Here is a 46,489-nt window from a genome sequence, read left to right on the forward strand (position 1 = left end):
CTACACCCCAGCAAAGAAAGCGTACACAAAGCACCAGTTGGAATTATTGAAGCGGTAATCCTGACGAGCACATGAACAACGCATAAACCTGCCCCTGAAACACCAAAACTCCACGCGACTTTACGCCCACGACACTGGCAACCAACCTGCACGAAACCAAAATGAGGCAAATCCTCGAACATTGAAAAGCGCTTGGTTTGAGTTATTCAAGAACTGACACCGACAATGCAAAATTGCCGATAACACCGGACGAATGGCCAGAGATGACGCTGAACTAGCCCTAAAAAATCACCCGCCAACTAACGCTTTACTAAGTGGCGCCTGCGATAAACCTGCAAAACCCACTGAACTCCAAACCAAAACCGCCGAGCGTTTGGCGTCCACTTGAGTAACTGGTTAGTTGGCTAGTTCGTTGCTCCGCCAGAAACGCCACCGTACGAAAAAGTAAACCACCGAACCCAAGCACACAACACCGAAACCAAAGTTACCCACGATTTACTCAAAGCAATGTGAGCCACTACACCCCAGCAAAGAAAGCGTACACAAAACACCAGTTGGAATTATTGAAGCGGTAATCCAGACGAGCAGATGAACAACGCATAAACCTGCCCCTGAAACACCAAAACTCCACGCGACTTTACGCCCACGAAACTGGCAACCAACCTGCACGAAACCAAAATGAGGCAAATCCTCGAACATTGAAAAGCGCTTGGTTTGAGTTATTCAAGAACTGACACCGACAATGCAAAATTGCCGATGACACCGGACGAATGGCCAGAGATGACGCTGAACTAGCCCTAAAAAATCACCCGCCAACTAACGCCAAATTAAGGTGTGAACAACGCTAACACCTTACCTAAACCATTGTGCCATAAACACGAAACTGGCTTGAAGTGAAAGCGCCGAGCGTTGTGAATCACTCTTAAATTTATTGTTATGTTCTAGTTCACCAGAGCAAATAGAATAAACACGGCCACTAACCCCAAAACTATATACGCCCCTAGGTTCGATCTAAAACTTTGGACTGTAGTTGCACAATAAGGACATACGGACTTATCTGGCTCCCCACGGTATGTAATCATCCTAGGGACAATCTTTTTGTCACAGCCTGGACAGTTGACTCGATCGTCTCTCGGTCTTCCAGACTGATTTTGCTTAAGTGCCTTTCCTGTTATTTTAACGGTTACAGCTCTAGGGCCCTTGTTGCCCATCTTTGATTCAAATTCAACGCTATCACCATTTGTTGGTAACTCTGCGCCAACTACACTGCGCACGTTAAAGTAGTGATCTTGTCCCAAGTCAGAGGTAATAAATCCATAGCCTTTTTCACTACTAAACCACTTAACCAAGCCCTTCATATATTGTCCTTATTTATTGTTTTAATTTAGGATATGTGGAAAAACAGGATGCTGGAAACTATTTTTCAAAAACGTTTGAAGATACGTGAACTGCCCTAGAACATAACGCCGCGTTAAGTGGTGAACAACGCTAACCACAAAACCTAAACCATTGTACCTTAAACACTAAACTTAACTTAAACTGAAATCGCCACGCGTTGTGAATCCGCCTTAAACGCCTTGTTAAGTGTCAAATTCTTGCACGTAAATTACTACGGTATCTGACGAGTCAATAACAGATGCCTCATGATATAAGTCTTCCAATTCATTACGCGTTAATTCACGAGAACCAATCTTTCCTCGGTTAAAGAGTTCTTCGAATAGGTCACCGGAAAGAGAGTACTCTTTTATATCGTCATACGTAAGTTGAAGACCACCGCGCTTACCATAGCTCGTACACTCTTCAATTTTGCAAATTGGTAAATGTTCACCGGTTGAAATAAACTTTTGCTCAGCGGTTTGCAGTTTATCCGTAGGTCTCAAGAAACCGGAACAACATGGGAACCGATATTCTTCGGAATTGGACTGACAAATCCCTTTGTTACAGAGAAATTCTCGCATCTTGTCAATTTGCCCATTCATACGATCATCGGAAAGATACATTTTTCTGTTTTCCCAGATTTTGTATTGAACTGCGACGATACTTATGCCACCAGTGCGATCATTATGTCGCTCATATATTATATCTGCTCCTGTTATGTGCTCAGGTCTATCTGGGTGTAAAACGCGGACTCGAAGGATCTTTCCATCAGTTAAGCGAAAATCTTTATGCGCATGTCCCTTTGAGAGCTCTGGTAAATTTCTTTCAACGTTATATGCATCACGGAAAATCAATTGATTTTCACTGTGAGCTTTAGGTTCTAGTTCTTTTTTTGCCTTATCTAACTGGCTAAGCCTACGTTTAAGCTGGTCAGTCCGTTTGCGGTCTTTTTGGTTTGCTTTAGCAACATCGAGTAAGGACTCGTACTCAGCAATATCCTTTAAGACTAATTCTAAGGCACTAACTTCCGTTTCTTCACGCAGAGACTCTAATTCAGCTCTTTGTCTATATTCCTTTGTCGTATCACTCTCTCGTTCTCTTTTTAGAAGGCTATTTTCCGGACCAAGGAGCTCAGGATAAAGGTCTCCAGCAAACTCTAACGTGTTGTCGTAAGTAGACTTTGACATACTGCCTTTGGAAGCAAGTTTGACCATGTCTCTTACCGCATTGAGAGTCACCCATTCTTGATTAAGTCTATTATTATTTTCTTCCATCGAATCTTATTTCCAACCGTAATACCATGTTGAATTGACACTTAACGCTCGATTAAGTAGCCCGAAACGCACAACGATAGTTTCTGCAGAGCGCCATAACCACTGAACTACCTGCAAACTGAAAATGGCACGCGTTGAGGGTCTGCTTAAATTGTTTGTTATGTAATGACGCACTCGGGCTTTATTGTTGCCTTCAGACTACTAAAAACGTCCTATCACTCAAGGCTCTTTTGATGGATTTGAGTGCGAAAGTCAAATTCGAAGTAGGGGAGTTACAACGATTTCAGGATAGTGAGCTTCAGCGAGTGATTTGGTTTTTGAACCTGAGAAACAAGCCGAGATGAACTTTCCAAGCGATAAGCTCTTTCGTTAACCTTGAATCATCGCGAAGAAGCCAACCCAAAACGCTGGACCAATAACTAAAACTAGCGGAGTAGTTTGGCTTTTCGAAGGACTAAATATTACAGAAAATCAGCCTGTTACATAACGCCAAATTAAGGTGTGAACAACGCTGACACCTTACCTAACGCATTGTGCCATAAACACTAAACTGGCTTGAAGTGAGAGCGCCAAGCGTTGTGAATCACTCTTAAATTTTTTGTTATATGCCCGAACTCATTGTGTATTCTGGATGTCCAGTATGCTCATCCAATTGTTCACTAACTACTTGGAGCCCTTGAGACAAATAGAACTGATAACTAGCCTGATTTTCCTTGTATACGGAAAGACTTAATACCGCCCTTTGAGCTTTAGCATGACTCAATAGTTGCTTACCAATACCTTTACCTTGAAACTCAGGAGAAACGAATATAGCAGCTAAGTTATTTTCATATAGTGCGTAAAAACCTACCACCTTCGACTCAGCTTCGTAAACGTAAGTTTCTGAAGCCGGAATGTAGATATTACGCATGTTCTCTACTTGAGATTTCCAGAACTCAGCTGAGATGAAATCGTGAGCTTTAACTGATGCATTAAGCCAAATTTCAAGAACTGAATCCATGTCATTTTCGTTGTATTTTCTTATCATTTTAAAGCTCTAGATAGCCCGATTTTATCGGGGCAATATAACGCTTTATATACAACCCCAAACCACCTAACGCAACCAACTAGCGCCGCCTATTCTGCATCGGTTCTGTGAACGAAATCTGCTAAATTCTTGCAAAACAACTCGCTAAAGGATGAACCCTTATGATACTGGTCGCAATGTGCGGCAAAGTGCAGTCTAATACCAATAGGGCAGCGTACACTGTTTTATATCCGTTAACCGACACACAAAACGTCATGAAAATCCAATCACCGTTTCTGCAACAAGTGACCGATTATATGCGAGCATCGCACTATGCCAATAAAACGATTGAGGCTTACGTGTCGTGGATCAAACGCTATATTCTCCATCATGATAAACAGCATCCGAGCACGCTTGATGTCCAGCATGTTGAGCAGTTTCTCTCGCACCTATCGCTTGATCGAAATGTCGCGGCGAATACTCAGGCTCAAGCGTTAAACGCGTTGGTTTTCCTTTATGAACATATCTTGAAACAGCCGATTAAAGTCGACATCCGATATCGAAAAGCGACCAAACAAAAGAAACTGCCAGTGGTGTTAACCAAACAAGAAATCCGCGCGCTGCTCGAGCATACCAATCCCAAATGGCGTTTGCCTATCCAGTTAATGTATGGCTCAGGTTTAAGGGTCAAAGAGTGTGTCAGGCTGCGCTATGGAGACGTCGATTTTGATTTTTACGCGTTGCGTATCCACCTATCTAAAGGGAATAAAAGTCGCGTTGTGACCTTGGCCAAAGAACTGTGTCCAGCACTGCATCAGCAAAGAGAAGCGGTAGCCCGCCTTTGGCAAACCGACCTGCTCGCACCGGAGTATGCCGGTGTAATGATGCCTAGCGCGCTAGACAAAAAGTATCCGGGCGCCAACAAAACGCTCAATTGGCAATTTCTCTTTCCTTCCGACAGACTTAGTGTCGATCCCGCATCTAATCAAACTCGCAGGCACCACATTGATGTCACCACCATTCAACGAGCGATTAAAGCGGCGGCCAAACGGGCCAAGATTGAAAAACCTGTGACTTCACACACGCTGCGCCACTCGTTCGCCACGCATCTTCTTGAGAGTGGCGCCGACATTCGAACCGTGCAAGAGCAGCTTGGCCATACGGATGTCAAAACCACTCAAATCTATACTCATGTGATTGAACGTGGAGCAAGCGGCGTTATCAGCCCATTCTCAACGCTTTAAGCTTGGTATTCCACCAAGCAGACAGGCGCATCAATTGAGCACTCATAACCGGTGGGCCTGAATGCATCACTGAGGGTCTCTCGATGAAAACTGACGATGTTATTGGAGTGCTGATTGGCCACCAGCAGCCAATGCTCACACGCGCTCAGGGTAAAATCGCGCGGGAACTGACCTTGTGTATCGACTCTGCCAATATTCTGAGGTGGGGTCACTGAGACATCCAAAATAGAAAGGCAGTTCTGCTTACGACAAGAGACGTACACGTAGCGCTCATCTTGGCTAAGGTAAATCGCACTCGCCGCCTCATAGACCGTCTCTTCTGGTAATAGCGGGACCTCAGCGCTCTGTGACCAATGGCCTTGAGAATAGGTCAGCACCGCAAGCGTTTCAGAGAGCTCGCACACGACATAAGCGAGGTTGCAAGCTTGATTGAATACAAGGTGACGCGGTCCACTGCCGGGAGAAAGGGCCACGGAGTAGTCGAGTTCAAACGACGCGAGCGAATCTTGATGCCGATAAAAATGGACCCGATCACTGCCTAAATCGACCACCACTAAATGACCATCGATAAAGGTGACTTGATGCGCGTGCGGGGTTGATTGCCGGTGAGTCTTAGGTCCAAACCCGTCAATAAAAAGCGTTGTCGACGTAGAAGAAGGGTGATGATTCTCATCGAGTAAGTGAACACTTACATTGCCACTGCCATAGTTAGCAACAGCGACAAACCGTTGAGCAGCATCGATAGCGATATGGCAAGGCGCATCGCCGTGGATCGGCGCACAGTTCATTGCTCCGTTCTTCTCCACTGGTTGGAGATGGACAACTTGCGCCCCCTCTTGCTCAGAGACCTCCGAGAAGGTGTAGAGCCCAGTCGAGGTGTTCACCAGATAGGAAGGATTACGCAACTCACACACATCCTCTAAACGTGTGATTTCTCCTGTCTGGGTATCTAGGGCGATGCGGGCAATGCCGCGGCTTTGGCTAGGGGCATCGGTGTAGGTGCCGACGTAAAAATGTCTCTGCGTTATGGTCATAATGCGTGTCTTGATGGCGTTTGTTCTACCATGCCGCCAGCAGACGCTGGCGGCAATCGTACTGAGCGATCAGTTATAGAAAGTGTGAAGTAACCTCTCAGTCGGCGTGACGATGGCGACAATGATTTCATCCATGATGATGGCATTCTCATCAATCACATGCTGATAGTTCGTGCGCTTGGATCACCAACCGCTGGATGAATCAAAATGACAAGGCGCCAACAACGGCGCCTTGTCACTTACTCACGTAAACTTCTCACTTGCCCGCGTAAAGAAGTGTAAATGGCTCATTTGGTGTTTGCATAAATTATGAACCCGAGTATAGTGAACTTAATTATGAGCCAATACATTATTTGGACCTTTACGTTAACTAAGGAGTCACTATGGCGACTTACCTCTATACTCGCTTCTCACCCAAAAACCGAGCGTATCAAGAACACTTGGCTGCACTGCAAGCACACACCGGCGATGCCAAGCACTTTGAAGACCAAGTACAAGGCTGCGTGCCACCCAATGAACGGGAGCAATTTCAATCGCTCTTCAACAATCTACAATCTGGCGATACGCTGGTGATTTGGTGGTTCACCGTGTTTGGGCGTGATTTTAGCCAAGCTCTCGCAACAATCGAGGATATTCTCGACAAGGGCGTGACACTGCAAACCCTTTGCCAACCCATGACCTTTGCGCCTAATTCCGCAGAAACACAAACGCTACTGAGTATGCTCAGCGGCTATGCGCAAGTACAGACACAGCATCGCTTGTTTGCCGCCGAGCAAGGGCGCCGAGCACTCAAGCGTCACCCTGAACAATGGAAACAGAAGTTTCGTGGTAGACCTGCCGATCGCAGCAAGCACAAACAGATTGCCGCGCTGCTCTTTGAAGGCCTTACCTTAGCTCAAGTAGCCGAGCAGTGTGATGTCAGTTTATCGACCGTCAAACGCGTTAAAGCCAAGCTCAGTGAGCATGACCACGAAGGTGAATTGCGCCGCCGCGGTCATGGAAAACACGCTCACTTTACGCGCAAAGGGGACCGTTAATGGCCAAGGCGATTCACTTTCGCTCCATCTTACTGGCGTGTCTTATCATCAGTATCGGTCAACTCAGTATGGGGTTGGTCTTTCCAGCGCTGCCTTGGATCGCAAAAGATTTCGCGATCACGCTTGATGAAGCGCAGCTGTTGGTCGGTATTTACCTGCTCGGCTTTGGTCCTTCGCAATTTATCTACGGCCCTATCTCTGATGCCTTGGGTCGCAAAAAGGTGCTGCTGACTGGGCTGCTGATTGCGATGTCAGGTCTTATGCTGATCATTGCGCTTAGCGACTCATTTATGGGCATGGTCGCTGGGCGCTTTCTACAAGGGCTCGGCACTGGCTGCTGCGCAGTATTAGCCCGCGCTTCGACTCGTGACCGATTTAGCGGCCCAGAGCTGCCTGTGGCGATGTCATACATTGCGATGGCGGCGTCCATTACCCCACTCATGGCGCCGGTGCTTGGCGGCTTTATCAACTTTCACTTTGGCTGGACGATGGTGTTCGTCTCACTGCTCGGCTATCTCGGGTTAGCCTGGGTGGTGATTGCGCTCCGTTTTGATGAAACGCTGCACAGCACCAGTGCCATCCCCTCGCCAAAGGCGATGGTGAGCCAATACCGTGCTCTGCTGACCTCGCGCTACTTTATGAGCTTTGCTAGCATCGGCTGGCTTAATTTTAGCTTGATGATCACCACGGTGTCGGTGATGCCATTTATTATGCAAGATCACATCGGCATGACCTCCGACGAATACGCAATGTGGGCGCTGATCCCAACACTGGGTATGTTGGCAGGCACGAGCCTGTGCAACCGAGTAAGACCGCTGATTGGCACCAAAAAGATGCTGCTGTTTACCCCCGCCTTACACCTCAGCGCAGCGCTGTGGCTGTTCTTTTGCCCGGTAGAACCACTGTTTTTAATGTTGGGTCAACTGTTGATGATCTTAGGCAATGGTATTGCGCTGCCCTGCGCGCAAGCGATGGTGATGCTGCCCTACAAAAAGCAAGCGGGCGCGGCGGCGGCCATGTCGGGAGGTGGGCAAATGGTCGTCTCTGCGCTCGTGAGTATGACGCTCGTGCAGCTCGGTCTCAGTCAGGCTTGGCATTTATCGTTTGTCATCGCACTGTTTGCGGCGGTGACCCTGAGCAATATTTTGCGCGGGTTTGATGAAGTTGAGCGCTCAGCCGCAGCCGAGCGCTCTGCACTGTCCACCGATTGACTTAGCGCTATACGCCACCAAAGCAGAGGTATTTGATGTCGAGGTATTCATCCAGTCCCTGCTTGGCACCTTCTCTGCCGATACCAGACTGTTTTACGCCGCCAAATGGCGCCACTTCGGTAGAGATAATCCCTTCATTGATGCCAACCATGCCGTAGTCCAGCGCCTCGGCTACGCGCCAAGCTCGGCCAATATGCTGAGTATAAAAGTAGGCGGCGAGACCATAAGGCGTGTCGTTGGCCTGCTCAATTAACTGCGCCTCATCGTCAAAGGCGATGATAGGCGCGATGGGGCCGAAAATTTCATCTTGGACCAGCGCCATCGTGTGCTCAACCTCTGTCAGCACCACTGGCGCCATAAACTGCCCGTCTAACGTCTGCGCTTTGTTGACCACGACCGCGCCTTGCGCTTTGGCCTGCTCCACCAGCGACAAAAGCTTTTGTTTGGCTTCATGGGTAATGATGGGGCCTATCTCTACGCCTTCGTCGAGGCCATTACCAACCTTTAACGCCTCCACTTTCGCAACAAATTTCGCCACGAATAAGTCGTAGATGTCACGCTGAACATAAAAGCGGTTGGCGCACACGCAGGTCTGCCCAGCATTGCGAAACTTAGAGGCGATAGCCCCATCTACCGCCGCATCTACATCTGCATCGGCAAACACGATAAAAGGGGCGTTACCGCCCAGCTCCATCGATGTGCGTTTAACGTCATGTGCGCTTTGCGCCAGCAAGGTTTTGCCCACTCGAGTAGAGCCAGTAAACGAGAGTTTGCGAATCAACGGAGAAGAGGTAAACCGTTCACCCACCTCTGGCGCGCTGCGCCCAATCACCACCTGAAACACATCAGGGTGGATGCCCGCTTGATACGCCAATTTGGCCAATGCGAACGCGCTCAGCGGGGTGAGTTCAGACGGCTTGACGATAAAGCTGCATCCCGCCGCCAACGCTGGCGCCGCTTTGCGAGTGATCATGGCAATCGGAAAGTTCCACGGCGTAATGGCGCAAGCCACGCCTACCGGCTGCTTTATGGTCACAATGCGCTTATCCCCACTTGGTGCGGGGATGGTTTCACCGTAGGCTCGCTTTCCCTCTTCTGCAAACCACTGAATAAAGCTCGCGCCGTAGGCCACCTCACCTCGCGCTTCGGGCAGCGGTTTACCTTGCTCAAGCGTCATCAGGGTTGCCAGTGCTTCTTGGTGTTCAAGCAACAATGCATGCCAGGCAAGCAGGCGATTCGCCCGCGCTTTGGCGCTCAGTGCCGCCCACTCAGGCTGTGCCTTATGCGCGCGCCCGATGGCCTGCTCTATCTCTTGCGAGGTGCTAACAGGCACCACACCCACTGGCTCGCCTGTTGCAGGGTTATGCACGGCAAGCCCAGCGTCGGTGTCTGGTAAAAGCAATGAAATCTCGCTCGGATCAAGCCTATTTTCCATGATGTTCCCCTAACTTGACTATTCTTACTGATTGACAGTTCTTACTGACTGACCGCTCTTGTTCACTGACCGTATGGATTTTCACTCTAAGTGGATAAGAAAAAGGGTGCAAGCGCCCAGTTTCAGGTGTAGCTTGAATTTCAAAGATATCATCCATTTTCAAAAGGAATAACAATGAGTTCAGAGATGATCGCCTTGACCCTAGCCGGTGTCGGGGTTCTAGGATTAGTCTGTCAGTGGGTCGCATGGCAACTTAAACTGCCGGCGATTCTATTTTTGTTGATTGCTGGATTGCTAGTAGGGCCAGTGCTTGGCCTGTTCTCACCCGAGCAAGCCTTGGGCGACCTGTTTTTCCCCATCATTTCACTGGCAGTTGCCGTGATCCTATTTGAAGGCAGCTTGACCCTGAACTTCAAACAAATAAGGGGGATCAGTAAAAGTGTTTGGAGTATCGTCACCATAGGGGCAGTGATCTCTTGGATCATTACCTCGTTCGCGACCCACTATTTGCTTGGCCTAGACTGGACCATCGCCTTCCTCTTTGGCAGCTTAACCGTGGTGACAGGGCCAACAGTGATCGTGCCGCTGCTACGCACGGTCAGGCCAAGCTCACGCCTGGCCAATATTTTGCGCTGGGAAGGGATCTTAATTGACCCATTAGGCGCGCTGTTTGTGGTGATGGTGTATGAATTCATCGTCTCACAAAGCGAAGTGCACAGCTTAGCCGTGTTCGGCACCATTTTGGTGGTCGGTTTTGGCTTGGGCATCACAGCGGGCGTGTTGGTGGCCGCCATGATGCGCCGCCATTGGTTACCAGAGTATTTGCAACCGTTTGCCGTGCTGACCATTGTACTAGGGGTATTTGCCGCCTCCAATTATCTTGAACACGAATCGGGTCTTTTGACCGTAACCGTGATGGGCGTATGGCTTGCCAACGTCAAAGGCGTCAGCATTGCACACATCCTCCATTTTAAAGAGAACCTCACCATTCTCTTTATCTCTGGTCTGTTTATTCTACTCGCCGCGCGAGTGTCCGACTTTGAGCAGCTTGGTTTCGCGGCGTTGGTGCTGTTTGCCGTCATCCAGTTGGTGTCTCGTCCGGTGTCAATTTTCCTGTCCACGGCGCGCAGCCAGCTGTCGACCAAAGAGAAAGCCTTCCTCGCTTGGGTTGCCCCGCGCGGTATCGTTGCCGCTGCGGTCTCTTCACTGTTTGCCATTAAACTGACCTTTTTGGAGGTCGAAGGCGCAAACTTGCTGGTGCCACTGATCTTTATGGTCATCATCGGCACCGTGGTGCTGCAAAGTGCCACGGCCCGCCCGATCGCGGCTTGGCTGGGTGTCGCAGAGCCTTCGCCAAGAGGCTTTTTGATTGTGGGTGCCAACGATGTTGCGCGCAAAATTGGTAAAGCGATTTCAACCTACGACTGCCGAATTCTGATGGCCGATTCCAACTGGGACTACGTACGCAAAGCGCGCATGGACGGGTTTGATAGCTACTACGGCAACCCAACCTCGAGCCATGCCGAAGACAACCTCGACCTGATTGGTATTGGTCAGGTGCTGGCGGTCACCCCCGACCAACATTTCAACTCTATTGCCAGTGTGCAACTCGCGACCGACTTTGGCCATCGCAAGGTGTTTTGTCTGCATGAAAAGAAAAGCGATGAGTCACAAGATAAGCATACTCACAACTCTGAACACGCCTACTCCCTGCTGCTCGGTGGCACAGTCAGCTATAAAAAGTTGGCCAGTATGATTGGTCAAGGGGCTGAAATGAAGCACACCAAGATCAGTGATAACTTCACCTTTGAGGATTACAAGGCGCAGTACAAAGACGCCACCGTGGTGCCGTTGTTTGTGGTCAATGTGAAAAACCGCATCCAGATTGTCAGCCAGCCAGATGAACTCAAGCCCGTGGCGGGCGAAATCATGGTGTCACTGATCCACAGCAAAGAGAACAATCACAAAGACAGCACTCTCAAAGACAATAACGGCCGAGAGACGAAAGCCGAGTAACGGCGCTCGGCGAAGCATCACACGCCAAGCCATAAAAAACCATCGCCCACCGATTTGGTGGGCGATGGCGTTTTAACCGCTCGCTACAACCAGCGTTTGCGCCTAAAGACGTACAATAGCGCCGACGCGACACCAATCATCACACCCCACAACACAAAATAGCCGTGCTCAAACCGCAGCTCAGGAATGTATTCGAAGTTCATTCCGTAGATACCGGCAATAAAGGTCAACGGCACGAAAATCGCTGATACCACCGTCAATAGCTGCATGGTCTTGTTCAGTTGATGCGAACTCAGCGAGATGTAACCTTCAATCAAGTCGCCGCACAAGTCGTAGTACATGGAAGTTAAGCTTTCGAGACGATCGAATTTATCAAACACATCACGGAAGCTGTGTTTCACCTCTGAATCGTTCATATCAATGAAGGCCAGCTCTTCTTCCATCACCTGATCAATCAACTTCACGTGGTAGGACTGCACGCGATGAATTTTACGCAGATGGGATTTAAGCAAAATCAGTCGCTGCATCAGCTCATCACTGGATTGCGTCAGCATGCCATCTTCCAACTCACTGATTTCATCTTCCGCTTCTAACACCGCATCGGTAAAACGCTGCGCCGAGGCGTTCATGATTTTACTCAACAGCAAGCTTGGTGAACGCAAATACTTCGCCAGCGATTTGTGCGCCGCTAACGCTTCAATACCGAACGAGTGCTCCACACGGCGGGTGATCAGGATGTTTTCCCCGACAAAACAGGCAAGCGCCATGGTTTTTAAATCGAGATGCTCTTCAACATGACTAAAACCGCGATAAAGCACGAAAGTATGCTGATCAAACTCTTCCACCTTAGGCGGACGGCGATCGCGCTGCGCATCTTGAATGGCTAATGGGTGGCAGCCTAGCTTAGCGAGAAGCTCGGCTTCCTGCTGAGCGGGCTCTTCATAAAAATCTAACCAAATGTGGCCACCTTGAGTTTGCCACTGAGTGATTAACTCTTCGCCGCCTTCGGACAACTGATTGTCATGTAGATAAAACGCTTTTAGCACTCTGACGCTCCTTAATTTTCACGCCCAACCGTGATTATTTACGGTTAAAAAGTGAGTTGATAAAAAAAATCGAACAATTAACGGGATAAAACAAACATTATCTAATACTGAAGGTTATCTAATACTATAGGGAAACAGCATCAGTGAATCCTCAATCAGCTCACGTTTGTGGCTGCTGGCCAAGTAAATCGCATAGATATCACGATGAAACGTCGGCGTATTGGGCACCAAATGCAGTTGCTGACGGCGCAACTGGGCAAAACACATCTGCCGCGGCAAGTACGCCGCCCCGCCCGCCTCGAGAATAAATGAGAGGGCAACATTGGGCTGCGTCATATGATGCCTTGGCGCGAGCTCTTCGCCAAAGTGATGGGAAAACATAGAGTTAATCGCATCACCGTAATCCACCATCACAAAGCTCTCTAGCTCCGACGCTTCCCTTACTGGCGTCGTACTGACCAACACCAAAGGGACAGTGCAGAGCTTTTTCGCCACGACTTCATCGGTATGTGGCGGCTCAAACAGAAACGCGATATCTAAGATTCGGTTGAGGACCCGTTTACGCAATTCCACCGATGAGTAAGTGTGAGTGTAAAGATGGACATCATCAATATTACGGTGAATTTTTTGTAACCAGTCATGCAGCACCATATCCCAAATGGACATCATGGCACCTAAAAATAGCTGCGAGCCATCGCTGTCTGTCACGCCGACTTCTTGCTTTATTTTGTGCCACATCGCCATCATGTCGTTGGCGTGCTTGACCATTTTATCGCCTTCTGCGGTCAGTTTTAGGCGCTTGTTAGCGCGATCAAACAGCATCACCCCCAACTCATCTTCAAGCTGTTTGATTCGGGAGCTGACCGCCGCCTGCGTCAGGTGTAAGTTCTGAGCAGACATCCGAATATGGAGCGTTTGGCTCACTTCAATAAAGGTCTTTAGTAATTCAATCTTCATCGGCTTTGATAAATTTTTTCAAACAAACTGTAAGAAATATAGAGTTTTGCTTATCGATTTTCAAAGACTACAGTTAAGTCACACAAACACAAAGGAGTGCCTCATGAAAATCGCTATTCTGTCTCGCAATAAAAAACTCTATTCCACTCAGCGTCTCGTCGAGGCGGGTATCGAACGTGGCCACGAAGTCGATGTGATCGACACTCTACACTGTTACATGGATATAACAAGCAGCCGCCCTACCGTACGTTATCACGGTGAAGAGTTGCCGCTGTACGATGCGGTGATTCCGCGTATTGGCTCTTCCATCACCTTCTACGGCACTGCGGTGGCAAGACAGTTTGAAATGATGGGCACCTTTAACGTCAATGAGTCGGTGGCGATCAGCCGCTCTCGTGACAAATTGCGCTCGCTACAATTGCTGTCTCGCAAAGGCATTGGCCTACCAAGAACGGGCTTTGCAAGCAAACCGGACAACATCAAAGACTTGATCAAAAACGTCGGCGGCGCACCGCTGGTCATTAAATTGCTTGAAGGTACCCAAGGCATTGGCGTGGTACTTGCGGAAACCTCTAAAGCGGCGGAGAGCATCATCGAAGCCTTTATGGGACTGCAAGCGAACATTTTGATTCAAGAGTACATCAAAGAGTCTGGCGGCGCTGACATTCGCTGTTTGGTGATTGGTGGACGCGTGGTTGCTGCAATGAAGCGTCAAGCGGCCGAAGGGGAGTTTCGCTCCAACCTGCACCGTGGCGGCTCTGCGGAGATCATTCGTTTGACCAAAGAAGAGCGCGAAACTGCGGTCAATGCGGCCAAAGTGATGGGCTTGAATTTCTGTGGCGTTGATTTGCTGCGCTCCAACAGCGGCCCGATGGTGATGGAAGTCAACTCCTCTCCAGGTCTAGAAGGCATTGAAAAAGCAACCAACCTCGATGTGGCGGGCAAGCTGTACGAATTTATTGAGAAAAACGCCAAATTTAACGCCAACAAGACGCGTGGCAAGGGTTAATAAGCATGACAGAACTGAAAATTGGCGCTCACACGATTAAGCCGGGCGAGCGTAAAAAGATTGCGCTGCCAGTAGCAAAGCTGTATACAGACGCCGAAGTTTCGCTGCCGGTGTATATCGTGCGTGGAAAACAGGCAGGGCCGACGATTTTCGTTAGTGCCGCGGTGCATGGTGATGAGCTCAATGGCATTGAAATTGTCCATCGCATCATCAACATGAAACGCTTTCGCGTCCTGCGTGGTACGGTGATTTTTGTGCCTATGGTGAACGTGCATGGTGTGATTCATCAAAGCCGTTATTTACCTGATAGACGCGATCTCAACCGCAGCTTTCCGGGCTCGCCTAAAGGGTCGCTCGCGGCTCGAGTCGCCAATATTTTTAAAACCGAAATCATCGACAAATGCCAATACGGTATCGACTTGCATACCGGCGCGATTCATCGCACCAACTTGCCACAGATCCGGGCTAACGTTGAAGATGAGGTGACCGCAGAGCTGGCCAACGCCTTTGGTGCGCCTGTGGTACTGCACTCGGAAGAAATTGACGGCTCACTGCGCGATTGCGCCGCCAACTCGAATACCAAAGTCTTGGTGTATGAAGGCGGTGAAGCACTGCGCTTTGATGAGACCTCTATTCGTATGGGCACCCGTGGCGTGATTCGCGTCCTGCGCCATCTCAACATGGTCAGCAAAGGTCGCAACCAACGTAAAGGGGTCCCGGAGCCTGTGGTCGCTCGTGGCAGCCAATGGGTTCGCGGCAGTGCCAGTGGCATCGTCAGACACAAGTACCAGTTGGGTGACTACGTCAAGAAGGGCGATGAACTGGCTACCATTAGCAGTGCGTACGGTGAAAAGTTGGCGGTGATTGTCGCGCCTCGCACAGGGGTCATCATCGGTAAGCAAAACATTCCTTTGGTTCAAGAAGGCGAAGCCATGTATCACATCGCCTATTTTGATGAAGATGAAAAAGCGGTCGCCGAACAGATAGACAAACTGTCTGAAGACGTCGCCTCTAGAGAGATAAAAGAAGGTCTGTAATGAAAAGCAGCAACACAGAAAAAGTCATTATTGGTCGCTTAGAGAACATTTCCTTGCCTGAACTGGGCATTGATAATCTCACCGTGCGAGTGGATTCAGGCGCGCAAACCTCGTCCCTACACGTTGATCACATTAAGCTTATCAAAGTGAACGGTAAACCCGGTATTCAGTTTGATATTCACCCAGAAGTGCACGACGTCGACAAAGTGGTGCGATGCAAATCTGAGTTGTATGATCTGCGCAAAATCAAGTCATCCAACGGTATGTCAGAGCAGCGCTACGTGATTGAAACGATGGCCAAATTGGGCGAGTTAGAGTGGCCGATTCAAATTACGCTCACCGACCGCTCAGACATGACTTATCTGATGTTGCTGGGCCGCCAAGCGATGGGCAAACGCTTTTTAATCGACCCTGCGCAGGTATTTTGCGGGTCTAGCATACAGGAGTAGAACACTATGTTTGAGCAAGCCATTTCATGGTTAGAAATGACGCTCTTTACCTTTAACGAACAACCGATCACCTTGTGGGCTATCTTGATGGTTCCAACTTGGATAGTGGTGAGTTTGTGGATCGCGAAATTGATGATCAAAGCGGTCTCATCAAGGCTGGCGTCCAATGGCAAAGATCCCAACATCATCCATTTGATTGAGCGGATTTTGTTTGTGATTGCCCTTGGCATCATCTTCCTCACCACCTTGTCGATGCTCAACATCCCGATCACGGCGTTTGCGTTTCTCTCCGGTGCCATTGCGATCGGTTTTGGTTTCGGCGCCCAAAACATCATCAACAACTTCATCAGTGGTTGGATTTTGATTGGCGAAAAGCCGATTCGAATCGGCGACTTTCTTGAAGTGGAAGGCGCAAAGGGCACGGTGGAGCAAATCAACACCCGCTCGACCCGTATTCGCCGTGTCGATGGCGTGCATATGTTGATCCCAAACAGCAAGTTGCTTGAAAATACAGTGATCAACTGGACGCTACGCGATGAACTGGTGCGCGCGTCGGTTGTCGTCGGTGTGGCATACGGCAGTGATGTTCGCTTGGTCGAAAAGCTGATGCGTGAGATCACCACCAGCAATCCAAAGGTGCTGCCTAAACCTGAACCCAAAGTCTTTTTCCAAGACTTTGGCGACAACGCCCTGATCTTTGAATCCTTCTTCTGGATTCACTCGCAAGTTGAAGGGGGCATCCGATCCGTCTCAAGTGAGATTCGCTTCGAGATTGACGCCGCGTTTAACGAGCACGGCATCACCATCGCCTACCCGCAGCGTGATATTCACCTCGACGGGGCTATCAAAATAGTGCGAGAGCCGCGTTAAATGGCAAGGAAGGGAACGTGTTGCTCCCTTTTTCATACCTTAAACACCACCACACTTTGCGTTAGCTCGCCGGACACTTGTTTAAAATCGCCATTGATTTTCGCTATGGCTTCTGCGCTCTGAGTGATCGCCTGCGTCAATGAATGGGCTTGGGCGACTTCTTGATTTAGGGTTTGCATCATAGAACATTGATGATCCGACGCTTGTGAAATACGCGAGTTAATCGCATTGATCTCGGTCGCCGCGGTTTCAATACGTTGAATTTGTTCGATCACCTCTAGGGTACTTACTCGGCTCGCCTCACTGTTTTCCAGTGTTTGCGACATTTTTCCTGCCATCTGTTTCGACGAATCAGAGAACTGGGCCAACAACGAATCAATTTGCGCAGTACAATTTCGCGTTTTCGAGGCCAAGACTCGTACTTCATCGGCCACCACCGCAAACCCTTTGCCTGCTTCGCCGGCTCTTGCGGCTTCAATCGAGGCGTTGAGAGCCAGCAAATTGGTCTGATCTGCGATTTGAGAAATCGTATCAAGAATGCCGCTAATGCCCGCAGAGACTGTATCCATAACGCTCATTGACGCGGAGATTTGCTCTGTATTTTCAACCAACGCCAATACGTTTTTCTCCGCACTGCTCCCTTTGGTTACCGCATTGCCCACTTGGGTGCTGATCTGCTGAGCCAGTTGCATCGCTTGGTCAGTTTGTTGCTGAATGGCTTGGGAGGAGTGGCGAATATCCTCAATCGCACGCGAGAGACTGACGCTCTGCTCACCATAGCTGGCAACCGTCTCTACATTGCAACTGGTTTGATGGTCGAGCGCATCACGCGCTTGATTCAACGCGATATTCGAGTGAGAGATGTTGCGAAACAGCGATTGTAAGCTGTCCATAAAGTGGTTAACCGAGCGAGAAATTTGACCAATTTCATCACGACGGTTGAGATCGATGCGTTGGGTCAAATCCGCATCGTGCCCAGACAGACTCTCCATCAACTCTTTGAGTCGTACCAAAGGATCAATTTGCACTTTGAGGCTGTACAAGGTGAAAATCAGCATCACGAAAGCGCACACCGCAAGGTATTTGGTGATGTCTTGATTGATGCTTTGCGTGATGCCATCGATATAGTCCGCTTCGATGTAGGCGCGTAGCGTCCATGTGGACTCACCGACGGTAATGGTATCGGTTTGTTTGAGTTGATGGTGAGCTTGACTGGTGGAATAGATAGAGTGGCCTTGGCCATCAAGCACTTCAAAGTAGACTCCGGGAATGCTGTAGCGCTCAATCAGTACACCAATCAAACTTAAATCTATGGTGAAGAAATCGACCACGCCGCTTTTTTTCTTCGAGATGATCACTTGCGCCGCTCCTTGGTCTGAAAGCGTTTGGGTGATCTTGATGCCTTCTTGGTGTTGCCGGGCAAGGTCGATGAAATACTGCGCGTCTTCGGCTTTTAGGCTGCCTTTGTCACTCAGCGCGGTTTTATTGATCAATTTAACCACTTGCCCATAGCCGAGCTTTTGTTTGGTATCACGAATACCAATGATGCCAAAATCGAGACTTTCAATGACAGAGATATCACGCTCTAACGATTGCTTGATTTCACTGCTGATCAAGCTAACGTTTTTCATCATGCGCGTCTCATAGGAGGTCGTGATGTAATCGCCTATCACGTGTTTAACGCTAAAATAAGCCGTAGTGATGGTAATGAGTAGTGAAACCGCGAATAAGGCAATGATCTTATTCTTCAACGAGAGTGATGTCATACAACAGCCCAAATAAAAAGGCTCTTAAAATGGTAATGCCGCCATATTGCTTGCTTATCCCCCCAGATAAATATGACCCACTTTAAGAGCAAAATCGGAAAGGTATCCCAGCACACGCTGGGAAAAGATAGATCAGGTTGGGGTACGCTGATCTATCTAAACAGTTGGATTACATTAAGGTTGGATTACCACCACGCTTCGATTTGTACGCCATAGTTAATGGTGTCATTGCTCTTACCGCTGTTGAATGACTCCCCTTCGTTGTCTTTGAAGTAGCTAGCAAAGAAACGAATTTCTGGACGTGCTAGGAACGAATCACCCGCAGTGATGGCGTGGGCAATGGTGATCTTGCTACCGCTCATCTTGTCATCAATCCAATCCGCATCACCTTTGATTTCTTTGTCAAAGTATCCCAGTTCTAGCATGGTTTTGTTGTATGGTGACCAGTTGTACGTTGGTCTCGCAACAAAGGAGAAAAGTGTGACATCGTCAGTCCAACCACCCCAGCTTTCTTTTTTGCCATAATCTTTAGTTTGACCGTAAGTTAAGACATGGTTCACTACAACGTTGTCACCTAGGTAAATATCACCCGTACTGATGAAGCGATAGCCTTTAGCTTCGCTGACATCATCACTCCAAATATCGTACCAACCGCCACCTTGTGACGTCGCATTTTGCGCTAAGCCTTTATCCATGTACTGAAGTACAAACTTGTTCCAACCCATTGAGAAACTTTGGCTAAGTTCAGCAGTCAACATCAAGCCATTCTTAAAGTCTTCCGTTAACTCTTCTTGAGCATCTGTTGGGTTAATAATCGCGTAGTCGATACCAAATTCAGTCCATGAACCCTCCCAAGGACTAAAGCCAGCGTAACGCAAATCTAGGTAGTATGTGTTGAGATCACCATGACTTGTTTTCGTATCGCCTTCCCACGTAGCGAGCTCATTGTCAGCACGAATCACCGCCGCTGAAATAGCCCCTGTATCAAGTTTGATGTTTTCAATACCGACGCCGTAACCTGAAATATTCCAGTATTTTGTATCAATGATGTGTAAGTCATGACGTTGATAGAAGCGCTTACCCGCCCAAATCACCGCGTCCGGAGAGGCAGGAATATAACCTTTCGCCTGAACATTAAGCTGTTTTATCGCAAAGTTGGCACTATCATCTTTGGTCCCTTCGGACTCTAGATTTCCGTCCGAAGACATTTCAAACATACTTTCAAAATACATGGAGCGGCCATCTTGATTAAATAACTCTTGGCCCAATCCAATTTCTGAGTAGGTGTCGTACTCGTTGCCTAAACGACCCAATGTCGTTTTATTGAACTCATCACCGCCTTTAATACCACCGCCATCTGCACTGGCACCTAGCCCGGCACGAACGTAACCGTGAAAGTCTACAGCAGCGACTTGAGTGGCAAATAAAGAACCTAAAATAGCGACCGTCAATGTTGTCTTTTTCATTGTATTTCCCTTTTGTTTTATTTCCGAGTTATTGGTTGGGCCAGTATTTCCTTCACTTTCTTTAGGCAACACTTACCCGTAAGACGAATCTCGTCTCATTATTTAATTGTGTTTTTTCAGCGCCTAACAACGTGTTAGGCGCTATTGGGTTATAACTGCGTTTTAATCACTATCACTTGATATGGCTTAGCGACGATGGCCTGTGTCACCTCTTCTTGTGTATCCGCCAACACCCAGCGCCCTTTCGGACAAGGGACAATCTGCTCTTGGTTGAGGAAGTTCATGATAAACACATAGCGTGTCTGCGCATCTTCACGTGTGGTGACCGATACCCCGATTGGAATCCCCTCTATCGGCGCATGAATACCGTGGCGCTGAACAATCGCCTGATAGAAGGCCTCATTAAACGCCGTTTCTGTACGCGCTGCGATGTAATACGCCACCCCTTGACCATGCTGATTTTGGGTCACGACCGGCTTGTCTTTGAACATATCTTCTTGGTAGTACGCCAAGGCTTGCGCTGTCTCGAGATGAATGTGCTCCATCAGATGTTTCGCTTGAAACTCCCCTTCCAGCGCAAATTCAGACGGTGCAGAAACACGGAATGCCACGCGCTCATGATCATAAAGTGAGTCAATTTCCTCAGCCCAGATACCCAGAGTTCGACGCAGTGGGCTCCCTTCTCCGCCCGGGAATCCCCCCATAAAGCAGAGATCATTATCATCGACAATGCCGGTCCAATACGTTGCGACTAAGGTACCCCCTTGCTCAACAAACGCCTCTAATCGCTCCGCGACGCCGGGTTTGATGAGATAGAGCATGGGCGCAACCACGACTTTATAAGGCGTAAAGTCACACAATTGCTCAATGATGTCGCAGCTGATCCCTTGACGCCAAAATCCTCGGTAATGATCGCACACCGTTTGTTCGTAATGCATACCTTCATTGCGCGGGCCTGAGGCATCATCCAGTGCCCAGCGGTTTTCCCAGTCAAACAGAATCGCCACCTCGGCTTTGGTGCTGGTTCCCGCGACATCGTTGATCTGCTGTAAGTACTCACCAACCGCCGTCACTTCTCTACCTGTACGGGTGTCAGCATGACCAACATGGTCAATGACGGCGCCATGGAATTTTTCAACAGAACCGCGGCTTTTGCGCCACTGGAAGTATTGAACCGAATCCGAGCCATGCGCGACCGCTTGCAAAGAGGAGAGGAGATGCACCCCGTCTTTTTTCAGCTTGGTAATGGGCTGCCAGTTTGTTTGACTCGGCGTCGACTCCATCAACAAGAATGGCTGATTCTTCAAAGTGCGCATCAGATCATGATACATACCGGTGTAGCAGGCGAGCGCGATTTCATCAGCATCACGGTGCCACAGTGGGTAGCTGTCCCAAGAGACGATATCGATCGACTTCGCTAGCTCCCAGTAGTTGTAATCATAAAAATACTCCATGAAGTTGGCAGTCGTCGGCAACTGAGGGTTGACCGCTTTGAGCGGCGCGATTTCATGCTGACAGAAATTGGACACGCGATCGGTGCAAAAGCGTTTCCAATCTAACTTGAGCCCGTGCACCGAGTTTTCACCAATCGGTGATGGCGACTCAATCTGCTCCCAACTGGTGAAAGTGTGACTCCAAAACGCACTCCACCATTGCTTGTTGAGGTTGTACAAAGAGCTGTATTTGTTCTTCAGCCACAAACGAAACTCTTCCTGACAGTAATGACAATGACAATCACCGCCATATTCATTGGAAACGTGCCAACCGATCACCGCGGGGTGATCGCTGTAACGCTCTGCCAACTTGCTGTTCATGATGGTGACTTTGTCACGGTAATTAGGAGAGCTGTAGCAATGGTTGTGACGCTCGCCATGCAACTGCTTAACGCGTGCACTGTTAACGCGCAATACATCCGGATAACGCTGTGAGAGCCACGCAGGACGCGCGCCACTCGGTGTCGCAAGGAACACCGAGATGCCGTTTTCAGCTAAGCTATCCAACACATTGTCTAACCACTCAAATTGGAACTCTCCCTCACTTGGCTCCAGCGCTGCCCAGCTAAAAATACCCACTGACATCACGTTGCAACGTGTCTGCTTCATCAGTTCGATATCTTTGGCCAGAATATCGGGCCGATCCAACCACTGCTCTGGGTTGTAATCTGCCCCGTGGAGCAAGCCTTTAATCTTGGGAATGATGTGTTGTTTATTATTCATTATTGACCTTTAAATACTTCTAATGACGGCAGGGCATTGCCTTCAAAATCAAACAGCGCTTGGTTCTCCCAGGAGTTGCCCATGTCCCATTTGTCGCCGCTGTAATCCATTCCCGCTTCTGTTGACCACGTCGCCCCGTCAATAGGTAGCCACGCAGGTTCCCAGTAGTAGATACCCAGTCCTTGCTCGTTAGGTAAGTCGTTCATCAGAGTCATGATGTCCGCCAGGTATTGCGCTTGGCCATTCACGGAGACGCTGTAGCCCTCAATAGGACCGGACTCAGAGTAGCTATTGCCGAGTGAGTCACCGTTCTCGTTGGTGAATGGGAACGAGGTTTCGACCAACACAATGGGTTTGTTGTATCGGCTGATGACATCATTCATGTTGGCTTTCACTTTATCGATAGGACCGTGCCACCACGGATAGTAAGACATACCAATCACGTCATAATCGACGCCATGCTTGGTAATTTCGTCAAACCACCAGCGGAACAGGCCATTGTCTCCCGCTTCAGCAAGGTGCAGCATGATTTGGATGTCTTTGCCATTGTCGTTGTCATGCACGGCTTGAATGCCCGCTTTAAGTAATAGCGACAAACGATCGAACTCTTTGCCATCTTGGCCCCAGCTCTTACCATCAGGCCACAGCATGCCACCGTTGAGTTCATTACCGACTTGAACCATATCTGGCACCACACCTTCTGCTTGATGCGCCTTCATCACTTCAGCGGTATAGTCGTAGACTTTCTGTGTCAGATTCTCGAACGTGAGCGCTTCCCACTCTTTGGGTTTTTGTTGCTTTTTAGGATCCGCCCAGAAATCGCTGTAGTGAATATCCAGTAGGAAAGTCATGCCATTTTCTTGGGCACGTTTACCCAGTTCAATAGATCGCTCAAGCGTGTTGTTTCCGCCGCCAAATACCTCGCCAGATGCCGACATTGGGTCAACCCAAATACGCGCACGAATGGAGTTCACGCCATGATCTTTTAAGATTTCAATCAGGTCTTGCTCTGAACCATGCTGGTAATATTTACCGCCTAATGCTTCTATTTCTGGCAGCATGGAAATATCCATACCACGAATAAAATCGCTTCTTAGCTCGGGCGCGGTAATCACATAATCACCCTCGCCTTTATTATTATCTACGGTATTGTTCGATGTATTTGCTGATTGGCAGCCAGCAAGAACCACTGCCGCACTAATAAGTGCAACCTTAAATGTTGTGTTCATATCTTTCTCTCTATAGTTAGCCTTTGGTACTACCTGCCGTTAAGCCAGATACAAAGTATTTTTGTAGTGATAGGTACAGAAGTGCTACAGGTATCGAAATAAGAACCGCACCTGCTGCGTATGTGGTATAACTTGCGCCCATTTTCTCCACCACGAGATTATATAAACCGATAGGCAAGGTATAATTTTCTGGTGTGCGCAATATTGTGGTGGCAAGAATAAAGTCGCCAAGAGGACCGGTGAATGAAAATAATGCCACCACAGCGATAATCGGTTTGGATATCGGCAATATAATCTCTAGGAAAATACGAATATTACTTGCGCCATCCATTTTTGCGGATTCATCCAGATCTTTAGGAATGGCATCCAGGTACCCTTTCATCAAGTAGGTGTTCATCGGAATCATGCCGCCCACGTAGACAAGAACCAGCGCCAAATGACTGTTAATCAGGCCGAGCATCTGCGCCAGAACGAAGATCGCAATCAGTGCCGAAAACTGAGGAATCATCTGCAGCAGCAAGAACAACATCAAGCCATTTTTTCTGCCCTTAAAGCGAAAGCGGGAGAACGCATAAGACGTACAAGAGACACTGATTAACGTCAGAACCATAGTCAAAAAGCTGATTTTTAAACTGTTCCAAAACCACGTTAAGTAGGCCACTTTGTCGTTGGCGAACAAGGTCGCATAGTGGCTGAGTGTCGGATTGTCGGGAAATATCGACTCACCCATAATGCTGTTACCTGGGTAAAACGATGCGCCAACGGTCCATACTAATGGGTAAATAATGATGACCGATACCAACAAGATAAGTAGGTAGCTCAATGTCAATCGAATGCGATTACTGCGTTTAATACTCATGATCTTATCTCGCTTCTTCTTTGAATGACTTGGTCATGCGGAACTGCCATAGGGCGATACCCACAACGAAAATCGATAGCAATAGCGTAATGGCCGATGCGATACCATATTGAGACGACGACATGGTTAACTTGTATATCCAGGAGACGAGGATATCGGTACCACCAGCGTTACTGCCTATCACCGCAGGTCCGCCATTATTGAATAGGTAGATAATGTTGAAGTTATTGAAGTTAAAGGTGTATTGCGTAATCAAAATCGGTGCGATGGAGTAAAGAACCAAAGGCAAAGTAATCGTACGCAGCTGCTGGAATTTGCTCGCACCGTCCATGGTCGCTGCCTCATACAAATCGTTAGGGATCGCTTGCAGAACACCGGTGGTCATGGCAAAGACAAACGGGAACCCGAGCCAAGTTTGAATCAGAATAAGCGCCACCTTGGTCCAAAAAGGGTCCGTCAACCACGCTTTGGGCTCAATCCCAAAGAAATCGAGAATCACGTTGTTGATCACGCCAAAGCTGTCATTGAACATGCCGGTAAAAATCAAGATGGTAACGAATCCCGGTACCGCCCAAGGAAGAATGAAAATAGTGCGGATCAAAGGCTTAAATTTCAGGTCTTTCTGATTAACTAAAATCGCTAACAAGACACCAACGGTACATTGCAATGTAGAGGCCAGCAGCGTCCAGACGATGGTCCATTGCAATACATCGAAAAAGGTATTTCGCCACAAATTAATTTGGAAAATATTAAAGAAGTTTTTTAACCCGACCCAATCCACTAGCTTCGCTGGAGGTGAGTTGTATAGGTTGTAGTTGGTAAAGCCGATAGCGAAACCAAAAATAATCGGGAACACCACCACAAAGACGAGCAAGATAAAGCCTGGGCTTATCATCAAATACGGAAAGCCCGCATTGATGACGTTACGATACTGCACGCGAAGTGAATTGAGCGGACGCCCCTGATCCAGTAACTTACCGTTCTTGTACGCGTCATTAATGCTGAGTGTATACACCGCCAGCCCGAAGACAATCACCAGTGAAGCAATAATGCCCTCAGCGAGCAAAAACACCGAGTTGTCTTGTGGCAGATTCTCTCCCAACGTGAACAACCCCCACATCCCATGAGCAATAAAATCACGGCTCACTCCATAGAAACTGGTCAACAGGACAAAGAAAATCGCGCCTTTGACAAACTGTCGATTATAAAACTGGCCAAAGCCGGGAATTAGTGCGAGTAAAGCAGCATTCAACCGATGAGAGCGCATACGCCCCGTGCCTTGCTCTAAACGTTCACTCATGTCAGACATCTCTTACAACTCCAATTTGGAAAACATCCTATTGGTGACCAGCTCCCACCCCAACCGGGAGCAGACGAGCTGGCACCAACTATTAACCGAACTCTTTACTCGGTTATTGGCCCATCATGGCGTGGTTCGCCTCAATCTGCATATTGATGCTTTCTACTGCGGCATCGAGTGCGCCTTTCGCGTCTTGCTTATTGGTCGCAATCAGTTGCAACGCACTGTTAGCAGGATCCCACACCTCATTCATCTCAGGGATAGAAGGCATCGACGTTGCGTGGATAGATTGCATCGCCACCGCGCGTGCACCAGGATCGTTTTTGATAACAGGATCGTCCACTAGCTTAGTGACCGCAGGGACTTCACCGGTAAGCTCAAAGCGGCGCTTGGCGTTGTCATAATTGTTGACGAACTCAATGAACTCTTGCGCCAATGGTTTATTTTTCGAGAAGGTTGAAATGCTGTAGCTCTTCACTCCCATAAAGGAGCCCATTTGCTCACCTGAAGGTAATTTAGGTAGCGGTGCAACACCATAATTGATGCCTGCTTCTTTATAAGGTTGAAGTGCCCAAGGGCCGGTTTGAACGATAGCCGCTTTGTTAGCGGTAAATAATGAATCAATGGCATTCAAACCGTTATTTCCAATAATGCCGGTTGGAAAGACTTTTGATTCATAGAATTTTTGAATATATTTGGCACCTTCCACGGCTCCCGGAGTATTAAGAAGGACTTTATTAGGATCGTAGGAACCGTCCTCTTTTTTCGCGAATACATCCCCGCCCATGCCATTTAAAATGCCGTAGGTGTAATACAGCTCATCCCATTTCGCGAGTAGGCCATATTTGTCTTCTGTGCGCATTTTCTTTGACAGCTCAAAAATCTCTTCCAGGGTGTCAGGTAACTCTGGAATGAGGTCTTTGTTGTACACCATGAACACCGTCTCGACTGACTTAGGAAGGCCGTAAAGCACACCGTTGTAAGTCAATGCATCAATCGATGATTGGCTGAAGGTATCAATGACCGCTTTGTCTGCCTCAATCGGAGACAACAGACCTTGAATCACTGCGCCGCCAATCTGATCGTGAGGAATCAAAATCACATCCGGACCTGTACCCGCAGGGCCATCCATACGCAAAGATTCCACCTGACCACCGTAAGGCATTTCCAACACGTTAACTTTCACATTGTGCTGCTTTTCAAATGCCGCTACCGCTTCTTCGTTACCAAAAGACTTTTGAATGTCTTCCCAGACCAGTAGTGATTGCTGAGCCAGTGCCAACGGCGAACAAAATAGAGCCGTAGCCGCAGCAAGCACACTTATTTTTTTACTAAATTTTTTATTATCCATAAAATTTCACGCCTTGTTTGTTTGGTAAAAAATAAAATTTATGGTGCAAATATGCTTCATTGTGTTAAGTTTTCCATATAGGTCATTCATTGATGTGATTTAAATCACTATAAGCAACACGTATTGTGATAAATCAAACAAGTAAAAATAAAATTTACTAAATAACAAAGAACTCGATCACATCATTTTATTTACGTTTTTATATCATTAATGAGGAATTCAACATGTCTTCGATTCAGCTATCCAATGTCGTAAAACGTTTCGACGATACGCAAACCATTCACGACGTCAATCTCTCTATAGACGAAGGAGAGTTCGTGGTGTTCGTCGGGCCTTCAGGGTGTGGCAAATCAACGCTGCTGCGTATGATCGCCGGTCTTGAAGAGATCAGCGACGGTGCCATCTCTATTGCGGGTAACGTCGTCAATGATACGCCACCGTCTGAGCGTGGTGTCGCCATGGTGTTTCAGTCCTATGCGCTCTACCCTCACATGACCGTGGCAGAAAACATGGGCTATTCACTCAAGGTGAATAAGGTGCCAAAAGAAGAGCGTGAGAAGAAAGTCCAGCTCGTTGGCAAGGCGCTGCAACTGGATCATCTCCTTGATCGCAAACCCGCCCAACTCTCCGGCGGTCAGCGCCAACGTGTCGCCATCGGGCGCGCTATTGTTCGCGATCCCAAAGTGTTTCTCTTCGATGAACCTTTATCCAACCTTGATGCGGAACTGCGAGTAGACATGCGTTTGCACATCGCCAAACTGCACCAAGAGCTTAAGTCGACCATGATTTATGTTACCCATGACCAAGTGGAAGCCATGACGCTCGCAGACAAAATCGTGGTGCTGCGCGATGGGAAAGTGGAACAAGTGGGCTCCCCTATGGATTTGTACAACCATCCGAAAAACAAATTTGTCGCCGGCTTTATTGGCTCGCCAAAAATGAACTTTTTGCCATGTAGCGTTCTCGCTTGGGACAGCGCAAGCCTCACCGTCAAACTGGACGTCGGCGATGCGTTAACCCTTCCGATTCAAACCCGTGAAATTGCGGTTGGTCAGCCGTTGTCATTGGGGATTCGCCCAGAACATCTCGCGACCACCGACGATGTTATCCAGTTAGATTTTCAGTGCGAAGTGGTCGAGCGTCTTGGCGGAATGACGTATGTCTTTGGTCAATGTGGTGGTGTGGATGACTTTAAATATCTGCATCACGGGGATACTCAGGTTCAACCTGGTGAAGCGATCTCATTGTTTACTTCTCCATCTCATTTGCACATTTTTGAACCTGATGGAAACACGGTTGAATTTACTCCGGTAGACTCTACTCATTAGAAAAAGACGCCCGCCCCAAAGCCGTGCTTGCGCTTTGGGGCCAACGGCAGATATGAATATAGGTGACCCCCTTGGCTACACTAAAAGATATTGCACAAAGAGCGAATATATCCACCTCGACCATATCCCGATTTCTCAATGACGATCCGACTTTGTCAGTGAGCGACAACAAAAAACAAGCCATTTTAGAAGCCGTCGAAGCGCTAGGCTACAAGTCACCAAAACGAAGTAAAAAACAGTTTACTCATGCCAAAGTGGTGGAAGTCGCTGACGTTCAGTCGGAACAAGAAGTGGTGATGGTGAACTTTCTCACCCCCACGCAGGAGATTGATGACCCGTACTTCACCTCAATCAGAGCGGGCATACAAAATCGTTGTTTAGAAAAAGGGATTACGCTGCGCACGCTCCACCTGCATCAGGTCGGTTCAAATTTAGAATTGATTCAGCAATCTGCGGCCGTGATCGCCGTCGGGCATTTTACACGCTACGAAACCGCTACGTTATACCAGAACAATAAGAACCTTATTTTCGTCGATTCCAATCCGCTCGGCAGCAAGACCGATTCCGTGCTGATTGACCGAATGGGCTTAGCCAACGAGGTAATGCATCACATGCTGGAAAGCCAGTGCCAACGTCCCGCGTTCATCGGCAACAACGAAGCAAGGTTGCACACCTTTCGCGAGGTCACTAAAGCGCATGGCCTTTATCAAGAGGCGCTGTGTAAAGTAAGTAAAGAGTATTGTATTGAGTCTGGTTATCAAGCCATGAAGGAAATGCTGCAGCTTGATGCGTTACCTGACGTCGTCTACGCGGCAACGGATATGGTCGCAGTGGGCGTTTACCGCGCCATTTATGAGCACGGTTTGACCATTCCTGACGATATTCAAGTGATCGGTACTAACGATATTTCCTCTGCTCGCCACATGAGCCCAAGTTTAACCACTATGCGTTTATTCCCATTTGAGATGGGTGAAGCCGCCATTGACATGTTCATCGAACAAGCAGAAGGCAGAAAATATAAGAAAACCGTGTTCTTTAGCCATGAATTTGTCTGGCGAGACAGTTTTAAGGTTCCGTCTATTAAAGTAAGTTAATCACAAGGTGGTGTTGCATTTAATAGGAGTGCATCGCCACCACTTTCTACCAAATTGAACACTGACGATTAATATTAAAATTCCTCTCAATGTTAAAGAACGCATGACTTGGCGATCACATTAACATTTTTATTAGTAAATTTACTTTGTAGATCTCTCAAATCATCACAGTTAATAAAATAAACTCACTCATAATCCATCCATTGTGCTTATTAATTGATCAATAAGACTCACCCATTGCTATATTATTTTCGTCAATCAATCTGACAATAACGTGAATATAATCATAATGGTGAATCTATGAACACTCTCATTAAAACCTTGGCGATATTAGGCACTATCGTCGCCTCTAGCTCATCTCATGCCCTAGTTAAAGGGGCGGACATCAGCTGGATAACCGAAATGGAAGATAACGGCTACGAGTTTTATAATGACTGGGGCTATCGGCAAGATGTGTTATCCATCCTGCGCGATCACGGAATGAATGCCGTTCGACTCCGTGTCTGGGTCAACCCGAGCGATGGGTACTACAGCTCTATTGATGATGTCATCGTCAAAGCGCAATGGGCCAAAGCAGCCAATATGGATGTCATGATCGACTTTCATTACAGCGACACTTGGGCTGACCCTGGCAATCAATGGAAACCCGAAGAATGGGCATCTCTCAGTTTTGAGGATCTGATGGGCCAAGTCTGGTCTTACACTCGAGATTCACTCAACGCACTGAAAGCGGCAGGGATCACCCCTAAATGGATACAGGTGGGCAACGAAACCAACAACGGCATGCTGTGGAATGAGGGCATGGCGTCAAGCAATATGCGCAATTACGCTTGGCTGTTCAACAGTGGCCGTAACGCGGCGAAAGAAGTCTTCCCGGATGCCAAGGTGATCGTCCACTTAGCCAACTGCCATGACAATGCCAACTTTCGTTGGATCCTCGATGGTTTACAGTCCAACAGTGCATGGTGGGATGTGATCGGCGCGTCTTCGTATCCAATGCATGCGGTAGGCATGTCGTGGCAACAGGCCAACAACCAATGCTTAGCCAATTTAAATGATTTGGTGGGTCGTTACGGCAGTGAAGTCATGATTACGGAAATCGGTATGCCGTGGGATGAACCGCAGGCGAAAACGATCGTCGCCGATATGATTGAAAAAGTACGTAACGTTGATCAAGGAAAAGGACTTGGGATCTTTTACTGGGAGCCGCAAGCCTATAGCTGGCAGGGCTATACCTTGGGAGCGTGGGATCCAAACACGCGTCAACCGACAGAAGCCCTTGACGCGTTTCTCGAATAACCACCATTTAGCGGCCCCATTGAGGGCCGCGATCGCTTAATCCAGATGCACTGCCAGCGCCGCCGCAACGTTTCTCGCCGTCAGCTCCACATTGAAGGCAGCTTCTTTTAGTGCAGTAGGAAGATCGGTCGCGCCGAGTACGACGCTAAAAACGGCATCAAGCCCATGTTGATAGACAATCGCGCAATCTTTAGCAAGGCTACCGGCAATACCGATCACAGGAATATCGTAGCGTTTGGCGGCTTTAGCTACACCGATGGGGGTTTTACCATGAATGCTTTGGCTATCGATGCGTCCTTCGCCTGTGATCACCAAATCCGCATCTTGGAGGTGAGAATCAAGCGCCAGCGCTTGCATCACAATATCAATGCCGGGTGTCAGCTTCGCATGAAGCACGCCCAGTAACGCCGCCCCTAGACCACCAGCGGCGCCCGCTCCGGCCTGATGTTTGACCATAGCCCCAGTGGTGTGCTCAATGATGTCAGCATAATGCGCTAAGTTGTCATCTAGCTGCTTCACCATCGCCGGTGTCGCCCCTTTTTGCGGACCGAACACAGCAGAAGCGCCGAGCTTCCCACACAGTGGGTTGTCCACATCGCACGCGACATTGAGCTCCACCTGAGTCAAGGCAGGATGGAGTCCACTGAGATCAAGGCAATCTAGCTCACGCAACGCACCGCCACCGAATGCGATCTCATTGCCTTGTCTGTCCAGACAACGCGCGCCAAGCGCCTGCAACATGCCGACTCCGCCATCGTTGGTCGCACTCCCACCAATACCAATGATGATGGACGTGACGCCCTGTGCGATGGCGGCGAGAATCAGCTCTCCCGTTCCATAGCTGGTGGTGGTAAGCGGATTGCGATCCTCTGCGGCAACGAGATGAATGCCCGATGCCGCGGCCATCTCTATCACCGCAGTGCGGCCATCACCCAGCAATCCATAAAACGCCTCAACAGGTTCGCCCATCGGGCCGGTTACCACGACGGGTACAATGCTGCCTCCCGTGGCATCAACCAGCGACTGCACTGTGCCCTCCCCACCATCGGCCATCGGCAACTTGATGTAATTCGCATCCGGCCAAACGGTGCGGCAGCCTCGCTCAATCGCATCAGCGACCTCCATCGCGGTTAAGCTTTCTTTAAATGAATCTGGTGCAATCACTACTTTCATCGGTTTTCCTATTTCGCCAAGCACAAATGAGTATCACCAGTATAGAATGGCTTGAACGTCATTAAATTGGATTTATTGACAATATTGGTGAAAAATAATGCTATTTTGTTGTGTCAATAAACAATTTTTGCTTGCAGCGCAAGGTAAAGCGCCACTTTATCTTCGAGGCAAGAAAGTCGTTTATCAGTGAGTACTTCCACTTTCTCTAGACGGTAGCGCAGCGTATTTTTATGAATATCCAACATTTGGCACGTGCTCATCGCATCCTCATTGTGCTCAAAATAGGTGCGTAGCGTATGTAGCAGCACGCCCTTACGATCTTTGGCTATTAGACGCTCAATCGGCTCTACAAGCTGATGCTGATGCCAGGACGATTGTCGTAAACTCGCCACCAATGCCGCCAAGGTGTGTTGATGATAAAACTGGATGGACAGAGACTCAGAAGTGGCGATAAACAGCAGTGATTGAGCGCTGAGATACGAGCGCTTAAGACCATCTAGCCCTGGATAGTAGTGCCCAACGGTCAACCGAGCGGAGTAGCCGCTATCCCAATGGCGCTCGATGCACTGCTCAATGGTCTGCCATCGCCTCAAACATGCATGTTCCTCACGAGATTTATCCCAGAGCTGAGCCTTAACTTGCGCAGGCACCAACAAGACAATCTCATCCGGTGCATCAGGCATCAGGCCAATTAATGCGTCACGCTGAGTATGCTCTAAATCCGCAATGAGCGCTTGAATCGCCTCTAGCGACAAAGGCGTTGGCACCGTTGAGCTCACTTTGAGGATCAATGCAAGACGTGGCTGACGCAAATCAATGGTAAGCCGCTCGGCAATCGTCGCCAATTGCCCTTCTTGAACATTTGGCGCTCCTAGTAATTGCTGCAGGAGTTTTTCTCTATGGCGATTATCCCATTGCAGTTCCGCCACCAAAGCAGCTTGCTCAATGACCATTTCCGCCGTCATTTTGACTAACTCAGCGTAATAGCGTACCTCTTGGGGTTCTCCGGATAAGCCGACCACGCCAATCAATTGTCCACGATAACGAATCGGTAAATTGATCCCTTGTTTAACCCCCACTAACGCCTTAGCCATCGAACTATCCACTTCGACCGCACGTTGCTCTTGCAGTACCAATAAGGCGCCTTTATGAGAGCGATGAAGACGACTCTCGTCACTCGAACCAATGACGATGCCACATTCATCCATCACATTGACGGGATAAGGCAAGATGGACGAGGCGCGCTCAACAATATGAAGCGCGATGGCAGGGGTTAATTGCATCGGCATACTCTTCGGTTGTCCGTCATCTAAGATTCCAGTTGCTGCTGCCACTCTTTAAGCAGAGCGGTCAGCGCTTCACGCTGCGAAACGTTCAGCCCTTCGACAAGGCGATGCTGAAGGGCCACGTGCTCGTCGAGCAAGGCATCAATCACAGTGCGCCCACGCTCCGTCAATTCAACCGCAACGCTGCGTCTATCTTGCTCACTGTGAATACGTACGATCAAGCCTTTACTTGTGAGTTTATCAAGACGGTTGGTCATCGCCCCAGAGGTCAGCAGCATCGCGTTGATAAGCTCAGAAGGAGTCAAACGATACGGCGCGCCACTGCGGCGCAGGGTGGCCAAGACGTCGAATTCTCCCAATTTCAAGTCATACTGCTTGTGCAATTGAGCCAGCGCCGCTTCGATCTGCTTCGCAATGCGCAATAGCCGCCCCATCATGGCCATCGGCCCTGTGTCGAGATGCGGTTTTTCTGTCGACCACTGCTGGGTCAAGGTGTCAATGACATCCACCGGGGTGTCTCTCCATTATTCTGACATGCGGATTTACCTTAACATAAAGATACTTTACAAGCACGGTGAATAGGCGTATGGTTCGGGCCAATATCTTAACGTAAAGATAAATTGAATGAATATATTGCTTGCCATGATCCCTGCTTTTTTTTGGGGTACCACCTACGCCGTGACACAGTTCGCGCTTACAGACTGGCCGCCTTTGCTGCTTGGCGCATTGCGTGCGCTGCCGGCTGGTCTGCTATTGCTTGCAATAAAGCCGAGCTGGCCCAAAAGAGGCGAATGGCGAGTACTGGCTATACTCGGAACGGTCAACATCGGGCTGTTTTTCAGCTTGATTTTTGTCATGGCACTGCGATTGCCGTCTGCAATTGCCGGTGTTGGCATGGTCTCTGTTCCTGTGTTTGCGCTGGGCTACGCGGCGATCGTTCATAAAATCAGACCGACCTTGCTGCAATCGATTTGCGGCGCATCCTTGATCATGCTTGCGTGGTGGTTGTTCGATCCCAGTGCGATTGTCCTAGATCCGGTTGGCTTGCTCGCCATGCTGGGCGCGATTTTATGCATAGTAACAGGCAGCGCGTTGACCAAATCTTTGGGCAGTCGCATCCACTGGTGGAAAGTCCTGACATGGCAATTACTCATTGGGGGCGGTGTACTCACCTTAGCGGCTCTACTCCACAGTGTCTCGTCTCCGGAGCAGTACGCCTCCGTCATTGAGCATTTTTCAATGGGCAATGCACTCGGGTTAGTCTGGGTAGTCGGTCTGAATACGGCGTTTAGCTACGCCATGTATGTCTGGCTGCTACAAAGAATGACTGTGGTCGATTTTACTTTTGGCGGCATTGCCAATCCGGTCGCGGGCATCGTTTCAGGGATGATACTGCTTGGTGAATCCTTCACTCCCTTTCAGTACAGCTTAATGCTGGGCATGATCATTATGTCACTGCTGCCTCAAGCGGTCTCGGCACTAGCGCACGATAGAAAGCGTGTCGCATAATCGTCGAGGTTTACACTGTAAACCGATTGGGTAGATGCATGGTTTTCACCCCTTCCAATAGGCGATCTATGAGCAAAGACAACGCGCGCGGTTGATAGCGCCGTTGTCGATAGACCAAATACGCTTGGCGCGGCTCACGTTGGTATTGTGGCATCACTCGCTGCATATTCATCTCTTTCATCACGTGGCGGTAAGGCAAAGACGCAACACCTAATCCTCTCTCTACCGCTTGACACACCGCGAGAATATCATTGACGATCAACTTAGGTTTAATGTGAAGCACTTCGACCAAGGTGTTGTCTTGATAAATGGGCAAATCCGTGGCGTGATCCAAACTTACCCAATCTAGGTCTGTCAAAGCTTGTAGGGTGGAAACCTCACCGACTTTTTGCAAATACTCAGGGCTAGCAAAGAAACCGTGCTGAGCCGTGAACAAAGGCCGCGCAATCATGTCATCCATCTCGGAAACATCAAACGTCATCAATAGGTCTCGATCGGTTTGTGGAATCGCCTGTTGCTGACTTAACGTTAAATCCAGCGAGACTTTCGGGAACTCAAACACAAAATTTTCGACCACTTGACCAACAAAGCCTTGATAAAAATTGTGTGGCATCGCTATCTTGACGTTACCGGATACCTCTTGGCTATTAGAAATCAGTTGATGAAACCCAGTCTCGATCTCTTCCATGCCACTGCGTAATTGGGTAAACGCTTGTTTACCACTTTGCGTCGCCACTAACTCCCTACCCTGTTTCTCAAGTAGACGGGTATTTAAGCGAGATTCCAACGCAGAGAGACGCCGTGACATCGTCGAGACAGGCAAGCTAAGCTTTCGAGAGGCAGCCAAGAGAGAGCCCTCCTCCACCACGCAACAAAAGAGGTAGAGATCGTCTATATTTCCGAATATGGAATTCATATTTCTAAACCTGACTATTTTTCTCAATTTTGGATCGTTATAAGCTAAAAGTCGAATCAATAGTTATTCTCATTGCGTAACTCGTAACGCAGTCACGCACATGCAGAATAGCCAAAACAACCATTTATTGAGGAGCTACAATGAGTCGTAAACAATTTTGGATTTCAGCCCTACTGTCATCCTTCACAATGGCGTTTATCATGTCTGGGCTGCTGTCTGGCTACAATTTGGGCTTTAACGCCATCTGGCCCGCCGCTTGGATGAGAGGCTTTACCTTGGCGTGGCCATGCGCTTTGGTCTTGAACCTCACGGTACTGCCACAAATTCGCCGCTTATCAGCCTGGTTGGCCAGCCCAAAGACCACCTCACAGGCATAAAAAAACCGAGCCAAGCTCGGTTTTTGTTACTCTTTCGTCTTACTCGTCGATTACGACAATTCAGCGTTGTGGTATACCTGCTGAACATCGTCACAATCATCAAGCATATCAAGGAACTTTTGGAATTTCTCCGCATCCTCACCACTGACTGGCGTGTGCGTCTGCGGTACGAAGGTGATTTCCTCAACATCCAAAACTAAGTCTGGGAACGCTGCGCTCAATGCCGTTTTGGTTTTAAAGAACTCGGTATGAGGTGCGAACACTGTGATCACGCCATCTTCCAGTTCTACGTCAGTGACGTCCACATCTTCCATCATCAAGGTCTCTAGGATGACCTCGTCGTCATCACCTTTAAACTGGAACACCGCTTGATGGTCGAACATGTGTGATACTGAGCCTTCCACACCGATTTTCGCGCCTGTTTTCACAAAGCACTGGCGAACATCTTGGAAAGTACGATTGCCGTTATCAGTCAAACAGTCAACGATAACGCTCGTGCCACCCGGACCGAAACCTTCGTAGCGTGCAGGTTGGTAATCTTCACCGCCACCGCCGCTGGCTTTATCTAGCGCTTTATCGATCACGTGCGCAGGAACTTGGTCCTTTTTCGCTTTTGCAATCAAATGCTTAAGCGACAGGTTCATGTCTGGGTCTGAACCGCCGTTTTTTGCACACACGTAAATTTCTTTACCGTATTTGGAATAAACTTTAATTTTTGCGCCTGCAGTTTTCGCCATTGAGGCTTTGCGCACTTCAAAACTTCTTCCCATCGGGATGTTCTCTCTAATTTCAATTTAACGCGAAGGATTTTAGCAAAATGCGAGGGCTTTTCAATTTCTCGCCTTGCTGAGAAATGGGGTCACAACACGCCCATTACTCGCTTATATTTGGCTACAGAGTCTAAGAAGAACGCTTTCTCGTTCTCGTCTTTGATTTTGGCCGCTTGCTGATTCACTTCATCAGGGCCAGTTTTGGCCTCACGGAGCTTCCAAACCAAAAATGATGCTTGTTTATCAAGCTCAACCTTGTTTTTTTCTTCGGCAGGAAGGTTCGACAGGTTAATCGACATCAATCACGCTCAGTTTCTGTAAAAATATGGATTGGGAATATACCACACACCAGCGAGCAAAGTAGAGTCTCAATCACCTCGCTCACCCGCCGAGATCAAAAAACAGCGCTCTTTTGGCAAAAACTAAGGGCGGCACTATGGCCGCCCTTAACTAATTAGGGGATTGCTTAATGAAGTAAGCCAAGTTCTTTCGCTTCTTCAATCGATAAGCCGCTTTCACGTATCTCTCTCAATGCTTCAATACGTCTACGTGCCTCGGCAGATTTGACTGCCTTGGTTGGCTCTTTTGTTTCTACTTCTTCCGTGAAGTCCCACTTACCGGCAATATGAGTCATTTCATCATGGTCAATAGAATTGATGGACATAGTAACCTCCGAACAAACCATGCTAGGGACGCCTAATCTGTAGCAAATACGCCTATCCCTTGTTAAGAATTTTAGCGTCAGAATGTGATTGCGCTAATAGTTCGAACACTCTTACCGATTATTTTATAAATAGCCTTTGCAGGGCAGAAAAACTAGCGATACATTTAAATGATTACCCTTAAGAAAAGTCAGGCGATCCAGCTCTCATTTTTTCTAAGGTGTGCCCTACTCTCTCCCTCTGCAACATCCAACTCTCCGCACTCCCGAAGCGTAACAACGGGCTGACTCCATCCTGAGACCAAGGTTTATCCAAACAAAAAGATTCAAGCGAAGCGGTGTCAGTACCGAGATGTCAATCTTAGGAAGAATGATCAAGGGATGTCGGTGATCTTGCACTGTGATCCGAAAGCATGATCAAGGTGATGAAGGTCGCACGAGCGCTTAAGAGAAGCAGCGTAAAAGGAGAAATAGGGGATCAACAGGCAAAAAAATAGCGAGTTCATCGAACTCGCCAAATATTCAGAATGAATGTAACAATATGAGCCAATCTATCAGAGATAATCCTATCTCTCATTCATCAGAAAGGACAAAAGGTTGTCTATTCGGGATAAATAATAGCCAAGCTCGGCGCGCTTTATGTCAGTAAAGTGTCAGGGTAATGTAGTGATAGTGTCCAATTGTCAGACAAGGCCGCAAACTACACCGCCACTTCATCTAATGCGCGGAATACGGTCTCATCCAGATGCCCTTCATGGACTTGTTTGCACACTTTTCGGCGCACGGCGAGGCCCGCAATCAAGCGTTCGATCGACAAGTGCTTGTTTTCACTTTGGCTGTTGTACAACTCGACCATTTTACTCAAAGTCTCGTATGGGATGACCTCTTCACCGACCCGCAGGTAATCAAGCTTGTCAATGAGCTCCAGACACTCTTCTTGGATGGAGTTATGGGAGTGCCCTGTCATCGCCGCTAACGCCGTTATAGAGCGTTCTAGAGCCTCTGGAGAGGTATATTTGGAGAGAGTAATGGTGATCTCATCGGCGTTGATCTCAACTAAGTGCTTACGCTGTTTTACCCGACGGCCCAATTTGCCTTTTGCCGCGCGCTCTTTACGTTGGATAGGCTCGAATTCGCCATCAATGATCTGCGACATCTCATCAAGCTGTTGGCGTGTGACCATCTCATTACGTAGCGGGTTGGGCAGCGTCGGCGCCATGTTGCGCTTACCCGCGTTGGTGGTACGTGCACGCGAATAACGCAGCACTTCTTCAGCATCGCATTTGATGTCGAATTCGTAATCTTTGATCTTGTCGCCTTCCGCGATCGTGCGGATCGTTAAGTGATAACCCCACAAATTGACCACAAACAGATCGTCACTGCCCTTCCCTTCCGAGAGTTTTTTCAGCTCTCGGATCAAATCCATTGAAAAACGGCGCCACTCAATGTTGCGCGCAAGCTTTTGATTTAGCTCGCTTAAGAGCATTTGATCTGTGTGTCGACGAACCATACGGCTACGGAAATAGCTGTATAGCTGGAAGACCAAGGTATGCTGCTTCAGAATTTCAGGTGGGAACAAGAAGAAATAGTCACGCGTGAGCAGTTCTTCGTAGAACGACGGCTCCCAGACCAAGATGTAGAGGTTCGGTTTAATGCGAATTTCGCCGTCAGCGCCCTCTGTAGGTGCCTCTTCCGATGCGGTAATGGTTCGGGCCAAGAAACGAAAACGATCGCTCTTAAAGCCTTCTGGCATGTTCTCGCTCAGCCAACGGCCGGTGAGTTCGTGTAACTGAAAGTCGGTAAACTCGATTCTATCGATGCTGTCACGAATGGAGTCTCGTGCAGGGCCGCTGTCTTTTTTGCCACGCAGCGACAAAATGTCGGTGATGTAGAGTGGCGTTTTGTTAGGCACGTGCGTTGCATCGAGTTGATATTGTTGCTGGTGGTGCTCATGGTATTGAACGGTTAAGGTGAACAGCGCGAAGAGCGTCATCAGATCATCCACCGTCATGATGTTTTTTGATGATCGTGTTTCGATCACCGCACGCGTGCCTGAGATCGACACCATGCTTTTTTGGTACTGTTTGCGCGTTCTTGGTGGCGCTAAGGCTTGATCGATAATGCCCGCCCAGTTGGTGGGCGACACCACAAACTGATCCGCCTCATCTTTCATTGCTGGGGGAATATTCAAGCCATGCTCATTGAGCAAGCGTTTGTTCACTTGAGTTTGAGCCAGTGCCTTAGAGCGTTTTTGTTTCTCACTTTGCTTCACCGATTCCGTGACCAAGCTGGTGGCGCCCAACACGGAAATCAACTGGTTTGGGTTAACAAAGCGATGGAGCATGGTTTTGCCCGCTAGTCCTTCTTCAAAACGCACTGGTACCTGCAAAAAAAGGCCGATGTTGACTGCGGCGCGTAATCGCTGCTGAATGGCTGCTCGTGTGACTTGCCCATCCGTTGCATCGATCAACTCAGTGGTTGAAACCAAACCATCTTTGCTGCTGAATCCTCGCAGTGAGATGAGATTGAGCAGTTCGACAATACTTTTCGTCACCCCTTTGAAGTGTTGGTATTGTTCTATCCAGTGGACAGCCGTTTCAGACACCTCAAATAAATGGCCATCCTTGTGGCTTCTTGGGGCTTTGATCAGTATTTTTTCGTCAGAACTCATGATTAGATCCGTATCACACTAGCCGTAATATCGCTATAGTTCCTGAAGAATAAAGAAAAAAAGATCATAAATAAAGAAAAAATTAGAGGTTTTTAAATAACTGATCTTTTTGATTTATTTGATCTATATTGGTTCAATGATCTTATGATCTGGCCGTCAGTTGCCTTCTAAGTCATTGTTTATTGGCACGTTATTTTTTCTGACTTGGAAAGCATGATCATGTAAAAGACGAAAGCATGATCATTAAGTTATTGAAAGCATGATCAAAATATCCAAGAACCATGATCATGTGGCTTCTGAATCAATGATCATTGGGCTAGCAGAAGCATGATCATCACTCTCTCACACGTTATCCACAGAGCGCATCGTTAAGTGTCAATAAGCGGTGGTCTATTGGTTGTGCTGAGTGCTCTGTGGTGCCGAAAACATGATCAAGGCAACGCCATTTCTGAGGATGTTTCTGAGCAGTGTCGCTTATTTCGCTCAGATTTCCACCGTTTATTGTCCATCATCGCATTTGAACGACAATCTCGGCCAACTTTGCTCTCAACGGCTTCTACGACGATGTAGCTCGAAAGCATGATCAAGTGAATTGTGTTTCTTCCCATATTCCGTGCCTGTCAATCTGATTTGTTGGCTAAACACCGCTATTTTGGCATGAGTTCTTATTCCATCTGCATTTGTCCGTAAATAAAGCTCTATTTTACATGCTTCCGAAGCATCAATTCACTTGATCATTGATCCGATCTTTCTCGATGAAAGATCGCGAGGTTCAATTGATGAGATTTAGGGTTTGTTGCCTTGATCATCGTTCCAATTTCATCGATTTGGAACGAAAGCATGATCAAGTGATGTCCCTTGATCATCGTTTCGAATACTCCACCGCTGGATCCGGTTGCATGATGATGGCGTTGCGAGAGCTATTATCACTCATTCTGCTCACGTAAACGGCTTCGTACCGCAAAACGACTGAGGTTTTGGTTAGATCGGTAAAGGTTGAAATGACACGCTCCGTAAAATAGGAGGAAAACTTAATCGTTCCGATACAGGCGATAGGATTTTGGGTGGAGAGCATGTCAGAAGTGAACAATGCGAACGCTGTGGTGCATTAATGGTTTGAACGCTCTATTTGGATAAAAAGACCACACTTCTGCCCTACTTTCATCTTTCGGTTTGCTTCTGTAGTTTACAATGTAAATATGTGACAAGGTAACACTTTTACGAGGGGTTAGAACGCGAAGCAAAGTGGCTAAGATTTTTAGGCGATTTCGCTCACCTTATTGACGAAAATAACATCAGATTGCAAGAAGTCATCAAATTGTTCCGATTTCTTTTATTTAATGTGATTTTAATCCATAAGTGAATGTTCACCTTTTTATTGTTTGTTTTATTAAATGCTGTACAATTTATTTTAGTCACTTACAACGGATTTTGGCAATGAAAAGAGAACAAACCATAGAGAGTCTCTACCAATTGGCGGAGCAGACGGCTCAAGTTCAAGCGGACCGCATAGAGATCGTATTAGAAGAACGTCGTGACGAACATTTTCCTCCGATGTCGAAAGCACTGATGGAAACCCGCTCAGGGCTAACGCGTCGCAAACTAGACGATGCGATCAGTAAGCTCGAAGCGGACGGTCACCAATTTACGAAAAACAACGCCAATCACTACTCCATTTCATTGCAAGAAGCGCACATGTTGATGGATGCGGCGGGCATCCCCAAGTTTCATGAACGTAAAAAGAACACAGAGAATAAGCCGTGGATCATTAACGTTCAGAACCAAAAGGGCGGAACCGGTAAGTCGATGACCGCTGTGCACTTAGCGGCGTGCTTAGCGCTCAATCTGGATAAACGTTACCGCATTTGTTTGATTGACTTAGATCCACAAGGGTCGTTGCGTCTATTTTTAAATCCACAAATTAGCATTAGTGAACACCAGAATATCTATTCTGCAGTGGATATCATGCTCGATAACGTACCTGAAGGTACTGAGGTCGATAAGGCATTTTTGCGCAAAAACGTCATGCTGCCAACGCAGTACCCGAATTTAAAAACTGTGTCTGCCTTCCCAGAAGATGCGATGTTTAACGCAGAAGCGTGGCAAAGCTTGTCGCAGAATCAGTCGTTGGATATCGTAAAACTACTTAAAGAAAAGCTGATCGATAAGATTGCTGACGATTTTGATGTCATCATGATTGATACTGGTCCGCACGTGGATCCTCTAGTATGGAATGCGATGTACGCGTCAAATGCGCTGCTGATCCCTTGCGCGGCGAAGCGCTTGGATTGGGCGTCGACCGTCAACTTCTTCCAGCATCTGCCGACGGTGTATGAAATGTTCCCAGAAGATTGGAAAGGGCTTGAGTTCGTGCGTCTGATGCCCACCATGTTTGAAGATGACAACAAGAAGCAAGTTTCTGTGTTGACTGAGATGAACTACTTGCTTGGCGATCAGGTGATGATGGCCACCATTCCGCGAAGCCGCGCGTTTGAAACCTGTGCGGACACCTACAGCACGGTGTTTGACCTCACGACCGGCGACTTCGAAGGCGGTAAGAAAACCCTAGCGACCGCGCAAGATGCGGTACAAAAGAGTGCACTGGAGCTTGAGCGCGTGTTGCACAGTCACTGGTCATCACTGAATCAGGGGTAAACTAGAGTATGGCAATTAAAACTTCAGACTTAAATGCAAGACTGTTCGGCAAGGCGAACAAACGCCAAGTTACGACACCACAAGAAGCCCAGCAAGCAGCGAAAGATAAAGCGCAGTTTATCGAGTTAGCGGTTGCGGGTGAGGAGTTAGTACAGTTTGAGTTGGTGCGTATTCCGGCCGATCAAGTGGAAGCGCAGACGGTTGTCTTTGCGGATAATGCCCGCGAGCAATCTTTCCTCAATGAGCATGCGTTATCGGATGTATTGGTCACTTTACGTGAGCGCGGCCAGCAGTACCCGGCAGTCGGTCGCAAGCGTGAAGATGGCAAGATTGAAGTCCTCGATGGTAGCCGTCGCCGCATGTCGTGTATTTTGTCCAACAAAGAGTTCTTGATCTATGTTGCCGATGACATCAACACCCAACATGCAAAATTCTTATCCGATGTGGCGAACGCCCACAAGCCTTTGTCTCTGTATGAGAAGGGCAAAGAGATGCAGGCAAAGCTCGCTAGCGGTGAAGCTGAGGATCAGAAAGCGCTGGCGAAGATGTTTCAGTGCAGTGAAGCCTTGGTCAGTGGAGCATTGAAAGCCGCTGATTTGCCACTTGAGCTGCTGCAAGCGTACCCGAATGTGGCGGATTTAGGTCGACCTACCATTGTGAAGTTGCACAAGCAGTTCAATGCACTCAGTGATGCGAACCGTGCAAAGCTGCTTGAAAAGTGTCAGTGTGAAGAGGGATTTGTGTGGCAACGCAGTGAAGCCCAAGGGGTTGCACGCATTACCAAAGAAGTTTCTGAGACGATTGAGTCTTGGATTGAAGAGATGACGCCAAGCAAATCCAGTGGCAGTGCGAAAACCGAATTGGTCAAAGGCCGCGCGAGCTACAGCCGTAAAGGTTCCAGTTTGTCGCTGAACTTAAAGAAAGTCGATGATGCTTTGATGCAAGATATTCTGGATTTCTTGCAAGCCAAGCTCCAGTAACTTCTCCATCAACGTCATCTAAAACCGCTCCTTGTTCGAGCGGTTTTTTTATTGCTGGCGCGCGGCGGCGGGCAGAAACGATGAGCGAATGTCGCAGCGCACAGCGAGAGTGATATACTCACTCCATCGTCCACCGTTACCCACGTGTTATGAATTCGATAGAGTCCTTTTTTCGCGATCTTTTTCAACAAGCCCAATTGATGCGTCATCGTTATGGTGTGGTGATTGAAGGCGATGGTCAATGGCAACAAACGCTATTGCCCGCTGCGCTTTCAGCGAGCGGCGCTCAATCGGCGGTTTGTCTCGGTCACACTGTCTTTAATCAAGATGACCGTCTCGTTCGTCATCTAGCGGCTAAGCTAGGCACTCAGCTACTGGGCCAAGAGATAGAGCTCTTAGTGGTCGCGGTGAACGACGATTTCGATGCCAACAGCGTCAGTGCGGCACTCGGTGCGGTCAAAGGGGGCGGGGTAGTGATATTCACGCTTGACGAGTGCATCGATGCTTCTTCATCGAAAACGTGGTTGCTGCGTTCAATGCAATCCTTGTATTGGTTATCATCCGATAAACCACTCCCCAACATCACGCTGACGAGTGGACAAACTCAAGATCCGTTTATCGAGCAAAACTCCGCGATTGAAGCGATTTGTCGCGTGGTGGAAGGCCACAGAAAGCGCCCATTAGTGCTAACGGCAGACCGAGGTCGAGGAAAAAGCAGCGCCTTAGGCATTGCGGCGGCAAGGTTGATGAAGGCTTCTCGAAAACGTCTTCTTGTTTGTGCGCCGAGTTTGGCCGCCACTCGCGCAGTGTTTGAACACGCCGCCTCACGACTTGAGGGCGCCACGGTCAGCAAATCATGTATAGAATACCAAGAGAGCCAACTGGCGTTTATTGCGCCAGATGAGTTACTTCGCCTGCGCCCGGATTGTGATGCTTTGTGGGTCGATGAAGCGTCTGCGATTCCTATTTCCATGCTCAAACAGATCACAGAGCGCTATCATCGCGTCGTGTTTTCGACCACCATTCACGGCTATGAGGGATGTGGACGCGGCTTTACGCTCAAGTTTTTAGATTGGCTTAAAGTGGCAAGACCGGGGATGGCACAACTTCATCTCCAACAACCGATTCGCTGGAACGCGGGCGATCCGTTGGAAGCATGGCATTTTTCGACGTTTGCCTTAGACGCCGAGTTAGAACCTGCGCCCGCTCAGTTGCCTGAGATAGCGCTCACCTGCATCGACAAAGCGCAGCTGTTGGCAAAACCTGAGTTGCTGCGCCAGTGCTTTGCGCTGTTGGTCAACGCCCATTATCAGACGTCACCCAATGATTTGATGCTTATCCTCGATGAGCCCAGCGTCAACGTTTATGCTCAGTTTGAGTCAGGGACATGCATTTCCTGCGTGTTGACCGTCGATGAGGGCAACATGCCCGCAGAGCTGGTGCAAGACATTGTGCTCGGTAAACGACGCCCCAAAGGTCAATTGGTGCCGAGCACCCTAGCGAATCAATTTGGTATTGAGCGAGCGGCGCAGCAAAAAAGTGTGCGTGTCATGCGAATAGCGGTTCACCCCGATCTGCAAAGGCGTGGTGTAGGGCTGTCGGTACTCGCGCAGCTTGAAGAGAGCGTTGAGTGTGAGTTTCTCTCCACCAGCTTTGGCGCAACCTCTGATTTGGTTAAGTTTTGGCGCCAAGCTGGTTTTGCACCGATCAAAGTGAGCAGTCAACGAGACAGCGCCAGCGGTACGCACTCAGTCATTATGATCAAAGGCGATACTGAGTGGCTAGCACAGGTGGCACAACATTACGCCACGCAATTTCACTATTCTCTCTCAGACAGTTTGCGCCAACTTGAAACTGAGGTCGTCCGTAGTTTGGCGCCAAAAACTAATGCTTCCATTGTCCCTACTGGGACGGCTGCGCTTCTGTTGGGTTATGCAAAAGGTGGGGCGAGTTATGACAGTTGTGCGCCAATGCTCGATCGTTTTGCATTCACACACGGTTTTGAGGCGTTCAGCGATGTGATGATAAGAAAGGTATTGCAAAAACAGAGCTGGAGTGAGTGTGCCTTGGCTTTAGGTTTTCCTGGTAAAAAGCAGGTCGAAGCTCAGCTTCGGCTTGATATAGAAACTTGGTTATCTCAATGTTCTGGCTAGTCGAATTTACACTGTAAAATAGACGATAAATTTACAGTGTAAACGGCCACACAATCGAGTCGATTTACACTGTAAAATCTCATTCTATAGCACCCTACCTTCAACGCGTTTTCGAACTAGTACTAAAGAACCAGTCAATAAAACACAGTAGAAAATAAGAATTTTTTCCCAAATAGCCTCCATCGGCAACCCACTAAATCTTCGATAGTTTTTATCCCAGCGACAAAAGTTTTAACGGCAACTTGCTGTATCAAAAGTTAAGTCACATTTGCCAAATGACGAACCTTTCCTAAACTCAATATAAAACTTTGTGCGTAGTGTTTTGTGGCTAGGAAATAAGAATAACAATGAAAAAGGATTGTCTACTTCCTGATGCGCTTGATATCTCAAGTGCGCTCAATGTCGCTGCTGAATCTAAGCAGTGGCTT

General features: G+C 48.2%; 39 protein-coding genes. 16 read left to right on the top strand and 23 right to left on the bottom strand.

Going from position 1 to position 46,489, the window contains the following annotated elements:
- From AC6R10_RS05170 to AC6R10_RS05185, 4 genes are all read right to left on the bottom strand, one after another.
- Window positions 1-182: hypothetical protein (locus AC6R10_RS05170; protein ID WP_500671671.1), on the bottom strand; the 182-nt coding region annotated here is incomplete at its 3' end.
- A 759-nt stretch (window positions 183-941) separates the two neighbouring features.
- A complete protein-coding gene (locus tag AC6R10_RS05175; RefSeq protein WP_500671672.1) occupies window positions 942-1,358 on the bottom strand; it encodes a cold shock domain-containing protein in 417 nt (138 codons plus the stop codon).
- Between the two features lie 222 nt (window positions 1,359-1,580).
- Window positions 1,581-2,651 (bottom strand): hypothetical protein, encoded by a 1,071-nt coding sequence (locus AC6R10_RS05180; RefSeq protein WP_225474282.1) that lies wholly within the window; start codon window positions 2,649-2,651, stop codon window positions 1,581-1,583.
- A gap of 601 nt (window positions 2,652-3,252) precedes the next feature.
- Complete coding sequence (locus tag AC6R10_RS05185; RefSeq protein ID WP_500671673.1) at window positions 3,253-3,678, bottom strand: N-acetyltransferase; 426 nt, start codon at window positions 3,676-3,678, stop codon at window positions 3,253-3,255.
- A 260-nt stretch (window positions 3,679-3,938) separates the two neighbouring features.
- Here AC6R10_RS05185 and AC6R10_RS05190 point away from each other — a divergent pair, with 260 nt between their 5' ends.
- The gene (locus AC6R10_RS05190) at window positions 3,939-4,901 is read left to right on the top strand and encodes an integron integrase (protein WP_500671696.1); all 963 of its coding nucleotides are present in this window, start codon (window positions 3,939-3,941) and stop codon (window positions 4,899-4,901) included.
- On the opposite strand, the gene AC6R10_RS05195 is transcribed toward AC6R10_RS05190, so the two are convergent.
- Complete coding sequence (locus tag AC6R10_RS05195; protein WP_500671674.1) at window positions 4,898-5,935, bottom strand: lactonase family protein; 1,038 nt, start codon at window positions 5,933-5,935, stop codon at window positions 4,898-4,900. The genes AC6R10_RS05190 and AC6R10_RS05195 overlap by 4 nt on opposite strands.
- A gap of 383 nt (window positions 5,936-6,318) precedes the next feature.
- On the opposite strand from AC6R10_RS05195, the gene AC6R10_RS05200 reads away from it, so the two are divergent.
- Window positions 6,319-6,972 (top strand): recombinase family protein, encoded by a 654-nt coding sequence (locus AC6R10_RS05200; protein WP_500671675.1) that lies wholly within the window; start codon window positions 6,319-6,321, stop codon window positions 6,970-6,972.
- Window positions 6,972-8,183 (top strand): multidrug effflux MFS transporter, encoded by a 1,212-nt coding sequence (locus tag AC6R10_RS05205; protein ID WP_334552973.1) that lies wholly within the window; start codon window positions 6,972-6,974, stop codon window positions 8,181-8,183. Before AC6R10_RS05200 ends, AC6R10_RS05205 begins: the two co-directional genes overlap by 1 nt.
- 7 nt (window positions 8,184-8,190) lie before the next feature.
- On the opposite strand, the gene AC6R10_RS05210 is transcribed toward AC6R10_RS05205, so the two are convergent.
- Window positions 8,191-9,618 (bottom strand): NAD-dependent succinate-semialdehyde dehydrogenase, encoded by a 1,428-nt coding sequence (locus tag AC6R10_RS05210; RefSeq protein ID WP_500671676.1) that lies wholly within the window; start codon window positions 9,616-9,618, stop codon window positions 8,191-8,193.
- A gap of 174 nt (window positions 9,619-9,792) precedes the next feature.
- Between AC6R10_RS05210 and AC6R10_RS05215 the strand changes: the two genes are divergently transcribed.
- A complete protein-coding gene (locus tag AC6R10_RS05215) occupies window positions 9,793-11,634 on the top strand; it encodes a cation:proton antiporter (protein ID WP_500671677.1) in 1,842 nt (613 codons plus the stop codon).
- A gap of 83 nt (window positions 11,635-11,717) precedes the next feature.
- On the opposite strand, the gene AC6R10_RS05220 is transcribed toward AC6R10_RS05215, so the two are convergent.
- Together AC6R10_RS05220 and AC6R10_RS05225 are read right to left on the bottom strand one after the other, a co-directional pair.
- Window positions 11,718-12,680 (bottom strand): magnesium transporter CorA family protein, encoded by a 963-nt coding sequence (locus AC6R10_RS05220; RefSeq protein ID WP_334552978.1) that lies wholly within the window; start codon window positions 12,678-12,680, stop codon window positions 11,718-11,720.
- 114 nt (window positions 12,681-12,794) lie between these two features.
- Window positions 12,795-13,637: a LysR substrate-binding domain-containing protein gene (locus AC6R10_RS05225; RefSeq protein ID WP_500671678.1), complete on the bottom strand. Its 843-nt coding sequence runs from the start codon at window positions 13,635-13,637 to the stop codon at window positions 12,795-12,797.
- Window positions 13,638-13,740: 103 nt separating this feature from the next.
- Here AC6R10_RS05225 and rimK point away from each other — a divergent pair, with 103 nt between their 5' ends.
- From rimK to AC6R10_RS05245, 4 genes are read left to right on the top strand one after another with little or no spacing between them, the layout of a single operon-like run.
- On the top strand, window positions 13,741-14,646 hold the full coding sequence (rimK, locus tag AC6R10_RS05230) for a 30S ribosomal protein S6--L-glutamate ligase (protein ID WP_334552982.1): 906 nt from the start codon (window positions 13,741-13,743) through the stop codon (window positions 14,644-14,646).
- 5 nt (window positions 14,647-14,651) lie between these two features.
- Complete coding sequence (locus AC6R10_RS05235; protein WP_334552984.1) at window positions 14,652-15,683, top strand: succinylglutamate desuccinylase/aspartoacylase family protein; 1,032 nt, start codon at window positions 14,652-14,654, stop codon at window positions 15,681-15,683.
- Window positions 15,683-16,132 carry an ATP-dependent zinc protease family protein gene (locus AC6R10_RS05240; RefSeq protein WP_334552986.1) on the top strand — a complete coding sequence of 150 codons (450 nt, stop codon included), beginning with the start codon at window positions 15,683-15,685 and terminating at the stop codon, window positions 16,130-16,132. The genes AC6R10_RS05235 and AC6R10_RS05240 overlap by 1 nt, the downstream gene beginning before the upstream one ends.
- A 6-nt stretch (window positions 16,133-16,138) precedes the next feature.
- Entirely contained in the window at window positions 16,139-17,002 is an 864-nt protein-coding gene (locus tag AC6R10_RS05245) for a mechanosensitive ion channel family protein (RefSeq protein ID WP_334552988.1), read from the top strand.
- 32 nt (window positions 17,003-17,034) lie between these two features.
- Here AC6R10_RS05245 and AC6R10_RS05250 read toward each other — a convergent pair whose 3' ends face one another.
- From AC6R10_RS05250 to AC6R10_RS05280, 7 genes are all read right to left on the bottom strand, one after another.
- Window positions 17,035-18,636 (bottom strand): methyl-accepting chemotaxis protein, encoded by a 1,602-nt coding sequence (locus AC6R10_RS05250; protein WP_500671679.1) that lies wholly within the window; start codon window positions 18,634-18,636, stop codon window positions 17,035-17,037.
- 317 nt (window positions 18,637-18,953) lie between these two features.
- A complete protein-coding gene (gene lamB, locus AC6R10_RS05255) occupies window positions 18,954-20,234 on the bottom strand; it encodes a maltoporin LamB (protein ID WP_500671680.1) in 1,281 nt (426 codons plus the stop codon).
- 149 nt (window positions 20,235-20,383) lie between these two features.
- Window positions 20,384-22,450, bottom strand: coding sequence for a beta-galactosidase (locus tag AC6R10_RS05260; protein ID WP_500671681.1), 2,067 nt, complete (start codon window positions 22,448-22,450; stop codon window positions 20,384-20,386).
- A complete protein-coding gene (locus AC6R10_RS05265) occupies window positions 22,450-23,679 on the bottom strand; it encodes a glycoside hydrolase family 53 protein (protein WP_500671682.1) in 1,230 nt (409 codons plus the stop codon). Before AC6R10_RS05265 ends, AC6R10_RS05260 begins: the two co-directional genes overlap by 1 nt.
- A gap of 16 nt (window positions 23,680-23,695) precedes the next feature.
- Window positions 23,696-24,538: a sugar ABC transporter permease gene (locus tag AC6R10_RS05270; protein ID WP_500671683.1), complete on the bottom strand. Its 843-nt coding sequence runs from the start codon at window positions 24,536-24,538 to the stop codon at window positions 23,696-23,698.
- 4 nt (window positions 24,539-24,542) lie between these two features.
- A complete protein-coding gene (locus AC6R10_RS05275) occupies window positions 24,543-25,838 on the bottom strand; it encodes a sugar ABC transporter permease (RefSeq protein ID WP_500671684.1) in 1,296 nt (431 codons plus the stop codon).
- 112 nt (window positions 25,839-25,950) lie between these two features.
- On the bottom strand, window positions 25,951-27,189 hold the full coding sequence (locus AC6R10_RS05280) for an extracellular solute-binding protein (protein ID WP_500671685.1): 1,239 nt from the start codon (window positions 27,187-27,189) through the stop codon (window positions 25,951-25,953).
- Window positions 27,190-27,413: 224 nt separating this feature from the next.
- On the opposite strand from AC6R10_RS05280, the gene AC6R10_RS05285 reads away from it, so the two are divergent.
- The 3 genes from AC6R10_RS05285 (at window position 27,414) to AC6R10_RS05295 (ending at window position 30,910) form a co-directional block, all read left to right on the top strand.
- Complete coding sequence (locus AC6R10_RS05285) at window positions 27,414-28,517, top strand: ABC transporter ATP-binding protein (RefSeq protein WP_500671686.1); 1,104 nt, start codon at window positions 27,414-27,416, stop codon at window positions 28,515-28,517.
- Between the two features lie 62 nt (window positions 28,518-28,579).
- Window positions 28,580-29,611: a LacI family DNA-binding transcriptional regulator gene (locus AC6R10_RS05290; RefSeq protein ID WP_500671687.1), complete on the top strand. Its 1,032-nt coding sequence runs from the start codon at window positions 28,580-28,582 to the stop codon at window positions 29,609-29,611.
- A 300-nt stretch (window positions 29,612-29,911) separates the two neighbouring features.
- A complete protein-coding gene (locus AC6R10_RS05295; protein ID WP_500671688.1) occupies window positions 29,912-30,910 on the top strand; it encodes a glycoside hydrolase family 53 protein in 999 nt (332 codons plus the stop codon).
- 36 nt (window positions 30,911-30,946) lie between these two features.
- Here AC6R10_RS05295 and AC6R10_RS05300 read toward each other — a convergent pair whose 3' ends face one another.
- The 3 genes from AC6R10_RS05300 to AC6R10_RS05310 all read right to left on the bottom strand — a co-directional run bounded on the left by AC6R10_RS05300 (window position 30,947) and on the right by AC6R10_RS05310 (window position 33,878).
- The gene (locus AC6R10_RS05300) at window positions 30,947-32,083 is read right to left on the bottom strand and encodes a glycerate kinase (protein WP_500671689.1); all 1,137 of its coding nucleotides are present in this window, start codon (window positions 32,081-32,083) and stop codon (window positions 30,947-30,949) included.
- 113 nt (window positions 32,084-32,196) lie between these two features.
- The gene (locus tag AC6R10_RS05305; RefSeq protein WP_500671690.1) at window positions 32,197-33,366 is read right to left on the bottom strand and encodes a sugar diacid recognition domain-containing protein; all 1,170 of its coding nucleotides are present in this window, start codon (window positions 33,364-33,366) and stop codon (window positions 32,197-32,199) included.
- A 26-nt stretch (window positions 33,367-33,392) separates the two neighbouring features.
- Complete coding sequence (locus AC6R10_RS05310) at window positions 33,393-33,878, bottom strand: MarR family winged helix-turn-helix transcriptional regulator (RefSeq protein WP_500628744.1); 486 nt, start codon at window positions 33,876-33,878, stop codon at window positions 33,393-33,395.
- 115 nt (window positions 33,879-33,993) lie between these two features.
- Between AC6R10_RS05310 and AC6R10_RS05315 the strand changes: the two genes are divergently transcribed.
- Window positions 33,994-34,878, top strand: coding sequence for a DMT family transporter (locus AC6R10_RS05315; protein ID WP_500671691.1), 885 nt, complete (start codon window positions 33,994-33,996; stop codon window positions 34,876-34,878).
- Window positions 34,879-34,888: 10 nt separating this feature from the next.
- On the opposite strand, the gene AC6R10_RS05320 is transcribed toward AC6R10_RS05315, so the two are convergent.
- On the bottom strand, window positions 34,889-35,794 hold the full coding sequence (locus tag AC6R10_RS05320) for a LysR family transcriptional regulator (protein ID WP_500671692.1): 906 nt from the start codon (window positions 35,792-35,794) through the stop codon (window positions 34,889-34,891).
- A gap of 140 nt (window positions 35,795-35,934) precedes the next feature.
- Between AC6R10_RS05320 and AC6R10_RS05325 the strand changes: the two genes are divergently transcribed.
- Window positions 35,935-36,171, top strand: a complete 237-nt coding sequence (locus tag AC6R10_RS05325) for a DUF2798 domain-containing protein (protein ID WP_500671693.1) — start codon at window positions 35,935-35,937, stop codon at window positions 36,169-36,171.
- A 50-nt stretch (window positions 36,172-36,221) separates the two neighbouring features.
- Here AC6R10_RS05325 and AC6R10_RS05330 read toward each other — a convergent pair whose 3' ends face one another.
- From AC6R10_RS05330 to AC6R10_RS05345, 4 genes are all read right to left on the bottom strand, one after another.
- Window positions 36,222-36,941, bottom strand: a complete 720-nt coding sequence (locus AC6R10_RS05330; protein WP_334553012.1) for a YebC/PmpR family DNA-binding transcriptional regulator — start codon at window positions 36,939-36,941, stop codon at window positions 36,222-36,224.
- Between the two features lie 89 nt (window positions 36,942-37,030).
- Window positions 37,031-37,240: a DUF3283 family protein gene (locus AC6R10_RS05335; RefSeq protein ID WP_500627348.1), complete on the bottom strand. Its 210-nt coding sequence runs from the start codon at window positions 37,238-37,240 to the stop codon at window positions 37,031-37,033.
- 167 nt (window positions 37,241-37,407) lie between these two features.
- Complete coding sequence (locus AC6R10_RS05340) at window positions 37,408-37,605, bottom strand: PA3496 family putative envelope integrity protein (protein ID WP_334553016.1); 198 nt, start codon at window positions 37,603-37,605, stop codon at window positions 37,408-37,410.
- Between the two features lie 697 nt (window positions 37,606-38,302).
- The gene (locus AC6R10_RS05345; protein WP_487902458.1) at window positions 38,303-40,273 is read right to left on the bottom strand and encodes a replication initiator protein RctB domain-containing protein; all 1,971 of its coding nucleotides are present in this window, start codon (window positions 40,271-40,273) and stop codon (window positions 38,303-38,305) included.
- Window positions 40,274-41,710: 1,437 nt separating this feature from the next.
- Here AC6R10_RS05345 and AC6R10_RS05350 point away from each other — a divergent pair.
- The 3 genes from AC6R10_RS05350 to AC6R10_RS05360 all read left to right on the top strand — a co-directional run bounded on the left by AC6R10_RS05350 (window position 41,711) and on the right by AC6R10_RS05360 (window position 46,061).
- Entirely contained in the window at window positions 41,711-42,928 is a 1,218-nt protein-coding gene (locus AC6R10_RS05350) for a ParA family protein (protein WP_334553020.1), read from the top strand.
- 8 nt (window positions 42,929-42,936) lie between these two features.
- Window positions 42,937-43,908 carry a ParB/RepB/Spo0J family partition protein gene (locus AC6R10_RS05355; RefSeq protein WP_500671694.1) on the top strand — a complete coding sequence of 324 codons (972 nt, stop codon included), beginning with the start codon at window positions 42,937-42,939 and terminating at the stop codon, window positions 43,906-43,908.
- 149 nt (window positions 43,909-44,057) lie between these two features.
- Window positions 44,058-46,061: a tRNA(Met) cytidine acetyltransferase TmcA gene (locus AC6R10_RS05360; RefSeq protein WP_500671695.1), complete on the top strand. Its 2,004-nt coding sequence runs from the start codon at window positions 44,058-44,060 to the stop codon at window positions 46,059-46,061.
- The last annotated feature ends 428 nt before the right edge of the window (window positions 46,062-46,489 follow it).

This window comes from Vibrio sp. R12-SG2-ISO1, from assembly GCF_059834045.1.

What these genes read in the sequence shown, in the direction of transcription:
- AC6R10_RS05350 (WP_334553020.1), top strand. Translation starts at nt 41,711, where the DNA reads ATGAAAAGAGAACAAACCATAGAGAGTCTCTACCAATTGGCGGAGCAG.
- AC6R10_RS05210 (WP_500671676.1), bottom strand. Translation starts at nt 9,618, where the DNA reads ATGGAAAATAGGCTTGATCCGAGCGAGATTTCATTGCTTTTACCAGAC.
- AC6R10_RS05330 (WP_334553012.1), bottom strand. Translation starts at nt 36,941, where the DNA reads ATGGGAAGAAGTTTTGAAGTGCGCAAAGCCTCAATGGCGAAAACTGCA.
- AC6R10_RS05175 (WP_500671672.1), bottom strand. Translation starts at nt 1,358, where the DNA reads ATGAAGGGCTTGGTTAAGTGGTTTAGTAGTGAAAAAGGCTATGGATTT.
- AC6R10_RS05205 (WP_334552973.1), top strand. Translation starts at nt 6,972, where the DNA reads ATGGCCAAGGCGATTCACTTTCGCTCCATCTTACTGGCGTGTCTTATC.
- AC6R10_RS05240 (WP_334552986.1), top strand. Translation starts at nt 15,683, where the DNA reads ATGAAAAGCAGCAACACAGAAAAAGTCATTATTGGTCGCTTAGAGAAC.
- AC6R10_RS05235 (WP_334552984.1), top strand. Translation starts at nt 14,652, where the DNA reads ATGACAGAACTGAAAATTGGCGCTCACACGATTAAGCCGGGCGAGCGT.
- AC6R10_RS05315 (WP_500671691.1), top strand. Translation starts at nt 33,994, where the DNA reads ATGAATATATTGCTTGCCATGATCCCTGCTTTTTTTTGGGGTACCACC.
- AC6R10_RS05195 (WP_500671674.1), bottom strand. Translation starts at nt 5,935, where the DNA reads ATGACCATAACGCAGAGACATTTTTACGTCGGCACCTACACCGATGCC.
- AC6R10_RS05320 (WP_500671692.1), bottom strand. Translation starts at nt 35,794, where the DNA reads ATGAATTCCATATTCGGAAATATAGACGATCTCTACCTCTTTTGTTGC.
- AC6R10_RS05275 (WP_500671684.1), bottom strand. Translation starts at nt 25,838, where the DNA reads ATGAGTGAACGTTTAGAGCAAGGCACGGGGCGTATGCGCTCTCATCGG.
- AC6R10_RS05345 (WP_487902458.1), bottom strand. Translation starts at nt 40,273, where the DNA reads ATGAGTTCTGACGAAAAAATACTGATCAAAGCCCCAAGAAGCCACAAG.
- AC6R10_RS05185 (WP_500671673.1), bottom strand. Translation starts at nt 3,678, where the DNA reads ATGATAAGAAAATACAACGAAAATGACATGGATTCAGTTCTTGAAATT.
- AC6R10_RS05270 (WP_500671683.1), bottom strand. Translation starts at nt 24,538, where the DNA reads ATGAGTATTAAACGCAGTAATCGCATTCGATTGACATTGAGCTACCTA.
- AC6R10_RS05280 (WP_500671685.1), bottom strand. Translation starts at nt 27,189, where the DNA reads ATGGATAATAAAAAATTTAGTAAAAAAATAAGTGTGCTTGCTGCGGCT.
- AC6R10_RS05285 (WP_500671686.1), top strand. Translation starts at nt 27,414, where the DNA reads ATGTCTTCGATTCAGCTATCCAATGTCGTAAAACGTTTCGACGATACG.
- AC6R10_RS05300 (WP_500671689.1), bottom strand. Translation starts at nt 32,083, where the DNA reads ATGAAAGTAGTGATTGCACCAGATTCATTTAAAGAAAGCTTAACCGCG.
- AC6R10_RS05335 (WP_500627348.1), bottom strand. Translation starts at nt 37,240, where the DNA reads ATGTCGATTAACCTGTCGAACCTTCCTGCCGAAGAAAAAAACAAGGTT.
- AC6R10_RS05305 (WP_500671690.1), bottom strand. Translation starts at nt 33,366, where the DNA reads ATGCAATTAACCCCTGCCATCGCGCTTCATATTGTTGAGCGCGCCTCG.
- AC6R10_RS05215 (WP_500671677.1), top strand. Translation starts at nt 9,793, where the DNA reads ATGAGTTCAGAGATGATCGCCTTGACCCTAGCCGGTGTCGGGGTTCTA.
- AC6R10_RS05225 (WP_500671678.1), bottom strand. Translation starts at nt 13,637, where the DNA reads ATGAAGATTGAATTACTAAAGACCTTTATTGAAGTGAGCCAAACGCTC.
- AC6R10_RS05200 (WP_500671675.1), top strand. Translation starts at nt 6,319, where the DNA reads ATGGCGACTTACCTCTATACTCGCTTCTCACCCAAAAACCGAGCGTAT.
- AC6R10_RS05245 (WP_334552988.1), top strand. Translation starts at nt 16,139, where the DNA reads ATGTTTGAGCAAGCCATTTCATGGTTAGAAATGACGCTCTTTACCTTT.
- AC6R10_RS05265 (WP_500671682.1), bottom strand. Translation starts at nt 23,679, where the DNA reads ATGAACACAACATTTAAGGTTGCACTTATTAGTGCGGCAGTGGTTCTT.
- AC6R10_RS05325 (WP_500671693.1), top strand. Translation starts at nt 35,935, where the DNA reads ATGAGTCGTAAACAATTTTGGATTTCAGCCCTACTGTCATCCTTCACA.
- lamB (WP_500671680.1), bottom strand. Translation starts at nt 20,234, where the DNA reads ATGAAAAAGACAACATTGACGGTCGCTATTTTAGGTTCTTTATTTGCC.
- AC6R10_RS05360 (WP_500671695.1), top strand. Translation starts at nt 44,058, where the DNA reads ATGAATTCGATAGAGTCCTTTTTTCGCGATCTTTTTCAACAAGCCCAA.
- AC6R10_RS05180 (WP_225474282.1), bottom strand. Translation starts at nt 2,651, where the DNA reads ATGGAAGAAAATAATAATAGACTTAATCAAGAATGGGTGACTCTCAAT.
- AC6R10_RS05295 (WP_500671688.1), top strand. Translation starts at nt 29,912, where the DNA reads ATGAACACTCTCATTAAAACCTTGGCGATATTAGGCACTATCGTCGCC.
- AC6R10_RS05340 (WP_334553016.1), bottom strand. Translation starts at nt 37,605, where the DNA reads ATGTCCATCAATTCTATTGACCATGATGAAATGACTCATATTGCCGGT.
- AC6R10_RS05355 (WP_500671694.1), top strand. Translation starts at nt 42,937, where the DNA reads ATGGCAATTAAAACTTCAGACTTAAATGCAAGACTGTTCGGCAAGGCG.
- AC6R10_RS05250 (WP_500671679.1), bottom strand. Translation starts at nt 18,636, where the DNA reads ATGATGAAAAACGTTAGCTTGATCAGCAGTGAAATCAAGCAATCGTTA.
- rimK (WP_334552982.1), top strand. Translation starts at nt 13,741, where the DNA reads ATGAAAATCGCTATTCTGTCTCGCAATAAAAAACTCTATTCCACTCAG.
- AC6R10_RS05260 (WP_500671681.1), bottom strand. Translation starts at nt 22,450, where the DNA reads ATGAATAATAAACAACACATCATTCCCAAGATTAAAGGCTTGCTCCAC.